The sequence below is a fragment of the Streptomyces sp. NPDC044719 genome (assembly GCF_056433405.1).
Genome location: NZ_JBWKHE010000008.1, coordinates 279,303 through 336,973 on the forward strand (window position 1 = coordinate 279,303; position 57,671 = coordinate 336,973).

Sequence of the window (57,671 nt, forward strand, 5' to 3'; positions counted from 1 at the left end):
CGATCCTGCGGGGCGAGGTCGACGCGGCGTTCCTGTTTCTGCCCGTGCCCGACGGCGTCCAGACCCTGGCACTGGCCGACGGCCCCCGCTGTGTCGCGATGGCCGATGGTCACCCTCTTGCCTCCCGGGACACGCTGACCCTCGCGGACCTCGCGGACCAACCCCGCATCGGCTGGTCGGAGCAGGTCCCGAAGGTGTTCCGGGACTTCTGGTCCGCCGATCCGCGACCGGACGGCACCCCCGTGCGGTTCAGCCCGCACGCCATCGTCGACTACGAGAGCGCCCTGCCGTTGATCGCCATGGGACAGGGCATCCAGCTGCCGCCGGGCACGACCCGCTGGCTCTACCCGCGCCGTGGTGTGTCGTACGTCGACGTCACCGACCTCGAACCCTGGACGGCCGCACTGGGCTGGCTGCCGAGCCGCCGGGACGAGCCGCTCGTCGCGGCCCTGCGGCAGGCGGCCCAGCGTGTTCTGCGCCGGGGCCGGCGGCCACCAGAAGGCCCCTGACCGGCAGTTCGGGTGCGCCAGCCGTTTACAACCGCGTCCCTCGGCGCTAACTTCCGCAGCAAGCGGGGTGGGAGCGCTCCCATACGGTGGACCGGAACCCGCCCTGAAGTCGCCCCCACCCCGCGCATCCCCACACACGCATCCGCAGGCCCGTATCCCAAGGAACGGATGATGCTGTCATGATCCTGACAAAAGAGCCGGGAAGGCTCCCGATGCGCCGATCAACACTCCCCACCCGGGCCAGGTCCCTCTTCCTCGTCCTGCTCTCCCTGCTCGTCACGGTCCCGGCCCTCGGCCTGGTCATGACGTCCGGGGGTGAGGCGGAGGCCCACGGCACGCCCATGAAGCCAGGCAGCCGCACCTTCCTGTGCTGGCAGGACGGTCTGACCGACACCGGCGAGATCAAGCCGGTCAACCCGGCCTGCCGGAATGCCCAGCAGGTCAGCGGCACCACGCCGTTCTACAACTGGTTCTCGGTGCTCCGCTCGGACGGCGCCGGCCGCACCCGGGGCTTCGTGCCGGACGGCGAGCTGTGCAGCGGCGGCAACACCAACTTCACCGGCTTCAACACCCCCAGCAAGGACTGGCCGCTCACCCATCTCACCTCGGGCGCGACGGTCGACTTCTCGTACAACGCCTGGGCGGCGCACCCGGGTTGGTTCTACGTCTACATCACCAAGGACGGCTTCGACCCGGCCAAGACCCTCACCTGGAACGACATGGAGGAACGGCCGTTCCTGAGCGTCGACCACCCGCCGCTGAACGGCTCCCCGGGCACGGTCGAGGCCAACTACTCCTGGACGGGCAAGCTCCCGGCCGACAAGGACGGCCGCCACATCATCTACATGGTCTGGCAGCGCTCCGACAGTCAGGAGACCTTCTACTCCTGCTCCGACGTCGTCTTCGACGGCGGCAACGGCGAGGTGACCGGCATCAAGGAGCCGGGCAACCCGTCCGAGCCGGTGCCCGGCACCTGCACGGCCACCCGCAGGACGACCGGCAGCTGGAACGGCGGCTACCAGTCCGAGGTGACCGTCACCAACACCGGCACCGTCCCGATGCTCGGCTGGATGGTCGACTGGAACCTCCCCGCCGGCCACAAGATCGAGAGCTTGTGGAGCGGCAACGCGACCTACAACGGCCAGTCGGTGATGGTCCACAACGCCGGCTGGAACGGCTCCCTCGCACCAGGCAAGAGCACCACCTTCGGCTACACCGCGACAGCTCCAGGCGGTGACAGTACGACGAGCCTGCCCTGCCGGGTGGGCTGAACCGTCACTCCGGGCGGGCCCGGCGACCGGTGAGCCCCGGCCGCCGGACCCGTTGCCAGGCGACGGCACCCTGCCCCGGTCACGCGTGGTCGGCCGTGGCCAGGACGCGGTGCAGGGCGGCCCGGGCCGGTGGGCCCCACGTGGACTTGCCGCCCGGGCGGCCGTGGTCTCCGGCGTGCCCGATGGCCATGCAGGTGAGGGCGCGCGCGACGGCCCAGCCTCGGGCGCGGCGCCGGGTCGCGGGGTCCGCGGCCGGGCGGTAGAGGTCGTAGAAGCGGTCGGCCGCGCCGTCCGGCAGCAGCGTCCAGGCGGCGGCGAGATCGCAGGCGGGGTCGCCGGCGCAGAGGTCGCCGAAGTCGATCACACCGCAGAAGGTGCCGTCGGCGGTGAGGACGTTGGCCGCGTGCAGGTCGGCGTGGAGCCAGACCGGCGGGCCCGTCCAGTCGGGCGCGGCGAGGGCGTCGTCCAGGATCGCGCGGACCGGCTCCGGGTCCGCGAGGAGGCCCAGCTCCGTGGCCGTTTCGAGGTGACGGGCGAGCCCCTCGGCGTACTCGGACAACGGCCCGCCGCGGCCCCGGCCCACGGGTGCGTCCTCGGGGGCGGGGCGGTGCAGAGCCGTCAGGAAGGCGGCCAGGGCCTCGGCCGATTCCGCGGCGCGGGTGGCGGGGGCGCGGTCGGCCGGGGCGCCCTGCACCCAGGTGGTGACGATCCAGGCGTACGGAAAGCGGTCGCAGGGCTCACCGAGGCGCTGCGGGACCGGAACCTCCAGGGGCAGACGCGGGGCGAGTACGGGGAGCCAGGTGTGCTCCTTGCGCAGTAACACGTCCGCGGAGTTCGTCGCCCAGGGCAGCCGCACGGCCAAGTCGTCACCGAGGCGCCAGAGCTGGTTGTCCCAGCCGCGCGCACCGAGTCGCAGAGGGCGATCGGCCAGGTCGGGGTGCTGGTCGCGCAGCAGTTCCCGAATCAGTGCCGGCGTGATCTCGATCTCGGTGTGGGTCATGCGGGGCAACGGTAGCCGGACGGCGGCACGGAGGGGCGCGAGTGGCCGGAAATCGCGGGGTGCGCCGGCCGACCGGGCCGCCTGCCCCATATGTCGCGGATATCCAGGTGTGCGATTCTGTTGTGTGGGTGCCCTGCCGCTCAGACGCGGCGTGGATCCGCCGTGTCGCCGTCGCCTGAGCTCCGGGGACTCCCACCTGCCGCTGGCTGCGGCATGGACGGGAGGTGGATGCGGACATGCCCCATTACGGCGATGCCCGGGCCGCGGTCCCCGGTCTTCGGGCGCCGGGGAACGGGAGCACCGGTCCGCCTCGTCCCGCGCCGGAGCTCGCCGCGCGGGAACGGGTCCTGGCGTTCGCCGGGGTGGCGCTGGCGGCGGTGTACGTGCGGAGCGAGGACGGTACGGAACTCCGCTCGGTGGAATCGTCCGGCGCCGAGCCGGAGCGGTACGGGTTGCCGGGGCGTGTGCCGGTCCCGGAGGGGGGGTCGTCCAGGCCGGAGCACAGCGGCACGCCACCCGGGCCGCCGGGGCCACCGGGGCCACCAGGGCCGTCGGGGCCACCCGGGCCGGAGCGAAGCAGCACCCCACCCCCGCCGGAATCACGCTCAGCCACCCCGGAACTCCGCATCTCGACCTCGCCCCTGCCCTCGCCCGGAGTCCCGCCCGGGGCCGCGGACGGTGCGGGGGTCATCGCCAGGGCGTTCCGGACCGGGCGGGCCCTGTGGCTCGGGGGTGTGGTGTTCGCCGGTCGGGAGGAAGGCGGGGCCGGCGCCGCGCCGCTCGGGGCGTTGCCGCTGGGGGCCGCGGGTGGATGGCTGGGGTGTCTTGCCGTGGTGGGAGAGGCCGGGGAGGGCTTCGGGGCGGAGCAGCGGGAGTTCCTGGAGCGGTATGCCGAGGCGGTCGCGGGGCGGCTCCGGGGCGAGGCCGACCGGTGCGCCCCCTCGCCCCTGCTGGATTCGGCGCTGCGCGCCATGGGCGTCGGTTCCTTCGCCCTGGCGCCGGGCACCGGCCTGGTCGAGACGGACCAGGCCTTGCTCGAACTCGTCGGCATCCCCGAGAGCGGCTTCGACGGCAAGACCGACACCCTGCTCTCGTGCAGCGTCCCCGAGGACGTCCCCGCCCTGCTGTCGGTGATCGAACCGTCCGCGCAGACCCCCGGCCGCCGGGAACTGGAGTTCCGGATCCGCCGGCCCACCGGTGAACTGTGCTGGCTGCGCCTGAACTGCCGCGTGCGCAAGGGGCTTGACGGCGCTCCGGAGCGAGTGCTCGGCGTGGTGACCGCCGCCCCCGTGCTGCGCCGCAGCGCCAGCGACGTCGCCCGGATCCAGTGGCTGACGGCCGCGCTCGACGACGCCGTGACGGTCCGGGACGTCAGCCGTGTGGTGGTCGCCGCGCTGCGCGAGCCGCTGGACGCCGACCGGGTGGCGCTCGCCGAGCTGCTGGAGGACCGGCTGGCGGTCACCGTGCTCGATCCGCCGAGTGCCGGCGCCTGGCCGGAGCTGTGGCGTGCCGAGTGGCGCTCGGAGTGGCCCGACGCGCCGGTCGCCGCGCTGCCCACGCTCCAGGCGGCGCTGCGGGACGGGCGGATGAGCCTGTGGCCGGCGGGTGCCGTGCTGGAACCCGGTCTCGAGGGGATCGGCCCCGGCGGGCTCGCGGTGCTGCCGCTGCCGGCCAAGAGCAGGGTGACCGGGGTGTGCCTGGTCGGCTGGGACACCCCGCACGAGTTCGCCCCCGAGGAGCGGGCCCTGCTGACGGCGACCGCGGGGCTGGTGGGGCAGGCCCTGAAACGCGCGCACGCCTACGACGCCGAGCAGGAGCTCGCGACGATGCTGCAGCGCAGCCTGTTGCCGCGCCGGCTGCCCCAGCTGCCCGGGGGCACCGCCGTGGCCCGCTATCTGCCCGCCCGGCGCGGGCTCCAGGTGGGCGGCGACTGGTACGACGTGATCGCGCTGTCGGAGGCAAAGGTGGCCCTGGTCATCGGTGATGTGCAGGGGCACAGCGCCGGGGCCGCGACGATCATGGGCCAGATGCGTACGGCGGTCCGGGCCTACGCCGTGGAGGGCCATCCGCCGGACGTGGTCGTCGGACACGCCAACCGGCTGCTCGTCGGCATGGAGACCGATCTGTTCGCCACCTGCTGCTATGTCGAACTGGACATGGAGGAGGGCAACGCGCTGTTCGTGCGGGCCGGGCATCTGTCCCCGCTGGTGCGACTGCCGGCCGGCGGCACCGAGGAGATCGCGGTGGAGGGCGGGCTCCCGCTGGGCGTCCTCGCGGACGCGGAGTTCCCGCTGACGGCACTGGCCCTGGCCCCGGGCTCGGTGCTCGCGCTGGTGACGGACGGCCTGGTCGAGTCGGCCGATCTGCAGGTGGACGAGGGCATGCGGCTCGTGCGTGAGGCACTCGCGGCGGCCGATCCTGCCGACCCGGGACGGATGGCCGACGAACTGCTGGGCGAAGCCGGGCGCCGCGAGGACGACGTGGCGTTGCTGCTGCTGCGCTACGACGGGATGCGGGTCCGGCCGGTGCGGGCGGGCTGGGTGGTGTGGCGGCTGCCGGACGCGGTCATGCACGCCCGCCGGTTCAGCGCGCGCACGCTGCGCTCGTGGGACGTCGTGGCCGAGGCCGACACCGTGCTGCTGGTGGTGTCGGAACTGGTCACCAACGCGCTGGTGCACACGCAGGGCGCGGTCCGGTTGGATCTGACCCTGGCGGCGGACCGGCTGCGGGTGACCGTGAGCGACTCCTCGCCTCGTGCGCCCGCCAAGCCGGTGGTGGTGGACTGGGAGTCGACGGGCGGCCGTGGGCTCTTCCTGGTCGAGGCGATGTCGACGGCCTGGGGTTCGGTGCCGGTCGGCGGCGGCAAGCAGGTGTGGAGCGAGATCGTCGTGTCCCGGCCCGATCCGAAACAGGAACCGGAACCCGAGCAGAGGGCGCAGCCGCCGCAGGTCGAGCCGGAGCGGGTGCCGGAGCCGGGCCGCACCTGGGACCGCGGCTGGGGCCTGGTCCGCGAACGCGGCTGGGGCAGGGGCCGCAACCGCGACCGGAACCGGCCCCGGAACGGAACTTCGGACCCGCCCGCGGGCCGCCGACTCCGCGGCCGGAACAGAGACAGGAACCAGGCCCCCGACCCGCCCCCGGACCGAAGAAACCGCAACACGGACCAGAGCCCGGCCCCAGCCCCGACCCCCGGCCGACGAGACCGTGACCGGCACATGAACCAGAGCCCGGGCCCCGCCCCGGCCCCCGACCGCGAGACCGGCCGGAGCAGCCACAGCGACCAGACCCCCGACCCGCCCCCGAGCCCGAACCCCGACCGACCCCCCGGCCAGGGCCCGACACCGCCCGATGAAGGAGGTCCGCCGTGAGAGGGCGCAGATGGCGTGTGTTCGTCGCCCTGATGGCCGGTGTCCTGGCCACGTCCCTGGCCGGCTGTACCGACAGCGGCGAAGACGGTGACGACGGCCTGACCCTCGGCCTGCTGCTGCCGAGCCGCGCGGTCCCCCGCTGGGAGCAGTCCGACAAGCCCCTGATCGAGAAGCGGGTGAAGGAGCTGTGCCCGGAGTGCTCGGTGGTGTACGCCAACGCCGAGAACGACGCGGCGAGACAGCGGCAGCAGATGGACTCCATGATCACCAGGGGGGTCTCGGCCCTGATCCTGGACGTCGTGGATCCCAAGGCGCTGCGCTCCTCGGTCCGGGCGGCGGACCGCGAGGGCATCCCCGTGGTCGCCTACGACCGGCTCGCCGAGGGCCCGATCTCGGGTTTCGTCAGCTTCAACGGCGGCCAGGTCGGCCGGCTCCAGGGCGAGCACCTGCTGAAGGGCATGGGAGCCAGGGCCGACGGCGGCGGCGTCGTCATGATGAACGGCGATCCCTCCAGCCCCAACGCCGCCTGGTACGAGGGCGGGTCCCGGTCCGTCCTGAAGGGCAAGGTGCGGATCCTCAAGTCGTACAACACCCTGGGGTGGCGCACGGAGAACGCGAACGACCACATGTCCGCCGCGATCAACGGCCTCGGCCCGAACCAGATCGACGGGGTGCTGGCGGCCAACGACTCGATCGCAGCCGGTGTCGTCGCGGCGCTCAAGAGCGCCCGTATCTCGCCGCTGCCCCCGGTCACCGGCCAGGACGCCGATCTCGACGCCGTGCGGCGCATCGTCGAGGGCGAGCAGTACATGACCGTCTACAAGCCCTTCCGGCTGGAGACCGAGGCGGCCGCCGCGATGGCCGTGGCCCTGGCCCGCGGCAATGACCTCGACGCCCTCGTCACGCGGAGCGTGGACAGCCCGACCACGCAGGACATCCCGGCGGTGCTGCTCCGCCCGATCGCCGTGACGGCCGAGACCATCGGGCAGACGCTCGTCCGGGACGGCGTCTACACGATCGACCAGATCTGCACCCCGAAGCTCCGGCCGGCCTGTGACCGGATCGGGCTGACCCGGTGAGGGACGTGATTCCCCGTGGCCCATCCCCCTGTTCTGGCGTTGCGCGGCATCTCCAAGCGGTTCGGCGGCGTGCAGGCGCTCGTCGACGTCGATCTGCAGGTCCGGGCCGGTGAGGTCGTGGCCCTGGCGGGTGACAACGGCGCCGGCAAGTCCACGCTGATCAAGGTGATCTCGGGGGTCAGCCCCGCCGACCGGGGCGTCATCGAGTGGGAGGGGCGGCTCGTGCAGATCAAACGCCCGCACGACGCCCACGCCCTGGGCATCGCGACCGTCTACCAGGACCTCGCCATGTGCGACAACCTGGACGTCGTAGGCAATCTCTTCCTCGGCCGTGAGATCGACCGGGTCGGTGTCCTCGACGAGGTGGAGATGGAACGCCGCTCCCGTGACCTGATGCGCGCCCTGTCGATCCGGATCCCCGATGTGCGGGTGCCGGTCGCGGCACTGTCCGCCGGTCAGCGGCAGGCCGTGGCGATCTCCCGCTCGCTCATGGGAGCGCCCAAGGTCCTGCTGCTCGACGAGCCGACCGCCGCCCTGGGCGTGGAGCAGACCAGCCATCTGCTCGACCTCATCGAGGAGGTGCGCGACCGCGGCATGGCGATCATCCTGATCAGTCACAACATGGGCGACATCAAGGCCGTCGCGGACCGTGTCGCCATCCTGCGGCTGGGCCGCAACAACGGTCTGTTCGACGTGAGCACCGTGACGCAGGAGCAGATCATCTCCTCCGTGACCGGGGCGGCGGACAACGCCGTGGCGCATCGGTCGAAGGGCGACGAAGAGGCGTGGCCGTGAGCCGGGGCGGGCCGCACCGGGACGGCGGGCCGGGCAGCGCCGGACCGGTCGCGCCCGACCGTGGGCCGCGCACCCGGGGCTGGTCCGGAAACCTGCGCGACTACGCCCTGGAGGTGCGTGGCAGTGTGCGGGGCGGTGAGCGCGGGCCGCTGCTGGTCATCGCCGGGCTGATCGTGATCTGGTGCGTCTTCCAGGGTCTTGACGACAAGTTCCTCTCGCCCCGCAATCTGTCCAACCTCGGCGTGGGCATCGTCGGGACCGGTCTGGTCGCCGTCGGGATCGTGTTCGTGCTGCTGATCAGGGAGATCGATCTGTCGGTCGGCTCCGTCAGCGGCCTGGCGGGGGCCTCGTTCGCGGTGCTGAACGTGAACCACGGGATGCCGGAGTGGCTCGCGGTGATCGTGGCGGTGGCGGTGGGCATGGCCGTGGGCGCCTTCCACGGGTTCTTCTTCGCCTCGCTCGGCGTGCCCGCGTTCGTCGTGACGCTGGCGGGCCTGCTGATCTGGAACGGTCTGACGCTCTATCTGCTGGGCGCGAGCGGCACGATCAACATCGACGAGGAGGGTCTGGTCGCCTCCCTGACCAGCCGCCACTTCGAGGACGACGCGGCGGCCTACACGGTCGCGGCGCTCGGCACGGCCGGGTACTTCCTGGCCGCCCGCCGCAAGCGGGCCCGCCATCTGGCCGCCGGGATGCCGCACCGGCCGGCGGGTGACATCTGGCTGCGCACCGCACTGCTCGCGGGGATCGCCTTCGCCGCGGCCTACACCCTCAACCGGTTTCAGGGGCTGCCGCTCGCGCTGCTGATCTTCCTGGTGGTCCTGGTCGTCTCGGACTACGTGCTGCGCCGCACCCGCCACGGGCGGCGGGTGTACGCGCTCGGCGGCGGCGTCGAGGCGGCGCGGCGGGCGGGCATCGGGGTGGAGCGGGTGCGGGTCGCGATGTTCATGGTGTCGGGGACGCTGGCCGCGTTCGGCGGGCTGTTCGTGGCCTCGGAGCTGACCTCGGCGAGCCCCACCACGGCTCGTGCCGCCGGTTCCGGGATGCTGCTGATCAACGCGATCGCGGCGGCCGTCATCGGCGGTACGAGTCTGTTCGGAGGGCGCGGTTCTCCCTGGTCGGTGCTGCTCGGGGTGCTGGTGATCCAGTCGATCGCCTCGGGCATGGGGCTGCTGGGGGTCGAGGACGCCGTGCAGTTCATGATCACTGGTGGGGTGCTGCTGGCCGCCGTGGCGGCCGACGCGCTCTCCAGACGCGGGGAGGCCCGCCGGGGCCGTCCGTAAACCTTCCTTTTTGACCCTGTATGCCTAATAAATGGCAAAGGTGGGTACTAGCCGGTTTGTCATGAAACGCAGCCGCCTCGCGCAGATGGCCGTGGCCGCCATGGCCGCCGCGGGCCTCGTGCTCGCCGGATGCGGTGACACCGACCCGAGCGGCGGCGAGCAGGCCGACCTCAAGGTGCTCGCGATGGACGCGCCCCAGGTGCAGACCCTCAAGAAGCTCACCAAGGAGCACTTCACCGAGGAGACCGGCATCACGGTCGACTACACCCTGCTGCCGGAGAACGAGGCGCGGGAGCGGATGAACCGCGAGTTCGCGACGCAGGCCGGCAACTACGACGTGGCGAGCCTCAGCGCCTACGAGGTGCCGATCTACGCGGACAACGGCTGGCTCGCCCCGCTGGACTCCTATGTGAAGGCGGACGAGGACTTCGACCAGGGCGACGTCTTCCCCAACCTGCTGGAGTCGCTGACCGGGCGGGACGGCAAGGTCTACGCCGAGCCCTTCTACGGCGAGGGCTCCTTCCTGATGTACCGCAAGGACCTGTTCCGCAAGGACGGGCTGACGATGCCGCCGAATCCGACCTGGCAGCAGGTCGCCGACCTCGCCGCCCGGGTCGACGGCACCGACGGCACGAGCGGCATCTGCCTGCGCGGACTGCCCGGCTGGGGTCAGAACCTCGCCCCGATCAACACGGTCGTCAACACCTTCGGCGGCGCCTGGTACGACATGGACTGGAACGCCCGCCTCACCTCACCCGAGTTCAAGAAGGCCGTCGGGTTCTACGTCGACCTGGTCCGCTCCCACGGCCAGCCCGGCGCCGACCGGATGGGCGTGCTGGAGATCCTGGACAGCTTCGTCGAGGGCGAGTGCGCCATGATGTACGACGCCACGTCGCTCGCGTCGTCGATCGAGGCCGACGGCTCCTCGGTCAAGGGCAAGGTGGGCTATGTCCCGGCCCCGCACGACAGGACCGACAAGGCCGGCTGGCTGTGGACCTGGGCGTGGGGCGTCCAGAAGGCCTCCGACGACAAGGACGCCGCCTGGGAGTTCATCTCCTGGGCCGCCTCCAAGGAGTACCAGGAGCAGGTCGGCCAGGAGATGGGCTGGACCTCGGCGCCCGCGGGGAACCGCAAGTCGCTCTACTCCAATCCCGAGTACCAGCAGGCGGCCGGCGCCTGGTACCGGCAGGAGTACACGGCGGCGACGGATTCCGCCGACCCGAAGAGCCCCGGCGTCGGCCCCCGCCCGTACACCGGCATCGGATTCCTGGGCATTCCCGAGTTCGCCGTGCTGGGTACGGCGGTCTCCCAGCAGATCGCCTCGGCCATCGCCGGGCAGCAGTCGGTGGACACGGCTCTGGGCAAGGCGCAGGACCTCGCCCAGGCCGCGGCGGCGAAGTACCGGGGTGAGTGAGCCGGCGGTCAGCGCTGCTCGGAGAGCTCCGGCACCTCGGCCGGCAACGGCGGTTCCCCCTCCCTCTCCGGGGCGGGTGGCAGCTCCACGGTGAACTCGGTGTGCCCCGGCGCGCTGCGCACGGCGGCGCGCCCGCCGTGTGCCAGGGCGATCGCCTCGACGACGGCCAGGCCGAGCCCGGACCCGGCCTCGCCCGGGCCGCGGCGCGAGCGGGAGGCGTCGGCGCGGGTGAAGCGGTCGAAGACCGAGGCGAGGAGGTGCGGCGGGATGCCGGGGCCGTCGTCCCGGACGCGGATGACGCGGCGCTCGGCGGTGGCCTCCACGGCGGCCACGACCGTGGTGCCGGGCGGGGTGTGCGCGCGGGCGTTGGCGAGAAGGTTCGCCACGGCTCTGGCCAGCCCCGTCTCGTCGCCGATGACGAGTGCCGGCGCGTCGAGACGCAGCACCAGTCGCCAGGTGCGGTCCGGGTCCGCCGCCCGTGCCTCCCGGACGGCCTCGGCGACCAGGGCCAGCAGGTCCGCCTCGGCGGACCGCGGGGGTCGGCCCTCGTCGAGCCGGGCCAGCAGCAGGAGGTCCTCGACCAGGCCGGTCATGCGCGCCGAATCGGCGGAGACCCTTCGCCAGGCCAGCATCGGCTCGACCGGTGCGGTGCCGCGGTTCATGAGCTCGGCGTATCCGGCGATCGACGCGAGGGGGGTCCGGAGTTCATGGCCGGCGTCTGCGACGAAGCGGCGCATGCGTTCCTCGCCGTGGCGGCGGGCCGCACGGTCGCTCTCGACCTGGTCGATCATGCGGTTGAGCGCGGCGCCGACCTGCCCCGCCTCGCTGCCGGGGTCGGTGTCGGCCTCGGCCACCCGGGGCAGGCCGGTGAGCCGGTCGTGGCCGAGCGGCGCCCGGGCGAGATCGGCGGCGGTGGCGGCGACCCGGCCGAGGGGGCGCAGCTGACGCCGTACGACCACGGCACAGAGGCAGCCCGCGACGGTGAGTCCGGCCGCTCCGACGACCGCCTCGACCACGACAAGGCGGTTGAGCACGTCCCGTACGTCGTCCATGGGGAGCCCGGCGAGGATCCGGACCCCGCTCGCGTCCAGCCCCGTGACCCGGTAGATGCCGAGGCCGGGGACGGTCCGGGTGTGGGGTGTGCCGTCGGGGGCGATGCCGCGCAGGGCGGCGCGCTGGCCGGCGGTGAGGGTCCGGGGCGTGCCGTCCGGGCCGGTGACCGCCGCGGCGGTGACCGCGCCGTGCGCGTCGACCCGGCCCGCGAGCAGCCCGTTCGGGTGGCCGTTCCCGTCGGGGAACGGCAGGTCCCGGTCGTCGCCCGGCCTGGCCGAGGCCCCGGCCAGGCCGTGCTCGGCGGCGTCCATGACCCGGCCGTCGAGATGGTCCAGCAGCAGGGCCCGCTGGGCGAGGACGGCGGCGAGCGCCATCGCGGCGCAGACGGCGACGAGGGCGGCGCCGATGCGGAGGAGGAGCCGGGTGCGCAGGGATCCGGGGGTGCCAGACATGTACCGATCCTGTCCCGGTCCGCTGGGGGAACCCTGTGTTCAGCCTGAGCACCGGCGATGTCCCCGTACGAACGGCGCGGGCCGCGCCCCCGGTCACCCGGGAACGCGGCCCTCGAACTGCCTCCGACTGCCTTGCCGGCCCGCTTACTTGCGGATCAGGCTGCGCAGCACGTACTGCATGATGCCGCCGTTGCGGTAGTAGTCCGCCTCGCCGGGGGTGTCGATGCGGACGACCGCGTCGAACTCGACGCCGGTGTCGGTGGTGACCTTCACCGTGCGCGGGGTGGTGCCGTTGTTGAGCTCCTCGACACCGGTGAAGGAGAAGGTCTCCTCGCCGGTGAGGCCGAGGGACTGGGCCGAGGCGCCCTCGGGGAACTGGAGCGGCAGGACGCCCATGCCGATGAGGTTCGAGCGGTGGATGCGCTCGTACGACTCGGTGATGACGGCCTTGACGCCGAGGAGCGCGGTGCCCTTGGCGGCCCAGTCGCGGGAGGAACCGGAGCCGTACTCCTTGCCGCCCAGGATGACCAGCGGGATGCCCTGCTCGATGTAGTTGCGCGAGGCGTCGTAGATGAACGACACCGGCGCGTCCGGCTGCGTGAAGTCGCGGGTGTAGCCGCCCTCGGTGCCCGGCGCGAGCTGGTTGCGCAGGCGGATGTTGGCGAACGTACCGCGGATCATGACCTCGTGGTTGCCTCGGCGGGAGCCGTAGGAGTTGAAGTCACGACGCTCCACACCGTGCTCGGTGAGGTACTTGCCGGCCGGGGTGTCGGCCTTGATGGCACCGGCGGGCGAGATGTGGTCCGTGGTCACCGAGTCGCCCAGCTTGGCGAGCACGCGGGCGCCGGTGATGTCGGAGACCGGGGTGGTCTCCATCGTCATGCCCTCGAAGTAAGGGGGCTTGCGGACGTACGTCGACTCGGCGTCCCACTCGAAGGTGTTGCCGGTCGGGATCGGCAGCGCCTGCCACTGGGCGTCGCCCGCGAAGACGTCCGAGTAGGACTTGGAGAACATGTCCTCGCCGATGGCGTTGGCGACGACGTCGTTCACCTCGGCCTCGGAGGGCCAGATGTCCGCGAGGAAGACCGGCTTGCCGTCCTGGTCGGTGCCCAGGGCGTCACGGGTGATGTCGACCTTCATGGAGCCGGCGATCGCGTAGGCCACGACCAGCGGCGGGGACGCCAGGTAGTTCATCTTGACGTCGGGGTTGATACGGCCCTCGAAGTTCCGGTTGCCGGAGAGGACCGAGGTGACGGCGAGGTCGTGGTCGTTGACGGCCTTGGAGACCTCGTCCGGCAGCGGGCCGGAGTTGCCGATGCAGGTGGTGCAGCCGTAGCCGACGAGGTTGAAGCCGACCTTGTCGAGGTACGGGGTCAGGCCCGACTTCTCGAAGTAGTCGGTGACGACCTTGGAGCCCGGGGCGAGCGTGGTCTTGACCCACGGCTTGCGGGTCAGGCCCTTCTCCACGGCCTTCTTCGCGACGAGCGCGGCGGCGACCATGACGTACGGGTTCGAGGTGTTGGTGCAGGAGGTGATGGCCGCGACCGTCACCGCACCGTGGTCGATCTCGTACGAGGTGCCGTCGGGGGCGGTCACGGTGACCGGGTTGGACGGGACGCCGTTCGGGGCGACGGCCGGGGCGTCGGAGGCCGGGAAGGACTCCTTGCCGGACTCGTCCACGGAGTCGACGTAGTTGAGGACGTCCGTCTTGAACTGCTCGGCGGCGTTGGCCAGGACGATACGGTCCTGCGGGCGCTTCGGGCCGGCGATGGACGGGACGACCGTCGACAGGTCGAGCTCGAGCTTCTCGGAGAAGTCGGGCTCGGCGGCCGGGTCGAGCCAGAGGCCCTGCTCCTTGGCGTACGCCTCGACGAGCGCGACCTGCTGCTCGGAGCGGCCGGTCAGGCGCAGGTAGTTCAGGGTCTCGCCGTCGATCGGGAAGATCGCGGCGGTGGAGCCGAACTCGGGCGACATGTTGCCGATGGTGGCGCGGTTGGCGAGCGACGTGGCGGCCACGCCCTCGCCGTAGAACTCGACGAACTTGCCGACGACACCGTGCTTGCGGAGCATCTCGGTGATGGTCAGCACCAGGTCGGTGGCGGTGGTGCCGGGCTTCAGCTCACCGGTCAGCTTGAAGCCGACGACGCGCGGGATGAGCATGGAGACCGGCTGGCCGAGCATGGCGGCCTCGGCCTCGATGCCGCCGACGCCCCAGCCGAGGACGCCCAGGCCGTTGACCATGGTGGTGTGCGAGTCGGTGCCGACGAGGGTGTCGGGGTACGCCTGGCCGTTCCGCACCATCACGGTCCGGGCCAGGTGCTCGATGTTCACCTGGTGGACGATGCCGGTGCCGGGGGGTACGACCTTGAAGTCGTCGAAGGCGGTCTGGCCCCAGCGCAGGAACTGGTAGCGCTCCTTGTTGCGGCCGTACTCCAGCTCGACGTTCTGCTTGAAGGCGTCGTTCGTGCCGAACTTGTCGGCGATGACGGAGTGGTCGATGACCAGCTCGGCCGGGGAGAGCGGGTTGACCTTCGCGGGGTCGCCACCGAGCTCCTTGACGGCCTCACGCATGGTCGCGAGGTCCACGACACAGGGAACGCCCGTGAAGTCCTGCATGATCACGCGGGCCGGCGTGAACTGGATCTCCTGGGAGGGCTGGGCCTGCGAGTCCCAGCCGCCAAGGGCGCGGATGTGGTCGGCGGTGATGTTCGCGCCGTCCTCGGTACGGAGCAGATTCTCCAGCAGGACCTTGAGGCTGTACGGAAGGCGAGCCGAGCCCTCCACCTTGTCCAGCCGGAAGATCTCGTACGACTCGTCGCCCACCTGCAGCGTGCTGCGGGCGTCGAAGCTGTTCGCCGACACGACAGTCTCCTTCATTGATGTGCGCGTACCACCACGATCCTGCCGCCACGACTACTTGGCCGATCCGCTAAGGTAAGGCTAAGTTAGGTAGCCCTTACCACCGGACCGGTGGCGCCGCGCGGCTGCGGTGCACCTCGGCAGATATCTCGATGTCGAGATAACTCTAATACACGAGGGCCGGATGGTCATGCCCCGGCACCCGTCATGCGGTCATGCACACCCCTTCCCGGGGTATCCGAACGAGGTATCCACGCCACGAACGGAAGGGAGACAGGCATGCCGCTCACGTTCCGCAAGAGTTTCCGGATCCTTCCGGGGGTGCGACTGAACATCAACAAGCGCTCCTGGTCCATCACCACCGGCGGCGGAAAGAACGGCCCGCGGTACACCCGCAGCAGCACAGGACGCCGTACGACATCGATGGATCTGCCCGGGCCTTTCGGATGGCGGCGCACCACGAAGGCACGGCGGCACTGACGCCACCAGGCGGGATTGACACCCCGTCACCCGAATGGACCCCCCACTCGGGCACCATCTCATATCTGAGATAACCTCAACCTCATGGCAGACGACTACCTCGTACGTATCGGCAAGCTCATCCGTGACGCCCGGCAGCACCGGGGCTGGACTCAGTCGCAGCTGGCCGAGGCGCTCGGAACCAGCCAGAGCGCCGTCAACCGGATCGAGCGCGGCAACCAGAACATCAGCCTTGAGATGATCGCGCGCATCGGGGAGGCCCTCGACAGCGAGATCGTGTCGCTCGGCTACGCCGGTCCGATGCATCTGCGGGTGGTCGGCGGGCGCCGGCTGTCCGGCGCCATCGACGTGAAGACGAGCAAGAACGCGTGCGTGGCGCTGCTGTGCGCCTCACTGCTCAACCAGGGGCGCACGGTGCTGCGCCGCGTCGCCCGCATCGAGGAGGTCTACCGCCTCCTGGAGGTCCTGGGCTCCATCGGCGTCCGCACCCGGTGGATCAACGACGGCGTCGACCTGGAGATCGTGCCACCGGCCGAGCTGGACCTGGCGGCGATCGACGCGGACGCGGCCCGCCGCACCCGCTCGATCATCATGTTCCTCGGCCCGCTGCTGCACCGCATGGACCACTTCAAGCTGCCGTACGCCGGCGGCTGCGACCTCGGCACGCGCACGGTCGAGCCGCACATGATCGCGCTGCGCCGGTTCGGTCTCGACATCGCCGCGACCGAGGGCCAGTACCACGGCATGGTGGACCGCTCGGTCCGCCCCGACCGTCCGATCGTGCTGACCGAGCGGGGCGACACGGTCACCGAGAACGCGCTGCTCGCCGCCGCCCGGCACGACGGCACCACCGTCATCCGCAACGCCTCGTCCAACTACATGGTCCAGGACCTGTGCTTCTTCCTGGAGGCCCTCGGCGTCAAGGTCGACGGCATCGGCACGACCACGCTCACCGTGCACGGCGTGCCCACCATCGACGTGGACGTGGACTACTCCCCCTCCGAGGACCCGGTCGAGGCGATGAGCCTGGTCGCCGCGGCCGTCGTCACCGAGTCGCAGCTGACGGTGCGCCGGGTGCCGATCGAGTTCCTGGAGATCGAGCTGGCCGTGCTCGAGGAGATGGGCCTCGACCACGACCGCACGCCCGAGTACTTCGCCGACAACGGCCGCACCCGGCTGGTGGACCTCACCGTCCGGCCCTCCAAGCTGGAGGCGCCGATCGACAAGATCCACCCCATGCCGTTCCCCGGCCTGAACATCGACAACGTCCCGTTCTTCGCGGCCATCGCGGCCGTCGCCCAGGGCAAGACCCTCATCCACGACTGGGTCTACGACAACCGCGCGATCTACCTCACCGACCTCAACCGCCTCGGCGGCCGCCTCCAGCTCCTGGACCCCCACCGCGTCCTGGTCGAGGGCCCCACCCGCTGGCGCGCCGCCGAGATGATGTGCCCGCCCGCCCTGCGCCCCGCAGTGGTCGTCCTCCTGGCGATGATGGCGGCCGAGGGCACATCGGTGCTGCGCAACGTGTACGTCATCAACCGGGGTTACGAGGACCTGGCGGAGCGGCTGAACTCGATCGGGGCGCAGATCGAGACGTTCCGGGACATCTGAGACCGCCGGGGCGGTCAGTACAGCTTGTTCACGGCCGTGACGGTGGTCGTCTTGAAGTCGGCCACCTGGGCGTGCTGGAAGTTGCCCATCTGGCCCCACAGGACGACCGTCACGGTCCGGCCGTCGCGGCCGACCGAGAACAGGCCGATGTCGGAGGAGCCCCACGCCGAGGCGGTGTGGAGGCCGTAGACATGGGCGCCCTCCTCGACGTTCAGCCGCCCGTAGGACTTCTGCGTCGCCGTCAGGTCGGGGTCCTGCTCCATCAGCTTCTTCGCGCAGCCGGTGATGTCCTTGCGCAGCAGCGCCGCGAAGTCCTTGGCGCGCTGTTCCGTGCGCTCCACGACCGTGATCTGCTGGGCGTTGGTGTCGAACTCGGTCCCGTAGGAACGGTGGCTCGCGATCGACGGCAGGGCCTCGCCCACGCAGACCGGCAGCGGGTCGGGCTGACCGGCCGTGACGGGTCCGGCGTACCAGGGCGAGGTCGGGTGCGGCGGCAGTTCGGCCGGCTCCAGGAACCGGGGCGTGGCGGAGGCCGGCGCGGTGGCGGCGGAGGCCGGTACGGCCACCGTGGCGACACCGGCCACGGCCGCCAGCGCGGCCACGGTGGTACGGATGCCTCGGGCCCGGATCTGCACGGTCTTCCCCATGTTTCCCCCATGATTTTCTTGGTTGTCTTCTTGTCGAATGCGCGGGCTTCAGCCCTTGCACCCCCTACGACCCGTCACCGCCCACACACGTTGCCCTGCCCGCCCGCTACGGATCCGTCCCGAATGTCACCGGCGCGCTACATACGAGAGGCCTCCGTGATCCCTCTCACTCCCCACCCAGGTCCACCCAGGGTCGGCAGTTATGGTGACCAGGGCGCATCAAGGTGCCCAACACGGACAATGTGGCGGAGGGCGCACGGTGTCGGAGCAGGGGCGACTCGTCGCCGGGCGTTATCGGCTCGCCGAGCGGATCGGCCGGGGCGGCATGGGCACGGTGTGGCTGGCCGACGACGAGGTGCTGGGGCGCCGGGTCGCACTGAAGCGGCTGCACGAGCAGCCGCACCTGTCGGCCGACGAACTCGGCACGCGCGACGAGCGCATGCGCCGTGAGGCGCGCAGCGCCGCGCGTATCGTCCACCCCAACGTGATCGTCGTGCACGACGTCGTGGAGGACGAGGGCAGGCCCTGCGTCGTCATGGAGTACGTCCCCGGCCACACCCTCGCCGACCTCCTCCGGGACGGCCACACCCTCCCGCCCCACGAGGCGGCCCGGATCGGCCTGGCCATGGTGTCCGCCCTGCGAGCCGCGCACGAGGCCGGTATCCTGCACCGCGACGTCAAGCCCGGCAACGTGCTGCTCGGCGCGGGCGACCGGGTCGTGCTCACCGACTTCGGCATCGCCACCACGGCCGGCTCCCCCACCCTGACCAGACCCGGCGAGATGGTCGGCTCCATCGACTACATGGCCCCGGAACGCGTCAGGGGCCTCACCCCCGGCCCGGCCTCGGACCTGTGGGCCCTGGGCGCGACGCTGTACCAGGCGACGGAGGGCCGCACCCCCTTCCGCCGCCCCACGGCCATGGAGACGGCTTACGCCATCGCCACGGACCCCGTGACCCCACCGGCCCAGGCCGGCCCCCTCGGCCCACTCATAGAGTCCCTCCTGGCCAGGGAGCCGGAGGAACGCCCGTCGGCGGAGGAGACAGAACACTCCCTACGGACAGCAGTGGACGCCCTGAAGGGGCGCGGGGAACTGCGCGACCAGCCCCAACGAGCCCGCACCCGCCGTCGTCGCCGCGTCACCACCATCGCTGCCGCACTCACCGCCACCCTCGCCGTGGCCGCCACCCTCTACGCAGCAAACCCACCCCAAGCCGACAAACCACGCAAAACCACAAGCCGACCCACCGCCACACCCAGCCCCGTCCCCCAGGGCTACCACCTCGCCCACGAGAAGAAGCTCGGCGTCTCCTTCCCCATCCCGGACGACTGGACCGCCCGCACCCGCACCGCGGAACAGGTCACCTACGCCGACCCCACCGGCCTCGCCGGCATCACCATCGGCACAGTCGCCCCGGCAGGGCCGAACCCGGCCGGCCACTTCGCCGACATCGAGGCGAACACGAAGCTCAACTACTCCACGTACCGCCGGCTGCGCATGGAGCGGACGACCTTCCGCGAACAGCCGGCCGCGATATGGGAGTTCACCTTCCAGGGCCGGGCCCGCCCGTTCCGGGCCATCGATCTCGGCTACGGCCGTGAGGGCGAACGCGAGTACGACATCTACCTCTCGGCGCCCGAGGCGGACTGGGACACCCATCGCCCCGTCTTCGACCATGTCAGGGACGGCTTCCGGACAAACTGAAGAAGTCCGTGATCCGCTTCACACCGGCGACCGGACAGGACCGGGCCTTTCAGGGCGTAAAGCGACCGAAGAATGGATATGGGCTATACGGCGAAACGCGGGGAGTGTCCGACGTGCCCGGATGCCGGGCGCAGCGGCTTCAGGGGAGGGAGCGCGCATGGACGGACGGCCCTTGTTTCTCGAACCACGGCTGGAACCACGGCTGAGGTCGCTCGTGGCGGCGACCGGGACATTGCACTCGCTCATCGACGCGCTCGGTTCACCGCTGCACGTCGTGGTGCCGGACCAGATCGCCGAGAACCTGGAGCGCTTCCGGTCCGTGTACCGCGCGCACCATCTGGCGGGCCAGGTCTTCTACGCCCACAAGGCCAACCGGTCCAGCGCGCTGCTGCGCCGCCTGGCCGCCACGGACGCGGGCGTGGACGTCGCGTCGCTGGGCGAGTTACAGCACGCGCTCGGTGCCGGTTTCACCGCCGACCGGATCACGGCCACCGGGCCGAAGAACCCCGAGTTCCTGTGGCTCGCGGCCCGGGCGGGGGTCACGGTCAGCGTCGACGGAGCCGGCGAGCTCGACCAGCTCGGCGCACTGGTGCGCAAGCACGCGCTCACGCCGGTGCGGGTCCTGCTGCGGCTTTCGGGGTTCGAGACGCCGGGGGTGAGAGTGCTGAGCCGGCGCAGCCGGTTCGGCACGCCCGTACGGGAGTTGGAGCCGCTGCTGGAGGCGGTCGAGCGGCACGGTGACGCGGTGGAGCTCACGGGCGCGGCCTTCCATCTGGACACCACCAGCGTCGCGGAGAAGGCGACCGCCCTCGAAGGGTGCCTGGCCGCTCTGGAGGCGTGCCGGAGCCGGGGACTCAGGCCTCGGGCCCTGGACGTCGGCGGCGGGTTCGGGGTCGACTACCTCGCCGAGCGGGAGCAGTGGGAGGCGTACACGACCGCCCTCACCTCCGCCGTCCTGGGCCGCCGCCCGCCCCTGACCTGGGGCGGGCACGGCTACGGGCTGCGGAACGAGTCCGGCACCCTGCGCGGCACGCTCGGCCTCTACCCCGCCCACCGGCCGGTCGCCGGCGCGGCCTACCTGGACGAACTGCTGGCTCAGCCCGCCGCCTCCCTGGGCGGCCGTCCGCTGGCCGGGCTGCTGCTGGAGCACCTGTACGACCTGCACACCGAGCCGGGCCGGGCGCTGCTGGACCAGTGCGGGCTGACGCTGGCGAAGGTGCTGGAGGTCCGCGAGCAGGAGGCCGGCGGGGAACTGCTCGTGCGGCTGGCAGCGAAGGCGGACGACATCGCCCTGGAGGACCACGGAGTGCTGATGGACCCGGTCGTCGTCCCCGGAAGGGGGGCGGGGCCGGGCGAGGGGCCCGTCGCCGTGCACCTCTTCGGCAGCCTGTGCCTGGAGACCGACCTGATCACCCGGCGCACGGTGTTCCTGCCCCGCCGTCCGATCCCCGGCGACCTCATGGCGTTCGCCAACACCGCCGGGTACGCCATGGATTTCCACGCCACCCGCGCCCAGCACCAGCCCGCCGCCCGCAAGGTCGCCGCCTGGCAGGACGGCGACGGGTGGCGCTGGTGCCTCGACGACCAGTTCTGGCCGATCACGCCCTCGGGGGGAGCCCAGTGAGGTACGACAGCATCACGGAGGCGATAGGCAACACCCCGCTGGTGCGGCTGGACCCGGCCGTGCACGGACTGCGGAACATCGACCTGTTCGCCAAGCTGGAGATGCTCAACCCCTGGGGGTCGGTCAAGGACCGGGCGGCCTGGAGCATGGCCCGCCCGCTGCTCCCCGAGGCGGTCGAACACGGCAGCCAGGTGGTGGAGTTGTCCAGCGGTAACACGGCGAAGGCGCTTGCGGTCGTCGCGGGCATGCACGGACTGGGCTTCAAGAGCGTCACCAACCGGATGCGGGTACCGGAGATCAAGGACCTTCTGCTGTTGCTCGGCGCGGAGATCGAGGAGCTGCCGGGGCAGAGCGAGTGTCTGGACCCGACCGCGACGGACGATCCGCTGACCCTCTTCCACCGGACGCTGTCCGCCTCCGGCAGCGCCTATCTGCACACCGACCAGTACTTCAACCCACGCAACACCGAGGCCCATCTGACCGGAACCGGCCCGGAGATCGTCAAGGACCTGGACGGCCGGGTGCCGGACTGGTTCGTCGCGTGTGTGGGCACGGCCGGTTCCTCGACCGGCGTGGCCCGCGCGCTGCGGGAGGAGGACCCCTCGGTGCGGGTGGTCGGGCTGGTCGCTGCCAAGTCCGACTTCATCCCCGGCATCCGCACGATCGACGAGGTGCAGGAGGTCGGCCTGTTCGACCCGGAGACCTACGACACGATGGAGTCGGTGACCGCCGACGAGGCCATCGAGGGGATGCTGACCCTGAACCGCCGCTGCGGCATCCTGGGCGGCCCGACCGGAGGGGCCGCCTACTTCGGCGCGGTCCGCCATCTGCGTGCCCTCGACGAGGAGTCGGGCGAGCGCCGGACGGCGGTGTTCATCGTCTGCGACCGGGTCGAGAGCTATCTGAGCTACGTCCGTCAGCGGCGGCCCGACCTGCTGGGCCGGCCGGCCCGGAAGAACTCCCCGGCCGACCTGTCCGAGGCCGAGGTGCGCGGGGCGCCTTCGATCTCCGTGGCCGACGCCCGGCGCTGGATCGAGACCGACCGGCCGCTCGTGGTCGACCTGCGCAGTCCGTTCGCGTACGCGGCGCTGCACATCGACGGGTCGGTGAACATCGTCGACGAGCTGTTCGCCGAACTCCTGCGGGGCGGCCTGCCGTTCAGCCGGAGCCGACCGGTGCTGCTGGCGTGTCCGGTGGGCGAGCAGTCCGCGCGGTACGCGGCGCTGCTGGCCCGGATGGGGCATACCGACGTCCGCAGCCTGACCGGCGGCATCATCGCCTGGCGGGACGCGGGCGCGCCCCTGGTGCGGGACTGACGGCCATGACCGCACCGATCACCCGCGAGGACCTGGGCCAGTGGCAGCAGGCGCTGCGCGCCCAGTTCCCCATCGTCACCGGGCACCCCGAGCTGGCGTACCTGGACAGCGCGGCCACGGCACAGAAGCCGCAGGCCGTCCTGGACGCCGTGCAGACGTACCTCACCACCAGCAACGCCAACTCCGCGCGCGGCACCTACACCTGGGCCAACCGGACCACGGAGCTGGTGGAGCGGACCCGCGAGCGCGTCGCCCGGTTCCTCGTCGACGATCGACCCGAGCGATCAGCCGTCCACTTCACCAGCGGCACGACCGAGGGGCTGCGGACGATCGCCCGCGACTGGCTGCCGGGCTTTCTGCGCGACGGCGACGAGATCGTCGTACCCGACGCCGACCACCAGGCCAACATCGCGCCCTGGCTGGAGGCCCAGCGGCTGCTCGCCCGGGAGGGTGTGCACGTCCGGGTGCTGCCGATGCCGTACCAGAGCGGTTCCGGGGACTACGACCACACGGCGCTGGCCGAACGGGCCGGGCCGCGCACCCGGTTCGTCGCCACGACCCATGTCCACCACGTGTACGGCGGCGACATGAACGTGCACCGGATCCGCGAGGCGGTCGGACCGGACGCCGTCATCTGTCTGGACGCGGCCCAGAGCGTCGGGCATCTTCCGGTGTCCGTGGGTGACTTGGACGTCGACTTCGTGGTCTTCTCCGGTCACAAGGCGCTGGCCCTGCCGGGGTCCGGGGCGGTGTGGGCCCGGCAGGCGCGCGGCCCCGCGTTCACGCCCGGCGGGTGGAGCGGCACTCCGAACACCGTGGGCGTCGCCTCGCTCGAAGCGGCCCTGGACTGGCTGGACTCCGCCGGTGTGGAGCGCATCGAGCGGTGGACCGTCGCCCTCGCGGCCCGGCTCACCGACGGGCTGCGCCGGCTGGACGCCTACGAGATCCTCGGCTGCCCGCTCAGCCTGGCGGCGGACTCGACCGTGCAGCGGCGCCAGAGCATCGTGACCCTGCGGCATCGCGCCATCGACTCGGGCGACCTGGGCTTCATCCTCTTCAGCCACGGATTCATGGTCCGCTCCGACCATCACTGCCAGGGCGACGGGGGTGAGAAGACCGGTTCGGTGCGAGTGAGTCTGCATGTGTACAACACCGTGGAGGAGATCGACCGGCTGCTGACCGTCCTTGCCTCGCTCCCGTGACTCCGCCCGCTGTGCGTAATGAGAACCGTTTCCACCTGTAGGCTCGGGCCGGCAGGAGTCAGGTGCGAGACGGCGAGGTGGCGCGTCCGGATGGGGCTGAGTCTGGCGACGGCGGAGCGGTGGGTGAAGCGCTGGGAGCTCCAGCAGCAGCGGTACGCCGTCGACCGCGAGGAGCGGTTCACGGTGATCGCCGATGTCGTCGAGCACGTCACGGCGGGGCACGGGCACCGGCCCCTCGTCGTCGATCTGGGCTGCGGGCCCGGCTCCCTGGCGGCCCGGCTGGTCCGGCGGCTGCCGGACGCGGAGGTCGTGGCCGTGGACCGGGACCCCGTTCTGCTGGAGCTGGGCCGGACCCACCATCCGGACGCGGCCCGCTATGTCGACGCGGAGATCGGCGCACCCGGCTGGACCGGAGAGCTGGGCCTGGACCGGCCCCTGGACGCGGCCGTCTCCACGACGGCCCTGCACTACCTCGACCGCGACACCCTGCTGCGCGTCTACCGGCAGCTCGCCTCGCTGCTGCGGCCCGGGGGCGTCCTCGTCAACGGCGACCATCTCCCCCAGGACGCCGCCGGCCCGGCCGGGATCGCCGCCCATGTCGGGCGGTGCCGGGCCGACCGGCAGCGGGTGTTCGCCCATGAGGACTGGGGATCCTGGTGGTCCGCCCTCTCCCGCGACCCCGAGCTGACCGACCTCCTCGCGGAGCGCCGCCGCCGCGAGGGGCCCGCCGGCAGCGGCCGCCCGGCGGAGCTGCCCCTGCCCGCCCACCTGAAGCTGTTGCGGCAGGCGGGGTTCGGCACGGCGGGGCCGGTCTGGCAGTACGGCGACAGTTGCGTGGTCGTGGCGATCCGCTAGCCAGGAGCATCACCCCTTCGCACCCCGTCGGGTGGCGGGCGGGAAGGGGCGCCCGGACAATACATGCAGGAATCGCTATATGTTAATGTCGCCATACCGCCCCGCCTCGAACATCACGGGCGGCAGCCAGCGCACGCAAGGAGCCACCCCCATGACCACTGCCGAGCACATCACCCACGACGACCACGCGCACGCCCACGGCGACGACTGCGGGCACGTCGCCTTCGCCCATGGCGACCACACCGACTACGCCCACGACGGCCACATCCACCGGATGCACGAGGGTCACGTCGACGAGTGCGCGAACGGCAGCCACACGGTGCACCAGAACCACGACCACCAGCACGGCGACGACTGCGGCCATCTGGCCGTACGTCACGACGACCACACCGACTACGTGCACGACGGTCACCGTCACGCCGCCCACGAGGGACACTGGGACGACCACTGACGGGACCACCCACGGCGACCGTCCCGCCGAATCGGGAATCGTTGTCATATGCTAATGTATGCATATGACAACGACGCCCTCTCCCCCGACGGACGAGCCGGACCGGATCCTGCAGGCGGCCAGCGAGCTGCTGCGCGCGCTGGCCTCGCCCGTACGGCTGGGCATCGTGCGGGAACTGTCCGCGGGCGGGAAGTACGTCCACGAACTGGTGACCGCCCTGGGGGTCAGCCAGCCCCTGGTGTCCCAGCACTTGAGGGTGCTGCGCACCTCCCGGATCGTCACCGCCCGGCGTCAGGCCCGCGAGACGCGGTACACCCTTGCCGACGACCACGTGGCGCACATCGTGCTGGACGCCATCCGGCACGCCCAGGAGTAGCGCCTCTCAGGACAGGCCGTCCCAGTCGACCGTGCGCTCGCACCAGCGCCCGAGCAGCGTGCGGTCGTGACCGACGGCCAGCAGCGCGGCGCCGGTCGCGGCCCGGTAGTCCTCCACGGCCGCGACCAGGGCGGCGGCGGTGGAGGCGTCGAGCATGGCGGTCATCTCGTCGCACACCAGCAGGCGCGGGCGCAGCACGAGGGCGCGGGCGAGGCAGGCGCGTTGCAGCTGACCGTCGCTGACCTCGTGCGGCCGTCGGGTGAGCAGGTCCGGGGTGAGGCCGACGACGGGGGCCAACTCGGCCACTCGGTCCGGAATTTCCCTGCCGCGGCCGGTGGCGCGCAGGGGTTCGGCGATCAGGTCGGAGAGCGGCAGCCGGGGATCGGCGGAGAGTCTGGCCTGCTGGAAGACGACCCCGAAGGCGGTGCGCAGGGCGCGCGGCGCGCGGTGGCGCCAGTGCCGTACGGGCTCGCCGTCGAGGACGAGGGTTCCGGAGTCGGGCCGGTGCAGCAGGGCCGCGACACGCGCCAGGGTGGACTTGCCGCAGCCGCTCGGGCCGAGCAGGCCGACGGACTCGCCCGGTGCCACGGTCAGGGAGACGTCCCGGACCACCGGCGCGTTCCTGGTGTATCCGGCGGTGATGGAGCGCAGTTCAAGCACGGGCGTCCTCCGGCATGTGCGGGTGGTGGCAGGCGACCGCGCCCGGGGGCGGCGGGGCGGCACAGGTGCCGGTGGCCCGGTCGCAGCGGGCGGCGAAGGCGCAGCCGTCGGGGAGGTCGCCGAGTTCGGGCGGCATTCCGGGGATGGCCGTGAAGGCGCGGTCGGGGAGGGCCTGGAGCAGGCCTCGGCTGTAGGGGTGGCGGGGCCCCGGTGAGCCGAAGAAGTCCGCGGCGGCGGCCAGTTCGACGATCCGGCCCGCGTACATCACGGCGACCCGGTCGGCGACGCGCTCGGCGGCCGCCAGGTCATGGGTGATCATCAGCAGGCCCCGTCCCCGGCCGCCCGCCTCCCCCGGCTCGTCGACGTGCCGCCGCAGTTCGTCGACCGTACGGTCCACCAGGTCGCGGTCGAGCCCGGTGGTCGGTTCGTCGGCGAGCAGCAGGGGCGCGTCGCCGACGAGGGCGAGGGCGGTGGCGGCGCGCTGGGCCAGGCCTCCGGAGAGCTGGTGGGGGTGGCGGTCCAGGTGGTCCGCGGGGAACGCGGCCCGTTCGGCGGCGGCCTCCGCGGCGGCGCGCAGGGCGGCGCGTCCCCGGGTCGCGGTCAACGCGGCGACCGTTTCCTCCAGTTGGGAGCGGACGGTGCGCACGGGGGTGAGGTGGGCGGCCGGGCTCTGCGGTACGAGGCCGATGAGCCGGCCCCGTACGGTGCGGGCGAGGGTCCGCTCGTCGGCCGCGAGCAGGTCCAGGTCGCCGAGGTGAGCCGCTCCGGCGGTCTGCGCGTTGCCGGGGAGCAGACCGAGCAGGGCGGAGGCCAGCACGGACTTGCCGCAGCCGCTCTCCCCGATCAGGGCCAGGCACTCACCGGCCGCCACGTCGAACCGGGCGTCGGTGACGGCGGCGACACGTCGCCCACCGGGCATGAGGAACCGCACGGAGAGGCCACGCACCGACAGCACGGGCTCGTCTCCGGCCGGCCCCGCGGCGACTTCGCCCGGGCCGGTCTCGACTCCGGTGCTCACAGCATCAGCTCCGATCGGTGGCGGGGATGGATTTGCTCCCGCCAGGCTCCGGCGAGGCCGGCGATCGCGAGGGTGGGGACGATGAGGAACAGGCCCGGGAACAGGGTCGGCCACCACTGTCCGGCGAGCAGGGAGCCGCGGGCCGTCTGGATCAGGGTGCCGAGGCTCGCCGTGTGGGTGGGCAGCCCGAGCCCGAGGAAGGACAGCGCCGACTCGTGCCACATGGCGTGCGGCACCATCAGTACTGCGGCCAGGGCGGCTTGGGGAAGGACGGCGGGCAGCAGATGCCGTACCGTCACCCGCCACCGGGACGCCCCGCCGGAGACCGCGGCGTCGACGTACGGCCTGGACCGCAGGGACAGCACCTCGGCGCGGACGATCCGCGCGGTGGACAGCCAGTGGGTGAGCGCGACGGAGACGACCACCGGCCAGACACCGGGGCGGAACATCGCGACGATGAAGATGCCGAGCAGCAGGTGCGGCACGGAGGAGAACGCGTCGACGACCCGCATCAGGGCCCGGTCGGCCCAGCCGCCGAGCGCTCCGGCGGCCGCACCGACGGCCGTGCCGACCACCGTCGCCGTCAGCGCCGCCGCCACTCCGACGAGCAGCGAGACGCGCAGGCCGTAGACGCAGCGCAGCAGCAGGTCGCGGCCGACGTCGTCGGTGCCGAAGGGGTGGGACCAGGACGGCGGCCGGAGCTTGGCGGCCAGGTCGACGGCCTGCTGGTCGAGCTGGACCAGCGGCGGTACGAGCAGCACGGCGAGGACGGTCGCGCCCACCAGGACGGCGGACGTGCGCACGCGCAGCGTGCGGGTGGAGCGGCGTTTGGGGCCGTGCGAGCGCCACTCGGTCTCGGCTGGGGCGCTGGCGGGCGCCGGTGCGTCACATGTCACTGAGCTTCACCCTCGGGTCGAACAGTCCGTAGAGCAGGTCGGCGAGCAGGTTCCCGGCGAGGACGGCGACCGTGGCCAGGGTCGTCAGGGCGGCGAGCAGCGGGAAGTCGACGGCGGTGGCCGCCTCGACGGTGGCGGCGGCGATGCCCGGCCAGCTGAAGACGCTCTCCACCAGCAGGGCTCCGGTGATGAGTTCGGGCACGCGGGAGCCGATCAGGGTGAGCACCGGCAGCACTCCGGAGCGCAGGGCGTGGCCGAGCAGGACGGTGCGTTCGCTCAGGCCGCGTGCGCGGGCGCCGCGTACCGGGTCCTCCGCGAGGGCGTCGCCGACGCCCTGGCGGACGTAGAGCGTGAACCAGGGCAGTTGGGAGACCGCGAGGACACCGGCCGGCAGGACGAGATGGCTCGCGACCTGTCCCGCCGTGATCTGTTCGCTGGCCGTGTCCGTCAGGCCGCCCGCCGGGAGGACGTCCCACTGGAGGGCGAACAGCCAGACGGCGAGCAGGGCGATCCAGAAGACCGGGGCCGCCTCCAGGGTGTAGGCGAGGGAGGTGACGGCCCGGTCGAGGAGCGACCCGGGACGGCGGGCGGCGAGCACGCCGAGGACCGTGCCCACCAGCACGGCGGCGGCGAAGGCGACCGCGCACAGCAGCGAGGACCACACGAGCCGTTCGCCGATCACCTGGGCGACGGGCTGCCGCAGCACGCTGGAGTGGCCGAGGTCGCCGGTGAGCGCGGAGGTCAGCCACTGCCACCAGCGGGCGGCGAAGGGCTGGTCCGCGGCGAGGTTCTCGCGCAGCCGGTCCAGGGTCTGCTGGTCGGCGCCGAGCGCGGCGGTGCCGGCGTACGCCTTGACGGGGTCGAACGGGGAGGCGGCGGCGATCGCGAACACGCCGAAGGTGACGACGAGCAGGACGGGGACGGCGAACAGCGCCCGCCGCCCCGCCAGCCGTGCCATCGCTCCCCAGGGGAGTCGGTTCACTTCTTCGGCTGCCAGTCCTCGACGTTCCACCAGGGGCCGCTGGCGAAGCCGTGCTCGTGCGGTTCGAGCTGGGTGCTCAGGCCTTGCCAGCGGTCGGCCAGGACGTAGAGGTGGTCGATGTGGGTGAGGAAGGTGTAGCCGGGGTCCTGGACCAGGGCGCGCTGGAGCTTGTCGTAGGCGGCCGTGCGCTCCGCCGGGTCCTGGCTGCGGCGGCCGTTGTCGAGGGCGCGGTCCACGGCCGGGTTGTCGTAGCGGGCCATGTTGTTGAAGCCGTCGCCGGCGAGGGAGGAGTGCAGCAGGGTGTACAGGCCGAAGTCGGGGTCTCCGGTGCTGCCGAAGCCCGCGAGGACGGCGGTGTTCTTCATCCGCGGCTCGATGACTTCCCAGGTGGCGCTCTCCGCCTTCACCTCGATGCCGGCCTTCTTGGCGTCGGAGGCGTAGGCGAGGGCGTGGTCCTGGCGGACCTTGTCGCCTGAGGGGTAGAGGAGGGTGAAGGACGCCCGCTGTCCGTCCTTGGTCCGGATGCCGTCCCCGGCGGGCTTCCAGCCGGCCTCGTCCAGGATCTTCCTGGCCTTGCCGAGGTCCTGGGAGCGCTCGACGGCCTTGGTGAAGGCGGGGTCGTCGACGGGCAGCGGCCCGTAGGCCGGGCGGCCGGCGCCGTCGAGGATCTTGCCGACCATGGCCTCGCGGTCCACGGCGGCGTCGAGGGCCTGCCGGATCGCGCGGTCGCCGGTGACCTTGTTCGGGGTGGGGAGGGTGACGGCCCGGAAGTCGTAGGACCTGGCCTGGTAGGTGCGTCTGCCGTCGTCGCTCTTGAACGTGGCGGCGAGGTTGGGCGGGAGGACCGCGCCGTCGAGGTCGCCGGAGCGCAGCCGGGTCGCGCGGACGTTGTCGTCGGCGATGACCGCCATGGTGAAGGCGCGCACCTTGGGCTTGCCGCCCCAGTAGCGGGGGTTGGCCCTGAAGGTGAGCTTCTCGCCCTTGCTCCACTTGGAGAGGACGTAGGGGCCGGTGCCGACCGGCTCGGTGTTGAAGGAGCCAGTGTTGGGGTCCTGCTCGCCGGCGAGGTGCTCGGGGACGATGGGCAGCACGGTGCGGGCGGCGAAGGCGGCGTAGGGGTACTTGAGGGTGAAGACGACCTTGCCGTCGCCGCCGGCCCGGACCTCCTTGACGGCGTCCAGCTCGCTCTTGAAGGTGTTGTTGGTCTTGGCGTCGAGGACGGTGCGGTACGTGTAGACGACGTCGGCGGCCGTCAGCGGCTCGCCGTCGCTGAACTCCACCCCGTCGCGCAGCGTGTAGGTGTACGTGCGGCCGCCGTCGGTGATCTCGGGGAGCGCCGTCGCCAGCGCGGGCTTCAGCTTCAGGTCGGCGTCGCGGGCGAGCAGCCCGTCGAAAATCTTGGAGTTGCCGTCCTTGCCGTAGCCGAGCAGCGGGCTGAGGGTGTCCGGCTCGGAAGCCACCCCGATGACGACGGATCCGGACTTGGCGTCGCCCTGGCCGCCGCTGCTCGGGGCCGAGCAGGCGGTGACCGCCGCGGCCAGCGCCGCCGTGACGGCGGCTCCTCGTATCCGACGGGTCGACATATGACCTCACCCCGTTGTTGCTGTAGTCAAGTTCTTGCACAGATCTCGCAATTAAACAGTCAGGGAGGGCCTCCGCGCACCACCGCGGTGCGGGAGGCCCAGGTCACCGGCTCGTGATCAGCGCCGGGTCAGGGTGATGTCCCGGCCGTGGACCGCGTGGAAGCTGGGCAGCGGCAGGCCGCTGAAGGTGCGCAGTTCCATCAGGGTGGCCTCGACGTGGGCCGCTCCGGGCGCGAGCGCGCCAGGCTTGGGCCGGCCGGTGTTCACCCAGCGGTGCTTCACCCCGTCGCACACGGCCCGGGTGCCGCCGATGCCGTAGCGGGTGGTGGAGACGCCCTGGCTCACGGAGGAGCTGACGAAGACCGGGCCGATGGCGCTCCGGCAGCGGTAGGTGCCGGAGAGGGTGACGGTGCCGTCGGCGGTGATCCGGCCCACCGAGTCGACCGTCACGGCCTCGAACGGGGCCGCGGCGGACGCGGTGGCGGGTGCCGCGCCGGCGCCGGTGAGCAGGAGCAGCGCGGCACCGGCCGTCGCTCCCAACAAGGGACGTACACGCATGGGGGGAACCTCCCGAAAGGAGTGGTTTTTTGTTCCACTCGTACCCGGCGCCCGGGGCGACGCCCGGGCCCCTCACTCCTTCGGTGGCGGCCCCGCGCCGACCGTCGTGGAACGGTCCGGGGAATGTCCGGGGCGTGTCACGCTTCCTGACGAGCCGTTCCGATGAGTTCGAGTCGGGAGCATGGTCTGTACGTAAGAGTCATACGAATCCTCCGGATGGCCCTACCGACGTGGAGGTGCGCCATGTGTGCCCACCAGACCCAGTGCCCCGCGACCGACTCCTCCGCGGCGCATGTCGTCGCCGCCCACCCCGAGCAGGGCTGGAGCCTGCTGTGCGACGGGGCGATCGTCTTCGACGACACCGGCGAGCTGCTGCCCGACGGGCGCGTGGTGGAGCCGCACCGGGCGGCGGCACAGCGGCTGACCGTCGCGGCCTGAGACCTCAGGGCAGCACCGCGAAGCCGTCGAGCTCGACCAGTGCCTCCTCGTCCCACAGCCGGACGACCTCGACGACCGCCATGGCCGGGTAGTCGCGTCCGGCCGCCTCGTGCCACAGCCGGCCCAGTTCGGGGGCGTGGGCGCGGTACGCGGCGACGTCCGTGGCGTAGACGGTGACGCGGGCGAGGTCGGACGGTGCGCCGCCGGCCGCGGTGAGAGCGGCCAGCAGGTTCGCCAGCGCCCTCTCGAACTGCTCCGGCAGGGTCCGCCCGACCACCTTGCCGTCGGCGTCGAGGGCGGTCTGGCCCGCCAGGAACACCACCCTCGACCCGGAGGCCACGACGGCGTGGGAGAAGCCGGTGGGCGGGGACAGGTCGGGCGGGTTGACGCGCTCGGTGGTCACCGGGCCTCCTGGTGGGCGTGCGACTCGGCGTACGACGTGGCGTACAACTCCTTGGCGATGATGCCGCGTTGCACCTCGCTGGCCCCTTCGTAGACGCGTGGGGCGCGCACCTCGCGGTAGAGGTGTTCGAGCAGGTGCCCGCGTTGCAGCGCCCGGGCGCCGTGCAGCTGGACGGCCGTGTCGACGACGTACTGCGCGGTCTCGGTGGCGAGCAGTTTCGCCATGGCGGAACGCTGGGGCACGTCCGGGGCGCCCTCGTCGTAGGCGGTCGCCGCCGCGTAGACCATCAGACGGGCCGCCTCGGTGCGCAGGGCCATCTCGGCGACCTGGTGGGAGACGGCCTGGAGGTCGCTCAGCTTGCCGCCGAAGGCGTCCCGCCCGGCGGTGTGGGCGAGGGTCGCGTCGAGGGCGGCCCGGGCCATGCCGACCGCGAAGGCGCCGACGCTGGGGCGGAACAGATTGAGCGTGCCCATCGCGACCCGGAAGCCGCGGTCCACCTCGCCGAGCACGTCCTCGGCCGTCACCGGTACGGCGTCGAAGTCGAGTGCGCCGATGGGGTGCGGGGAGAGCATGTCGAGGCCGGTGCCGGTCAGGCCCGGGCGGTCGGCGGGCACCAGGAAGGCCGTGACGCCCCGGGCCCCGGCATCGGGGACGGTCCGGGCGAAGACGGTGTAGAAGTCGGCCTCGGGGGCGTTGGAGATCCAGCACTTCTCGCCGGTGAGGCGCCAGCGGGCCGGGCGGTCCCGGTCTGCTCGCAGGGCCAGTGCCGCCGCGTCCGACCCGGCGCCCGGCTCGCTCAGCGCGAACGCCGCGACCGCCGTGCCGTCGGCCACCCGGGGGAGCCAGCGGGCGCGCTGGGGGCCGGTGCCGTGGGCGTGGACGGGGTGGGCGCCGAGGCCCTGGAGGGCGAGGGCCGTCTCGGCCTCCGTGCAGCCGTGGGCCAGGGACTCGCGCATCAGGCACAGATCGAGGGCGCCGGAGGTGAAGAGCCGTTCGAGCAGGCCCAGTCGGCCCAGTTCGGCGACCAGCGCGCGGTTCACATGTCCCGGTTCCCCCTTCTCGGCCAGCGGGCGGAGCCGCTCGGCGGCCAGGGTGCGCAGCTCGGCGCACCAGGCGAGTTGTGCCGGTTCGAGCGAGAATGCGGTCATTGCCGGTCCCTTCTCCGCCACCCTGCTTCCCGGCTGGGCCACTCCGAGGCTATCGCGGACCGTTGACTGTCGTCACCAACACGATACGCTCCAGGGGCGAGCCCACCACGCCAAGGGGGCGAACCGTATGAATCCACGGGACACGGCGCACGTCGACACCTTCGCCCGCGACCATCTGCCACCCCCGGACCACTGGCCCGAGCTCCGTTTCGACCTGCCGGAGCTGCGCTACCCCGAACGGCTCAACTGCGCCGCCGAACTGCTCCACGGCCCTCCCGGCGATCGGCCCGCGTTCCTCACCCCCACCGGTGAGCCCTGGACGTACGGCGAGCTGCGCGCCCGGGTCGACCGCATCGCGCACCTGCTCACCGGCGACCTCGGCGTCGTCCCCGGCAACCGGGTGCTGCTGCGCGGCCCCACCACACCGTGGCTCGCCGCCTGCTGGCTGGCTGTGCTGAAGGCGGGGGCCGTGGCGGTCACGGTGCTCGCCCAGCAGCGCCCGCACGAGCTGAGCACCATGTGCGAGATCGCCCGGGTCCGGCACGCGCTGTGCGACATCCGGGCCGTCGACGACCTCGCCAAGGCCGAGATCCCAAACCTGCGGATCACGACCTACGGCGGTGACGCCCCGGACGACCTGCTCAACCGCCCGGCGCCCGGCACGCCGTACGAGGCCGCCCGGACGGCGGCCGACGACGTGGCGCTGATCGCCTTCACCTCCGGCACCACCGGCCGCCCCAAGGGCTGTATGCACTTCCACCGGGACGTGCTGGCGATCGCCGACACCTTCTCCCGGCACGTCCTGAAGCCCCGCGCCGACGACGTCTTCACCGGCAGCCCGCCCCTGGGCTTCACCTTCGGGCTGGGCGGTCTTGTGGTGTTCCCGCTGCGGGCCGGGGCGAGCGCCCTGCTGCTGGAGCAGGCGGGCCCGAGACAGCTGCTGCCCGCCATCGCCCGGCACCGGGTCTCCGTGCTGTTCACCGCGCCGACGGCGTACCGCGCGATGCTCGACGAGCTCGACGGCCACGACGTCTCGTCCCTGCGCCGCTGCGTCTCCGCCGGCGAGAACCTGCCCGCGGCCACCTGGCGGGCCTGGCACGAGCGCACCGGCGTGCGCGTCATCAACGGCATCGGCGCCACCGAACTGCTGCACATCTTCATCTCGGCGGCCGACGAGCGGATCCGGCCCGGGGCGACGGGCGTTCCCGTACCGGGCTGGCACGCGCGGGTGCAGGACACGGACGGCCGGCCGGTGCCAGACGGGCAGCCGGGACTGCTCGCCGTGCGCGGACCGGTCGGCTGCCGGTATCTGGCCGACCCGCGGCAGCGGGAGTACGTACGCGGCGGCTGGAACATCACCGGCGACACCTACGTCCGCGAGCCCGACGGCTACTTCCGGTACGTCGCCCGCGCCGACGACATGATCATCTCGGCCGGGTACAACATCGCCGGACCCGAGGTCGAGGACGCGCTGCTGCGGCACCCGGACGTGCTGGAGGCGGCGGTCGTGGGACGGCCCGACGAGGCGCGCGGACAGGTCGTGGTGGCCTACGCCGTCCTCAAGGAGGGCGCGGAACGGGACGCCGCGGCGCTGCGCGACTTCGTGAAGAGCGAGCTGGCGCCGTACAAGTGCCCGCGCGAGATCGTCTTCCTTGACGCGCTGCCGCGCACCGCCACCGGCAAGCTCCAGCGATTCCGGCTGCGCACCGCGGGGGTCCCGGACGGCGGCACCGAAGACGACCAGGACTGAGCCGTACGACCTAAGATGATCAACGTGTCCGACCAGCATGCACCACGGTCTCTCATCGTCACGCTCTACGGCGCGTACGGCCGCTTCGTACCCGGCCCCGTGCCGGTAGCCGAACTGATCCGGCTGCTGGCCGCGGTCGGTGTGGACGCCCCGTCCGTACGCTCCTCGGTGTCGCGGCTCAAGAGACGCGGACTGCTCGTGCCCGCCCGCGCCGCGAACGGTGCGGCCGGGTACGAACTGTCACCGGACGCCCGGCAGTTGCTCGACGACGGCGACCGGCGCATCTACGCCACGGCACCGCCCGAGGACGAGGGCTGGGTGCTCGCGGTGTTCTCCGTGCCCGAGTCGGAGCGGCAGAAGCGGCACGTGCTGCGCTCCCGGCTGGCCGGCCTCGGTTTCGGCACGGCCGCTCCGGGCGTGTGGATCGCGCCCGCGCGGCTGTACGAGGAGTCCCGGCACACCCTCCAGCGGCTGCGGCTCGACGCGTACGTCGACTTCTTCCGCGGCGGCCACCTCGGCTTCGCGCCGACCGCCGAGGCCGTCACCCGCTGGTGGGACCTGGCCGCCATCGCCAAGGAGCACGAGGCGTTCCTCGACCGGCACGCGCCCGTGCTGCACGGCTGGGAGAAGCGCGAGGACACCCCGCCCGAGGAGGCCTACCGCGACTATCTGCTCGCCTTGGACTCCTGGCGCCACCTCCCCTACACCGACCCCGGCCTGCCCTCCGCGCTGCTCCCCCGGGACTGGCCCGGGGAGCGCTCGTCGGCGGTGTTCCGGGCGCTGCACGAGCGGCTGCGGGACGCGGGGGCGGAATTCGTGGGGCTGTAGAGCGCGTCGCCTCGTTTGGGCCCACCGGGACGCCGGGTACTCGGCAGCGCGATGACAGCACCGGACGGACGGCGGAGGCGATGGAACGGCGGGCAGGTCCGACGCGGCCGGCTCTGATCGTGGTCGACATGATCAACACGTACGACCACGAGGACGCCGAGCTGCTCGTGCCGTCCGTCGAACGGGTCGTGCCCGTCATCGCCGAGCTGATCGGCCGGGCCCGCGAGGCGGACGTGCCGGTGATCTACGCGAACGACAACTTCGGGCTGTGGCGCTCGCACCACGGAGAGCTCGTGGAGTCGGCGCTGGCCCGGCCGCACGCCGACCTGATCGAGCCGATACGACCGGACGACGAGTCGCTGTTCGTGGTGAAGGCCCGCCATTCGGTCTTCTTCGAGACTCCGCTGTCCTACCTCCTGTGGAGCCTGGACGTCGGACACGTCGTTCTGACCGGCCAGGTCACCGAGCAGTGCGTCCTCTACTCGGCCCTCGACGCGCACATCCGCCATCTGGAGGTCACGGTGCCCAGGGACGCCGTCGCGTCCATCCACCCCCATCTGGCGTCGGCCGCGCTCGAGATGATGGAGCGCAACATGGGCGCCCGGATCACCGCGGCGAAGGAGACGGACTTCGCGCCCGACGCGAGCTAGAGGGTCAGCCGCGGCTTCGGTGCGTCCGTGCGGCCCGTCTGGGGCCTGCGGCTGCCCGCGCGGTACGGGGTCGGCCAGGCGACGCCCGGGCCCGTGTAGCCCTGTTCGGCCGCCGCGTGCAGGGTCCAGTGCGGGTCGTAGAGGTGCGGCCGGGCCAGGGCGCACAGATCCGTGCGGCCGGCCAGGATCAGGGAGTTGACGTCGTCCCAGGAGGAGATCGCGCCGACCGCGATCACCGGGACGCCGGTGGCGCGCCGGATACGGTCCGCGAAGGGCGTCTGGTACGACCGCCCGAACTCCGGCCGCTCGTCCGCCACGACCTGCCCCGTCGACACGTCGATCGCGTCGGCGCCGTGCGCGGCGAAGGCCCGGGCGATCTCGACGGCGTCCTCGGCCGTCGTCCCGCCCTCGGCCCAGTCGGTGGCGGAGATCCGCACGGTCAGGGGCCGCTCCCCCGGCCATACGTTCCGTACGGCGTCGAACACCTCCAGCGGGAAACGGAGCCGCTTCTCCGGCGAGCCGCCGTAGGCGTCGGTACGCCGGTTGGTCAGCGGGGAGAGGAAACCGGAGAGCAGATAGCCGTGGGCGCAGTGCAGTTCGAGCAGATCGAAGCCGGCCCGGGCGGCACGGCAGGCGGCTGCCGTGAACTGCTCACGGATGTCGGTGAGCTGGGCGCGGGACAGCGCGCGCGGGGTCTGGCTGTACGGCTTGTACGGCAGCGCGGATGCGGCCACGAGCGGCCAGTTGCCCTCCTCCAGGGGCTCGTCCATGCCCTCCCACATCAGCTTCGTGGAGCCCTTGCGGCCGCTGTGGCCGAGCTGCACGCCGATCGCGGTACCCGGGGCCTGGGTGTGCACGAAGTCGGTGACACGCCGCCACGCCTCGGCCTGCCGGCCGGTGTAGAGGCCGGCGCAGCCGGGCGTGATCCTGCCCTCCTCGCTGACGCACACCATCTCGGTCATCACCAGCCCGGCCCCGCCCAGCGCCCGCGCGCCCAGATGGACCAGGTGGAAGTCCCCGGGGACGCCGTCGACCGCCGAGTACATGTCCATGGGCGAGACGACGACCCGGTTGCGCAGGGTCAGACCGCGCAGCCGGAACGGCGTGAACATCGGGGGCGTGCCGGGCGGGCAGCCGAACTCGCGCTCCACCGCCTCCGTGAAGTCCGGGTCGCGCAGCCGGAGGTTGTCGTGGGTGACGCGGCGGCTGCGGGTGAGCAGGTTGAAGGCGAACTGGCGGGGCGGCTGGTCCAGGTACAGGCCGAGGTTCTCGAACCACTCCAGACTGGCGCGGGCCGCGCGCTGCGTGGAGGCGACGACGGGCCGCCGCTCCGCCTCGTAGGCGGCCAGGGCCTCCTCAAGCGAGTCCCACTCCTCCAGGCAGGCGGCCAGCGCCAGGGCGTCCTCGACGGCGAGCTTGGTGCCGGAGCCGATGGAGAAGTGGGCGGTGTGGGCGGCGTCGCCGAGCAGGACGAGGTTGCCGTGCGACCAGCGGTCGTTGACGACCGTGCGGAAGGTCGTCCACGCCGAGTTGTTGGACCGCAGGGGGCGGCCGCGGAGCGCTTCCGCGAAGATCTTGCCGCAGCGTTCGATCGACTCGGTCTCGTCGAGCTCGTCGAACCCGGCCGCGTGCCAGACCTCCTCGCGCATCTCGATGATCACGGTGGAGGCGTCGGGGGCGTAGGGGTAGCCGTGCAGCTGCATCACGCCGTGTTCGGTCTCGGCGATGTCGAAGCGGAAGGAGTCGAAGGGGAAGTCGGCGGCGAGCCAGATGTAGCGGCAGTGGTGGGTGGTGACCCGGGGGTGGAAGACGTCCGCGTACGTCTCGCGTGTGGTGCTGTGGATGCCGTCCGCGGCGATGACCAGGTCGTGGGTCCCCGGGAGGTCTTTCGGGGCCTCGGTGTGGAAGCGGAGGGCCACGCCGAGTTCGCGGCAGCGGGTGTGGAGGATTTCCAGGAGCCGCTTGCGGCCGAGGGCGGCGAAGCCGTGGCCTCCGGAGGTGTGGCGGGTGTTGCGGTGGGTGATGTCGATGTCGTCCCAGCGGATGAAGTCTTTCTGGAGGGCCTCGTAGACCTGGGGGTCCGCGTGTTCTATGCCGCCGAGGGTTTCGTCGGAGAGGACCACTCCGAAGCCGAAGGTGTCGTCGGGGGCGTTGCGTTCCCAGACGGTGACTTCTCGGGTGGGGTCCAGGCGCTTGAGCAGGGCTGCGGCGTACAGGCCGCCGGGGCCGCCGCCGATGATTGCCACGCGTAGGGGGTGGCCGTTGTCGTGGTGCGGCTGCGGGTCCGTTGGGGCTGGTCGCGCAGTTCCCCGCGCCCCTGAAGGGGTTGCCGTCACCGTCCGCTCCATTTGGGAGGGCGCTTCTCCGTGAAAGCCGCGTGGAATTCCGCGTAGTCCGCGCTGTTCATCAGCAGTGCCTGGGTGGAGGCATCCAGTTCCACTGATGCTGCGAGAGGCATGTCCAGTTCGGCCGTGAGGAGGGCCTTGGTCTGGGCGAAGGCCAGGGCGGGGCCTTCTGCCAGGCGACGGGCCAGTCGCTGGGCCGCCTCGTCGGCGGCGCCCTCCTCAGTCAGTTCGCTGATCAGGCCGATGCGCTCGGCCTCGGGGGCCCGGACCGGGTCGCCCAGCATCAGGAGGCGGGTCGCGTGGCCCAGGCCCACGACCCTGGGCAGAAGGTACGCCGCGCCCATGTCGCCGCCGGAGAGGCCGACCCGGGTGAAGAGGAACGCGAAACGGGTCGTGGGGTCGGCGACGCGGAAGTCCGCTGCCAGGGCGAGCACCGCTCCGGCGCCCGCCGCCACGCCCTGCACCGCCGCGATCACCGGGAAGGGGCACTCCCGGATGGCGCGCACCACCTGGCCGGTCATGCGGTTGAAGTCCAGGAGCCGGGCGGTGTCCATACCGAGGGTGGCGCCGATGATCTCGTCGACGTCGCCGCCGGAACAGAAGCCGCGTCCCTCGCCGGCCAGCACCAGGGCCCGTACGGACCGCTCCCGGGACAGCTCGGCGAGCAGGTCGCGCAGGTCGGCGTAGGCGCCGAAGGTGAGCGCGTTGAGCTTCTCGGGGCGGGCCAGGGTGACGGTGGCGACGCCGTCGGTGAGATCGACGCGCAGGTGCTCCCAGCGGGGGGTGCGGGCGGCGGAGCCGGTGAAGGGACTCATGACGTGCGGCCTCCTCGGGCGGGCACTGTCTCACTGAGCTCTACCCCACGAAGCTATCACTCATCCGTGACTGTCGTCATGAGTGCGCGATAGGCCGTCCGGGTAGGACTCCTGTGTGGATCCGGGGTGACCCGGCCCGGTCACATCCGTCACAGATCATCCACACCGGCGTAACGGCGGGAGCAGCGGCGCGCGGCACCGCGTTCACCTGGGTAAGCCGTCCGGCAAGGGGGCGAAGGCGCCCCCCGACGGTGGCCCCTCGGACGCCTCTGAAGAGCGGCGCCGTACCATTCATCAGGTTGAAAGCAGGATGTCCTGCTCCATGAACGGACCCGCCTTGTACGAACTCCCCTCAGCCCCCGCCTCCTGGCGCATCGCGCTGCCGCACACCGTCGCGGCGGTGCCCGTGGCCCGTGCCCTGGTCCGTACGGCGCTGGCCGAGCTGGAGTACGGGGCCGACTGCGACACGGCGGAGCTGCTCACGGCGGAGCTGGTGGCCAACGCGGTGGAGCACACCACCGGCGAGGCACCGATAGAGCTGGTGGTGGAGCTGATGCCGTCGGGATGTCAGGTCGAGGTGCACGACACCGACCCGGCCCCGCCCGGCGACCTCACCCGCCCGGCCGGCGGACCGCCCGACCCCTGGCAGGAGCACGGGCGCGGACTGCTGCTGATCCGCACCCTGAGCTCGTCGTGCGGGCACCGGCCGACCGAGTCCGGCAAGGCGGTGTGGTTCAGGCTGCCCGCGGTGCCGGCCCAGCGGCGCCCGTCGGCATAAGACCTGCTCAGGCCAGGGTCGCCACCAGGACCGCCTTGATGGTGTGCATCCGGTTCTCCGCCTCGTCGAAGACCACCGAGTGGGCCGACTCGAAGACCTCGTCGGATACCTCGAGGTACGCCAGTCCGTGCGACGCGTGGATCTCGCGCCCGACCTTGGTGCCCAGGTCGTGGAATGCGGGCAGGCAGTGCAGGAACTTCACGTCCGGGTTGCCGGTGGCGCGCAGGACGTCCATGGTCACGGCGTACGGGCCGAGGGCGGTGATGCGCTCGTCCCAGACCTCCTTCGGCTCGCCCATGGAGACCCAGACGTCCGTGGCGACGAAGTCGGCGCCACGGACACCGTCGTCCAGGGTCTCGGTGAGCGTGATGCGGGCACCGCTGCTCTCGGCGAGCGCGCGGGCCCGGTCGACGACCTCCTCGGCCGGCCAGTAGGCCTTCGGCGCCACCAGACGCACGTCCATGCCGAGCAGGGCACCCGTGACCAGGTAGGAGTTGCCCATGTTGAAGCGGGCGTCGCCCAGGTAGGCGAAGGAGATCTCGGTCAGCGGCTTGGCGCAGTGCTCGGTCATGGTCAGCACGTCGGCCAGCATCTGGGTGGGGTGCCAGTCGTCGGTGAGCCCGTTGAAGACCGGCACACCGGCGTGCGCCGCCAGCTCCTCGACCTTCTGCTGGCTGTCGCCCCGGTACTCGATCCCGTCGTACATCCGGCCCAGCACCCGCGCGGTGTCCCTGACCGACTCCTTGTGACCGATCTGCGAGCCGGACGGGTCGAGGTACGTGGTCGAGGCGCCCTGGTCGGCGGCCGCGACCTCGAACGCGCAGCGGGTGCGGGTGGAGGTCTTCTCGAAGATCAGCGCGATGTTCCGGCCCCGCAGGTACTGGGTCTCGGTCCCGGCCTTCTTGGCGGCCTTCAGCTCTGCGGCCAGCTCGACCAGACCGCGGAACTCCTCCTCGGTGAAATCCAGCTCCTTGAGGAAGTGGCGGCCGGCGAGGGCGCTCGGGGCTGTCGCCATGGGGGCGCTCCAGGGATACGGGGACACAGACTCCTGGAATACTATACGAAGCTCAGCATGTCTATACAGACTGCATGCTTACACGGGCTCCCGTTCGACCGGGCAGCTCATACAGCGCGGCCCGCCTCTCCCCCGCCCCAGCTCGCTGCCCGGGATCTCTATCACCTCGATGCCCTGTTTGCGCAGGTGGGTGTTGGTGGTGGCGTTCCGTTCGTAGGCGACCACGACGCCCGGTTCGACGGCCAGGACGTTGCAGCCGTCGTCCCACTGCTCGCGCTCGGCGGCGTGCACGTCCTGGGTGGCGGTCAGCACCCGGATCTCGTTCAGCCCGAGCGCGGCGGCGATCGCGCGGTGCATGTGCTCCGCCGGATGGTCGGTGACCTTCAGCTCCTTCTCGCCGACGCCCGGCTCGATGGTGTACGAGCGGAGCATGCCGAGGCCCGCGTACTGGGTGAAGGTGTCGCCGTCGACCATCGTCATCACGGTGTCGAGGTGCATGAAGGCACGCCGCTTGGGCATGTCGAGCGCCACGATCGTCTCCGCGGAACCGGCGGCGAACAGCTTGTGCGCGAGCATCTCGACGGCCTGCGGTGTGGTGCGCTCGCTCATACCGATGAGAACGGCCCCGTTGCCGATGACCAGCACGTCCCCGCCCTCGATGGTCGACGGGTAGTCGGCCTGTCCCTCGGACCACACCTGGAAGGTCTCGTCCCGGAACAGCGGGTGATGCCGGTAGATCGCCTCGAAGTGCACGGTCTCGCGCTGCCGGGCGGGCCACCGCATGGCGTTGATGGAGACGCCGTCGTAGATCCAGGCGGAGGTGTCGCGGGTGAAGAGGTGGTTGGGCAGGGGGTCCAGCAGGAAGTCGTCCAGGTCCATGACGTGGAAGCGCACGGAGGTCGGCTCCGGGTGGGCGTCCAGGAACTCGCGTTTCGTCATGCCGCCGACCAGGAGCTCGGCCAGTTCCCGCGCGGGCAGGTTCTCGAAGGCGGCTCTGAGGTGGTCGGTGGCGAGAGGGCCGTACTCCTTCTCGTCGAAGACCCGGTCCAGGACGAGGGTTCTGGCCGCCGGGACCTGAAGCGTCTCGGCCAGGAGGTCACCGAAGAGGTGGACGGCGACGCCCCGGTCGCGCAGCACGTCGGCGAATCCGTCGTGCTCGGCGCGGGCCCTGCGCACCCACAGCACATCGTCGAAGAGCAGCGAGGTCTTGTTGCTCGGGGTGAGCCTTTTGAGCTCGAGATCGGGCCGGTGCAGGATGACGCGGCGCAGCCGCCCGGCCTCGGAGTGGACGTGGTATGCCATGCCTCCATCCTGACCATCGGGGCGCCCGTTGACGCGCTGCTCGCGCGTTTCCGCGAACTCTTGTTTGCGTCGGCGTGACGACAACCGGGGCGGTCATCCGCTGGGCAGCGGCTGCAGCAGTTCCGGCCGGGCCAGCATCCGCCTGGTCGTCCGCCCCGGGTCGAGCACGGCACGGGCGACGATCCAGCCGGCCAGGGCGTGCGGTTCGGCGGGGTCGGTGGCCAGCTGGCCGGCGTACCGGGCGAGCGCGGCGGCGGCGTCCCCGGCGGCCAGCTGCTCGTCGGCGGTGTGCGGAGCGGCGGGGCGGGCGGCGAAGGCGTGGGTGCGGACGTCGGGCCAGGAGGTGCGGTCGGTGCGGAAGCGCGGGTTTCCGTCTCCGGAGGAGGGCGGGGCGACGTTGCGCAGGCGCCACTCGGTGCGGTGCAGTGCGGCGGCGGTCCGGGCACGGGTCAGCGCGGCGTACGGGACCGGCTCGCGCAGCCACCCGTCGAGCGTACGGGCGAGGCCCGACACGAGGGCCCGGCCCTGCGGGGTGAGACGCCCCTCCACGAGCAGGGTGCGCACGACGAGCCGGCTCTGCAGGCGCCGCAGCGCGAAGTGGTACCCGGCCGTGTCGGCCGCCCCGTCGTCCCGCGCCACGGCCAGGCGGTCCCGCCAGAAGCCCGCGACACCCGTGAAGGCGTACGCCCCGTGCAGCAGCCCGGTGAGATGCCGCGGGTCGGGCCGCCAGGGTGCGTAGTAGCGCTCCTCCCGGTCGTCGTCGAGCAGTGGGAACAGGTGCAGGAGGGCGGCCAGTTTGCTGTGCTGGAACTCGTGGACGAGGGTCTCGGCGAGCGCCACGGCGGACGACGGACGGGCGATCACCATGGCCCCGAACGAGTCCCCGCTGGAGGCGGACACCAGGACGGTGGGCGGCGCGGGCGGCAGTGTGCCGGTACGTCCCCAGGGCACCACGGCCCGTATCGCGCCGGGGTCGAACCGGCCCGGCCCTTCGCCGCCCGGCGTGGCGAGCAGCGCGACGGCCGCCTCGAACAGCCGCTGCCAGGCCTCGGCTTCGTCGGCGTCGAGCCGCGCGGGCGGGAGGGGGTCGTCCAGGTCTCGGTAGGGGTCGAGGTCTTCGAGGGGGATGGAGACGGTCCGGTGGGTGAGGGTGCGCAGGGGGAGCCAGGTGGGGGTGGGGCTCTCCTGTGCCGGCAGGGGTTGCGTCGCCGGGCTGATCGTCACGGCGACGGTGCCGCCGTCGCGGCCCGGTCCGGACAGCGTCAGCTCGCCCCCGCTCGTACGGGCTCGGGCGACCGTCGATCCCTCTGCCGCTCCGGTGAGCCGGGCCAGTCCCAGCCCCGGCAACGGCAGTCCGCCGTCGGTGAGGGGCACCCTGAGGTCCGCCCGCGTACCGGCGTGCAGCGACGCGGCGACGGCCAGGGCGCACAGATGCCCGGCCTCCGCCCACAGCGGCGGGCCCGACGCGGTGCCGTGCAGCCGGCGCAGCACATGGGCTATCCAGCCGCCGGTCGCCGGGGCGACCAGCAGCCGGTCGACCGGCTCGGGTGCCGCGGCGGCGGCCTCCTTGAGGACGTCCCAGGCCTCGGCGGCCGGGCTCAGCGGCGTCCGCAGCGTGCCGAGCCGGTCCAGCAGGGTCCGCAGAAGCAGCAGCCGCCGCGCCCGTTCCGCCCGTTCGAGGAAGGCGACGGCCTCGGCGGAGCCCCCTCCCGCGGCCAGTTCCGCGAAGAGCCGTTCGGGCATGCGGAACGGGGCGTGGCGCGGCTCGCTGGGCATGCGGAACCTCCGGTCGGGGGTACGGGCGTACAGACCCCGACGGGCACACGGCATGCCCGGCCGGGGTCTGCCGTGCGGCAGGGTGCGGCTATTCGGCCCTGGCACCCCCCGGACCGTCGTTCCCGCCTCTGATACTGCCGCGGGCGCGCAGTACCTCCCCGAGCAGCCGGGCGGAGGGGCGCAGCGGGGCGACACCGTCCAGGGCGGTCAGGGGCAGCCCCGTCAGGTCGGCAAGATCCGACTCCCAGACGTCGGTACCCGCAGCGGTGGCATGCTCACGGACGGCGGCTCCGGCGTGGCACAGAGCGGGCGGCTGGTCCAAGGTGCTCCCCCTTCTCGCACGGTGGCACGCGATGCCCCGTGCCCGTCTCCTTTTCCATCATGGCCATTCCTGCCCGGGTCGAAAACCGTACGATCACGCCACTCGATCATTTCCGATCACGCGAGCGCATCGTCGAGGCCTCGAACTCCCTTAACGCAGCGTCGAGTTCGCCCCTGAGGTCCGGATCGTCATCGAGGGAGACCACGGCCTCGAACAGCTCCCACAGCATCTCCGGCCGGCCCCGGGCCAGCCTGTTGAGGATGCCGACGACATCGGTGCGGGCCGTGCTGTGACGGGGCAGCGTGGCAGTGACACGCGGGTCCAACGAGGCGACCACCGTCTGCCGTTCGGCGGGGTCCCTCATCAGCGGATAGGCGATGAGTGCGTCCACGGCCCGCCGCAGAGGTGAAGCCGGACGCTTCCCGGGCGACGGCACGGCCGGTGCCACGATCTCGGTCCGCTCGGGGCTCTGCAGCCGAATCTCCGGATACTGCAGAGTACGTCCCGCTTCCCTGAGGGCCGCGATACGTGTTCGTACGGCCGGAAACAGTCCCTCCGGATCGGGCAACGCGGGCAGAACGGCGGTTCGGTCGGCCAGCAGCCCGAGCAGGATCTCCGAGAACAGCCCCGTAGCGCGCTCCGGGTCGTTGGCGGCGACCCGCCCGCGCCCGGCCGCCCGCAGCAGCGTCTGCCGATGAGCGAGGTTGCGCCGCCCCACCGGCAGGGCGTCCGGTGGCAGTTGCTCGCGGAAGGCCAGGTCCTCCTCGAAGGTCTCGCAGGCGTCCACGATCCACAGCTGCTCGCCGAAGGCCGGTACGGCGTCCCCGGCGTACCGGTCGAGGGCGGAGTCCAGGTCGATGCCCAGCTTGTCGGCGGTACTGGCGTCCGAGCAGAACAACCGCAGGTGCCCGGCCCGGTCCAGGACGCCGTGCCCGCCCCACCACACCCAGAGGACATCGCCCTGGGCCAGGGGCAGTTCGCGGACGAGGACGCGGCGCAGGGTGGCGTGGTCGGCGGGCTGGTACGGAACGCCGGGCGTGTACGGCGGCAACGGGGCGAGGTGCAGCCGGAGCTGGTCGTCAGGCACCCCGGCCGCACGCAGCAGCCGGTGAAAGGCGACGGCGTCCCGCGCCGGCCCGGGCAGATCCCAGCCGGACCCGGCGATGTACCGCTCGACACCGACGATCAGCGCGTGCACCCGGGCGGGGTTCACGGCAGCCGGTCCACGATGTGCCGGTAGACCTCGGGATTCGTCCAGTAGGCGCTGTGCGAGGCCGGGAAGGGCTGACGGCTGTCGACCGCCACATCCGTGACACGTCCGGGGAACAGGCCCGCGCCGAGATAGGAGAGCAGGTCGCGGGGGTCGTACAGGTTCAGCCAGTCCGGTACGTGCGACGGCAGGCATGCGGGGTGTTCGAGTGAGGGCAGGGATCCTGACTCGTAGAGGAACGGCCCCTGGGATCCCGCCGTCACCAGGAGCCGGACCTGCGGCAGCGGGGCGGAGATCAGGGTGTCCAGGGCGATGATGCCGCCCAGACTGTGGCCGACGAGGGTGACGGGCGGTTCGAGGCCCGTGACCAGGTGACGCAGCTCGGCTCGGACCGCCTCGCCGCGGCTGAGGTAGCGCAGGATGTCACCGGCGGCGGGGTGGGCGGCGTCGGTGAGGGCGCGGCGGCGGCGCACGACAGCACGGGATGCCGCCGAACCCGCGACCCGCAGCACCAGGGAGCGCACCCCGCGTTCCGTGCCCCGGGGTTGTGCACCGAGTGCCACGGCGAGCGTGTCGGCGACGGCGTCGCGGCTGTCGCCGACCGGTACCAACGGGGCGTCGGAGTCCAAGGCGTCGGCGATCACCCGGGCGGTCAGGCTGCGGGCGGCCAGGGTCGCGAGGTCGTCGGGGGCGAGGGCGTCGGCGGCCGGGGCGAGCAGCGGATGGGCGGCCAGGTCGGTCGCGGCCCGGGCCAGACCCGGCCCCAGCTCGGCGGCGGGAGCGTCACCTCCCGCCGCGAGGGAGGCCAGCCGCGCCCGTATCGCCTGGTCGGGGGGCTGGGAGCCGGGCGGACGCTCGATGACCTGCGGCGCACCGGCCGCGGCGAGCACGAGTTCGGCGTACGGGTCGGCGTAGAGGGTGGCCCACGCGGCGGCCGACGCGTCGTCGGGGTCGTCCTCGGCCAGGCCCCGGGACGTGCCGCCCGGCTCGGCGGGAAGGCTGGCCCCGCCCGCCGCGAGCGTGGCGCCGTGCGTGCCGCCCCAGTAGTACGGCACGATGCGTAGTCCGTCGCGCAGGGTGGTCAGTCCGGCCGCCACGCGCCCCGCAAGCTTCGAGAAGCCTGGTTCGCGCACCCCTGTTCCATGGATGAAGACGACCGTCGCCATGTGCCCCCCGTGACACCGGTACAGAGTTGTGTACGACTGCCGATACACCGTCAAGTTACCAGTATCATAAGGAGGTTGGGGGTCGAGCAAACGTGCGAGGACCCGCCCGCGGCCGAACCACCGGCCATGACAACTGGACACAGGGGGACGCATGAGCGCTGACGCGGTGGTCACGCATTTCCTGTTCGCCTCGGCCCTGATCCTGGCGGTCGGCCATGGCGCCGGCTGGGTGGCCCAGCGGCTGAAGCAGCCGTACATCGTGGGGCAGCTGACAGCGGGCATCGCCCTGGGTCCTTCGTTGCTCGGCAGTACGGCGCCGGATGCCTACCGGGTGCTGTTCCCCCAGGAGATCGGCACCGCGCTGACCGGGCTCGCGCAGTTCGCCCTGGTGGTCTTCCTGTTCGCGGTGGGGTACGAGCTGGATCTGAAGATCCTGGGCGACCGGGCGCGCACGGTCGTGACGGTGGCGCTCGCGGCGTTCGTGGTCCCGATGGTCGTGGGCAGCGGCTGCGCGCTGCTGTTCCGGGAGCAGCTGAGGGCCCTGGACATGCCTCCCCTCACCACCGGCATGGTGCTGTTCGCCGGTGTCGCCCTGTCGATAACGGCCGTACCGGTCCTGACGGCCATCGTGCGGGAGAACAACCTGGCCGACACGGTGCCGGGCGTCCTCGCGGTGTCCGCGGCCGGGCTGCTCGACGTGATCGGGTGGACGGTGCTGGCCGGGACGATGCTGGACAGCGACAGCGGTGAGCAAGCGCTGGGCTGGCAGTGGCGGGCGCTCATCGCGGCCGGATTCGCCGTGCTGATGCTGGTGGCGGCCCGGCCCGTGCTGCGCAGGCTGCTGTGGCGGACCCGCATGGAGCCGGCCCTGCGGCTGGCGCTGCTCATCGGCTTCGCCTGCGCGTCGGCGTCCGTGACGCAGTTCCTCGGGCTGCACGCCATCTGCGGTGCGCTGCTCGCGGGGATCGTCTGCCCGCGTGAGGAGGGCGGCACCCTCGACCCTGATCTGCTGCGGCCACTGCATGTCGTCAGCTCGCTGCTGGTGCCCTACTTCTTCGTCTTCTCCGGGCAGTCGGTCACCCTCAACAGCATGAATGCCACCGGATGGATCACGCTGCTGGTGGTGACGGTGCTGGCCGTCGGCTCGAAGGTCGGCAGCGGCGTGGTGGCGGCCCGGATGGGCGGACTGGACCGCGACGACGCACGGACCGTCGGTGTGCTGCTGAGCGCCCGTGGCCTCACGGAGCTGATCGCCCTCAACGCCGGTCTGCAGGCGGGTCTGGTGAGCAAGCCCCTCTACACGGTGCTGGTCTTCATGGCCCTGGCCACGACGCTGCTCACTCAGCCGCTCCTGAGCCTGGTCCGCCGCCTGTCGGACCATGAGCCGACACGCGCCCCGGGCCGTGCCGCGGTCGTGCCCGTGCATCTGACTCTCCCGGACCACGCCGGCGATGCCCCGGTGCCTCATCACCCCTCGGACGGCGCGCCCACCACGCCGGTGGCGGACGCGGGCTGACGGGTCCGGGGTGGCACCCCGGTGCCACCCCGGCCGAACCGGCCGCTACATCGGCATCGGCGCCATGTCGCACTCGATGCGGCGACGCTGGCGGGCCGCGGCGAGCCAGGGGTGATCGGCGCGGACCACCCGCCCGAAGCCCTCCACGGCCTTGCGCTGGAGTTCGTCCGCCTCGGCCCCCCGGCCCAGGCCCCGCAAGTCGAGGGCGAGGTTCGCCATCACGGACAGCGTCAGGGGGTGCGCCTCCCCCGCGACTTCGGCGAGCACCGGCAGATTGGCCTCGTCGATCTCGCACGCCCGGTCGAAGTCGAGACGGGCGTACGCCGTGTTGGCCTGGCCGATGGCCACGGTCAGGGTGGTGACATGGCGGGATCCCAACGAGTCGGCCAGTCTGCGGGCCGCGTCGTCCTCCTGCTCCTGCGCGGCGTCGATGGCCCCGAGCGCCCGCAGCGTGGCGGCCAGATTGGCCCGGGCCAGCAGGGTGTACGCGTGGTCCTCGCCGAGGCGCTGCTCGAACCGCCGTACGGTCACCTCCGCGAGCTGGCGGGAACCGTCGAAGTCCCCGGCCAGGCGCATGTCGACGAACACGTTGGTCGCGGTCGACATCGAGTCGAAGTGGTCGGGCCCGTAGCGGGCTACGAAGCGCCGCAGCGTCTCCTCGGACAGCTTGGTCGCCTCGGCGAGCGCCCCGTCGCGGCGCCGGCACACGGCGAGGTTGCGGGCGATGCGCAGGGTGAGGGGGTGCTCGTCGCCGAGGGCGCTGCGGGCCCGGCGGTAGGCGTCCTCCTGGAAGTCGCGGCCGCCCGGGTAGTCGCCGCTCTCGCGCATGTCGATGGAGAGGGCGTTGAGGGTGTTGAGGGCGAAGAAGCTGGCCGGGCCGAACAGCAGCTCGCGCTGCCGGGCGTTCTCCTGGTCCATCGGCAGCGCCTCGCGGAATCTGCCGCACAGCCGCAGGGCGACGCCGTAGGTGTGGGTGGCGCGCAGTGTGGCCGGGTCGTCGGCGCCGAACAGGGACCGGGCCAGCTCGGTGGCCTCCTCGGTCAGCTGCCGTGCCTCCTCGAACCGGCCCTGGTAGTTGTGGGCGTCGGCCATTTCGCACAGGGAGTCGATCAGGTCCTCGGGGTAGCCCTCGAGGCGGCGGGAGACCTCCAGCGCCTTCTCGGTGAGCGGGATGGACTCGGGTACCTGGCCGATCTGGCGCAGCAGGAACGCGAACGTCTTCGTCATGCGCAGGACGTGCACGTCCTCCTCGCCTGAGGCGGCGAGCCAGGCGCTCCAGGCCTGCCGGGCGAAGTCCGCGGCCCCTTCGTGGTCACCCCAGAAGTACAGGAACCACACCGTGTCGTACACGAGATCGCGTACATAGGTGTCGCTGCTGGTCACCGCCTGGGACGTGAGAATGTGCGGGAGCAGCGCCTGGTAGGCGCGCCATTCCAGGGACGAGCCGTAGGGGCCGGGCTTGGCGGCCGAGAGGAGCTGGTGGGCGGCGTCCCGCATCCCCTCGCGCTGCTGGCGGCTGAGCTTGGCCAGGAGCACGGTCTGCAGGAGACGGTGCATCTGGAGGGTGTCGGACCGTGGGTCCACCTTGACCAGGGAGAACTGGCTGAGGTCGCGGACGGCGCGGTTCAGTTTGATCGACTCGCGCAGCAGGGGGTCGATCTCCGGGGTGATGCTGACGCCCCGGCTGCCCCGCAGCATGGACCGCGGGATGGGCTCGGGGGCCATGCTGGCGCAGATGTCCAGCAGCTGCCGGGCGCCAGGGTTGTTCTCCTTGATGCGCTCCAGCGAGATGTCCCAGGCGGCCGCGACCGAGACCGGGTAGTCGGGGTTCGGGTCGAGTTCGAGGATCTCCGGGCTGCGCTGGGCGAGCAGGTCGAGATACTCGTCGACCTGCATGCCCGTGACGGCACGCCAGGAGCCCGCCTGCTCCACCGCGAGCGGCAGGTCGCCCAGGGCCTCGGCGAGCCGGTCGGCGTCCTCCGCGGTCAGGTCGGGCGAACGCTTCTGGAGCAGCTCAACCGACTCCTGCCGCTCGAAGACGTTCACCGGCAGCGGGGTGGCGACCCTCTCCCAGGCCCGGTTCCGGGAGGTGACGATGACCTTTCCGGGGCCGTTGGTCGGGAAGTACTGGCGCACGGCCTCGACGTCCTCGGCGTTGTCGAAGACGAGCAGCCAGTTGTCGTAGGGCGCTCCGCTGCGCAGTGCTTCGAGCACGGCGGGCACGGCGGTGTTGGCGGCCGGGGCGCCCAGGCTGTCCTGGCCGGTCGGGGCGACGCCCAGCTGGGCCGCGAGCTGGGCCAGCGCTGCCAGGATGAGGCTCTCCCGCTCGGCCGGGATCCAGCAGATCACCTTGTAATCGTGCTGGTGGGTGTAGATGTACTCGAGCGCCAGCTGGGATTTTCCGACGCCGCCGAGGCCGTGCAGCGCGTGCGGCAGCACCGCCGCCGTGTCCTGAGCCCCCAGCTGCTCCTCCACGGCACTCAGCAGCGCCTGCCGGCCGACGAACGACGTGTTGCGCAGAGGTACGTTCACCAGGAGGGCGGCGGGCGTTCCGGTCGTGGTGCTCGGCATGGGGGGCTCAGCCTCCGAGGGTTCTTGTGGGACGGCGTCGGATACCAGGGGTGGCACGGGTGGTTCTCCAGCTTCTTGGGGGGCGTTCGACGGTGGCAGACTTCCCGTTCCGTCGGACAATCCCCCAGGAGCCGCGCGGTTCACCTCAGAAGATGCAGCTCCGGACATTCCCGGACTCACTCGTTCGGCGTCACCGGGCCCGCGGGCCCTGGTCAGACCGGGCTCGATACGGCGGGCCCGCTCGGAGTACGGACCCGAGAGCGCGCGCATCACGGCCAGCTCACTGCGCGCCCAGCCCCGCTCGGACGGGTCGGGCAGCGTGGCGCCCATCGGGTCGCGCAGGGCGGCACGCAGCGCCAGCCCCCGGGCGCCCGCGGCGGGCAGCTCGCCCACCACGCTGACGGTGTGGGCGAGTTGGCTGCGGGTGGTGGTGGCGAGCAGTTCCTCGCGGACTCCGTCGGCGAACTCGGGGCGCCCCTCGCCGCCGCTGTCCCAGTCGATCAGCCCGCCCATCAGGATCTCGGCGAGGTGGTCCGGGCCGGTCTCCGGCATGGTGCGCCGCCGCAGCTGTTCGATCAGGTCGAACTCGAAGGGAACTGCCGCCAGTTGGCTTGCGAGCCGGCGTGCCGCGGGGGTGGCCAGCGTGAAGAACCGGCGTACGGCGGCTTTGGCGGCGCGCGGGAAACGGGGGGCGCGCAGGCCGGGCGCGGGCGAACCCTTGGTGAGGGTGCCGGCCAGGACGACGGGCAGGGCGCGGCGCACTCCGCGCTCCCCGGTGACGAGATCGGCCCAGGCCGTGAGGGAGCCGGGCTTCAGGGAGAGCACGGGGACGGGCACGGAGCCGTCGCCCGCGTCGGGCAGCGGTCGCAGGGGGTCGGGGCCGCCGGGCGGCGCCCAGTGTTCGAGTCCGTCGTTGGCGGCGCCGAAGCCGCCGGCCTCCAGAACGGCCGGATACGGGTAGAGGGAGGCGCGGTGGCGCAGATGCGGCGGGAGCAGATGCACCAGGGCCGTGGGGCCGGCGTGGGCGAGCCGGGCGAGCAGGTCGTCGGCGGCGGGAGAGGCCCAGCCGTGGGCGAGCCCGTCGGTGACCACGAGGAAGACGCGGTCGCCGCGTCCGTCGAGGAGTTCGGCGGGGTCGGCGGCGGCCCGGCCGGCGCTCCAGCGCAGGGTGGCGGTCCCGGTGCGCGGCACGTTCACCCGGACGGTCCGCACGGCCCGGAAGGCGCCGCTGTGCTCGGCGGCCTGGGCGAGACGGCGGGTGGACTCCTCCCAGATGCGCAGGGTGGGCGCGTCGTCGACCAGCAGGACCAGGTCGAACGCGGCCGTCCGGGCGGGACGCAGGAACGGCATCCACATGCCGTCGATGATCCCCTGCTCGGCCGTGGTCTCCTCGTCGAGCTCGAGCGTGTCGCGCGACGGCACCCGGCGGGCCAGCTGGTGCAGGGCGCGGGCGAACCGGGCGGTGGTGCGCCCCGGGGCCTGCTGCGGACGGTCGTCGGCGGGCAGCAGCGGCTGCCCGAGACGCAGGGTGAAACGGCCATCGGCGTCGGGTAACAGGCGGGCCGGGGCGCCCGGTTCGCCGGGCAGGGCGGCGCCGGTCCCCGGCCGGTCGCCGAGGCCCTCGGGAGCGGCCGGCACACCGGCGGTGGCGGGCGGGTGTGGGGTGCGTACGGCGTCAGGAGTGCGGTCAGGGAGGGCGCCGGAGGATCGGGGCCGGTCGGCCGGTGGGGTGTCCGGCCGGTCCGCGTCGTCCCTCTCTCGCGGGCGTACGGGAGGCGGGGCCGGGAGTGCTGTCGTCCGGCCCAGGGGCGAGTCCGGGCCGGAGGCGGCCGGGCCGCCGTGGCGGTTCCAGTGCGCGGCGAGCCAGACCGCGTCGGCGATGTCCTGCCAGCGCGGGACGGACTGTTCCAGGGCGACCGGGACCGTCGCTCCGTGCTCAGCCGCCTGGTCGGCGGACTCGGGCAACGCCGAAGGAGGCGACGACCCCGAAACGGGAAATCCGTCGCCGAGCCCGGATGCGTGCTCCCTGGGATAGCCCTTCAATTCAGCGGCCCTTCGCGAGGTCGCGCAGGAGCATTTCCACGAGCTTACGCCCGTCACCATCCGCCTGGAAACCACCCGCCGTCGTCATCTGGACAGCGTTGAGCAACTGGTCCAGGGAGTGGGTTCCGCCGGCCTGGACCCGCTGAACGAACAGGTCGACGAGGTCTTCGGTGCCCTGCGGGCGGGTTCCGAGGTGCCCTTCGACCATGGCCAGGAGTTGCTCCCGGGTGGGCGTGCGCATCTCCAGCGGCAAGCAGCGCCGGCGGAAGGCCGCGGGGAATTCGCGTTCTCCGTTGCTGGTGATCACCACGACCGGGAACTCCCGGCACTCGACCCGCCCGTCGCGCACCTCGGCGCGGCCCCCGGGGTCGCTGGTGTGGACACGCGCGCTGTCCGCGGCGTCGCGTACCAGCTCGGGGACGTCATAGCTTCCGTTCTCCAGGACGTGCAACAGGTCGTTCGGCAGGTCGATGTCGCTCTTGTCGAGCTCGTCGACGAGAAGCACACGGGGACGATCGTAGGGCAGCAGCGCGGTCCCCAGGGGGCCCAGAGTGATGAAGTCGCCCAGAACCGGGGGAAGTTGACGAGGTTTTTGAGGAAGCGCGGTGTTGACGTCCGTCACCGGGTCGGCGTCGTCCGGTTCCAGGGACGCGGCGTGCCGCAGGCCGGCCCGCCAGGCGGCGATGGCCTGGGCACGGCCCATGGCGTCGTGGGCGTAGAGGCCCTCGCGCAGGGTGGTGCGGCTGACGATGTTCCACTCGAGGACCCGGCCGAGGCCGAGTTCGCGGGAGACGAGGTAGGCGAGGGTGGACTTGCCGACGCCGGGCGGGCCGGTGATCAGCAGGGGCCGGCGCAGCAGCAGCGCGGCGTTGACGACGTCGATCTCTTCCTCGCCCAGTTGCGGGGTGACGTCGCCGGGGCCCAGGCGGCGCAGCGCGGCCTGCGGGTCGGCCGCCGGCACGGGCCGGGGCGGGTCGCCCCGGAAGCGGCGCCAGGGCGGCGGCGCGGGCAGTTCTGGTGGGACGGCGGGGGCACTGCCCGTGCCGTGGAAGATCCGCCAGCCGTTCGGGACCGTCTGCTCCTGCCCGCTCATGCGGATGCCTCCTCGCTGGCGAGATCGCCTGGGTCGGTGGGCTGGAAGTCAACGGGACGTGTCGGATCGTCCCAGAAAAAGCCGATGTGTCGGCCGAGCAGCTCGCCGGGGCCCCGGCCCTCGCTCTCGGCGTTCCTGCGCAGGAGGTGCACGGCCACCGGGATCCTCTCCGGGGTGGGCGCCGCGGCGAACAGGGCGGTCACCACTTCCCGGCGCTCCTCGCGGAAGACGCCTCTGCGGTCCCAGATCGCGAGCCCCACCCCCTCCGCTATGGCGGCCTTGAGGGCCTCCAGTGCCAGGACGTCGGCGGGGGCGTCGAGCACCACCGCCGTATGTCTTGGTTCCCCGGCGAGCCCGGCCTGCCACGCGCCGAGCCGGCCGCCGTCCGGTTCGCGCCAGCCGTGCACCAGGACGCCGTGCTCGCGCAGGGTTCGCCAACGCTCCCGCCACTGGTCCCGGACCAGGGCGTCGTCCGTGCGCATCCGCTCCAGGCTGCGCAGGTGCACCCCGTACTTCAGGCTGAGCGGCAGCGGCTGCCCGTCACCGATCCGGAAGGTCAGACCGGCCACATCGTGGTTGAGGAGGTCGTACGGAAGGACGAACTCGATGTACGGCGGTGGCTGCCGGCGTCCGCCCGGGTCGGGTTCGCGGGGCGCCGACCAGAGGCGGGCGCCCTGCCGTAACGCGCGCTGGACGGCCGTGCCGAGCTCGTCGAGGGTGGTCGTGGCGGGTTCGCCGGGCTGCGGGTCCCAGCGGCCGGGGACGGTGTTGAGCCAGGGGCGGACGACGACCTCGCCGGAGCCGTCCCGTGCCGGTTCGACGGCGACGACCAGGCAGCGCGGGATGTCCGGATCGGTCTCCGTCGTGCCGCGGGCCTTACGCCGTTCCTCCACCGGTCCGGTCAGGCCCGCGCGCCGGGCCCAATCGTCGGCCCAGCCGGTCAGGGCGGTGCGGTGCCCGGGGGTGGCGGCGAGCCGGGCGGCGTGGTCGATCAGCAGGACGGCGGGGGGCAGTCCGTCCGGCTGCACGTTCCAGTCCAGGACGTGCGCGAGGAGCTGTTCCGGGGCGAGTCCGGTGGGCAGGTCGAGGCCGTTGAGTTCCTCGACCAGGGCGTCGCGCAGCCGGGCGGCGGGGAGTTCGCCCTGGGCGAGGACGGCGCGGGCGCCGGCCTCGTCGTCGCGGGTGAGGGGCCCCTGGAGGGCGGGGGGCGGGGCGGGCGCGAGCCACTGGTCGAGCAGCTGGTCGAGTTCGTCGCCCGCCAGGTCTCCTTCGAGGATCCGCACCACCTCGACCAGTACGCGTTCGCCGCCGGGCATGTTCAGCGCGGCGCGCGTCAGCAGCACCACGTCCTCGCGCAACTTGACGCCGCGCAGGTCGATCCGGCGCCCCAGCAGGTCTCCCAGGACGACACCGAAGTGCAGCCGCCCCTGCGCGTCCTCCATGCAGCCCAGGCCGCACAGGGCATTGGTCAGCCCCAGCAGCAGCCGTAAGCCGTCCGCACGCCCGGACCCGCCCTCGGGTTCGCCGAACCCCGCGTGTGTCTCCACCGACTTTCCCCCTGAGCCGGTATACCTGCCTGATCGACCAGCGAAGTTAGCACGGCAACCAGCGGTTAACCAGGGACGAATGGGACCGGAAGGACGACGTCCGGCCAGGATCACCCCAGAGGGGACAAGCCTGGCCGGATTCGATCGGGCCGGCCGTCGCGGCCGGCCGGCCTTCCGGCTCACAGCCTCGGGTCCACCGGCTCCGATTCCAGGGCCAGCACGCCGAAGACCGCCTCGTGCACCCGCCACAGCGGCTCGCCCTCGGCCAGCCGGTCCAGGGCCTCGAGGCCCAGGGCGTACTCGCGGATCGCCAGGGACCGCTTGTGGTTGAGGAACCGCGAGCGCAGGCGGGCCAGGTTCTCCGGGCGGGTGTACTCGGGGCCGTAGATGATCCGCAGGTACTCGCGGCCGCGGCACTTGATGCCGGGCTGGACGAGGCGGCCCTGGGGGTCGCGGACCACGGCGCCGATCGGCTTGACGACCATGCCCTCGCCGCCGCGGCCGGTCATCTCCAGCCACCAGTCGACTCCGGCCCGGACGGATTCCGGGTCGGCGGTGTCGACGTACAGCCGCCGGGTGGTCCGGAGCAGGCCGCTGCCGTCGTGCTCGACGAGCCGGTCGAGCAGGGCGAGCTGCTCGTCGTGGGGCAGGGCGGCGAGGCTGCGGCCCTGGACGGCGAGGACCTGGAACGGCGCCAGGCGGACGCCGTCCAGGCCGTCCGTGGTCCAGCAGTAGCGTCGGTAGGCCTCGGTGAACGCGGCGGCGTCGGCGGACCGTTCGCGGGTGCGGGCCAGCAGGCCGGTCACGTCCACGCCCCGCGCGGCGGCGCCTTCCAGCGCGGCCCGCGCCTCCGGGAGCACCGCGCCTGACGCGGCCCCCACGGCGGCGTACTGCGACCGCAGCAGCCCGGACGCCTTCAGCGACCAGGGCATCAGCTCGGCGTCCAGCAGCAGCCAGTCGGTGGCCAGTTCGTCCCAGAGGCCGGCCTCGCCGATCGCCGTGCGCAGCCGGTCGAGGATCTCCGTGGTGAGAGTGTCATCGTCGAGGAACGGGCGGCCGGTGCGGGTGTAGAGGGACCCGGTGGGACCCTCCACCCCGAAGCGCTTGCGGGCCGTCTCCGCGTCCCGGCACACCAGGGCCACCGCCCGCGAACCCATGTGCTTCTCCTCGCACACGACCCGCTCGACACCGTCCGCCGCGTACTGCGCGAAGGCCTCCGCCGGGTGCTCGAGGTAGCCGTCGACCTTGCTGGTCGCCGTGGGTGCCATGGTCGGCGGGAGGTACGGCAGCAGCCGCGGGTCCACCGCGAAGCGGCTCATGACCTCGAGGGCCGCCGCCGCGTTCTCCTCACGGATCGAGATCCGGCCCTGGTGCCGGGTCTCCACGACCCGGCGGCCGTGCACGTCCGCCAGGTCCAGCGGACGGCCGTCGTGTCCGCCGGGGGCCTCGGTGCGCAGCGGCTTCACCGGCTCGTACCAGACGCGCTCCGCCGGTACGTCGACCAGCTCGCGCTCCGGCCAGCGCAGCGCGGTGAGCTTGCCGCCGAAGACGGCGCCGGTGTCCAGGCAGATGGTGTTGTTGAGCCAGGTGGCCTCCGGGACGGGGGTGTGGCCGTAGACGACGGCGGCCCGGCCCCGGTAGTCCTCCGCCCACGGGTAGCGCACCGGCAGCCCGAACTCGTCGGTCTCCCCGGTGGTGTCGCCGTACAGGGCGTGGCTGCGGACCCGGCCGGAGGTGCGGCCGTGGTACTTCTCGGGCAGCCCGGCGTGGCAGACGACCAGCCGGCCGCCGTCGAGGACGTAGTGGCTGACGAGACCGTCGAGGAACTCCCGTACCTCGGCGACGAACTCCTCGCTCTCGCCCGCCATCTGCTCGACGGTCTCGGCGAGGCCGTGGGTGTGCTGG

Annotated in this window: 45 protein-coding genes and 1 pseudogene (2 of these 46 cut by a window edge); 22 read left to right on the forward strand and 24 right to left on the reverse strand. The window is 72.2% G+C overall.

Translation table 11 applies throughout. The features are described 5' to 3' along the window. Nucleotides 1–509 carry the 3' portion of a LysR family transcriptional regulator gene (locus tag AC07DF_RS30730; RefSeq protein WP_478978588.1) on the forward strand. It extends 412 nt beyond the left edge of the window, so only the last 509 of its 921 coding nucleotides appear in the window; its start codon lies off the left edge, out of view; its stop codon occupies nt 507–509. Between the two features lie 212 nt (nt 510–721). Further along, entirely contained in the window at nt 722–1,780 is a 1,059-nt protein-coding gene (locus AC07DF_RS30735) for a lytic polysaccharide monooxygenase auxiliary activity family 9 protein (protein ID WP_478978591.1), read from the forward strand. A 79-nt stretch (nt 1,781–1,859) separates the two neighbouring features. Here the strand turns inward: AC07DF_RS30735 and AC07DF_RS30740 are convergent, their stop codons facing one another. Then, a complete protein-coding gene (locus tag AC07DF_RS30740) occupies nt 1,860–2,780 on the reverse strand; it encodes an aminoglycoside phosphotransferase family protein (protein ID WP_478978594.1) in 921 nt (306 codons plus the stop codon). A 641-nt stretch (nt 2,781–3,421) separates the two neighbouring features. Between AC07DF_RS30740 and AC07DF_RS30745 the strand changes: the two are divergent. The 5 genes and pseudogenes from AC07DF_RS30745 to AC07DF_RS30765 all read left to right on the forward strand — a co-directional run. Continuing rightward, a pseudogene (locus tag AC07DF_RS30745) lies at nt 3,422–5,704 on the forward strand (SpoIIE family protein phosphatase); the annotation flags it as partial. 440 nt (nt 5,705–6,144) lie between these two features. Continuing rightward, nucleotides 6,145–7,227, forward strand: a complete 1,083-nt coding sequence (locus tag AC07DF_RS30750) for a substrate-binding domain-containing protein (protein ID WP_478978597.1) — start codon at nt 6,145–6,147, stop codon at nt 7,225–7,227. Nucleotides 7,228–7,242: 15 nt separating this feature from the next. Then, nucleotides 7,243–8,022: an ATP-binding cassette domain-containing protein gene (locus AC07DF_RS30755; RefSeq protein WP_478978600.1), complete on the forward strand. Its 780-nt coding sequence runs from the start codon at nt 7,243–7,245 to the stop codon at nt 8,020–8,022. Further along, entirely contained in the window at nt 8,013–9,305 is a 1,293-nt protein-coding gene (locus AC07DF_RS30760; protein WP_478978603.1) for a sugar ABC transporter permease, read from the forward strand. Before AC07DF_RS30755 ends, AC07DF_RS30760 begins: the two co-directional genes overlap by 10 nt. A 61-nt stretch (nt 9,306–9,366) precedes the next feature. After that, nucleotides 9,367–10,719 (forward strand): ABC transporter substrate-binding protein, encoded by a 1,353-nt coding sequence (locus AC07DF_RS30765; protein ID WP_478978606.1) that lies wholly within the window; start codon nt 9,367–9,369, stop codon nt 10,717–10,719. A gap of 8 nt (nt 10,720–10,727) precedes the next feature. Here AC07DF_RS30765 and AC07DF_RS30770 read toward each other — a convergent pair whose 3' ends face one another. Together AC07DF_RS30770 and acnA are read right to left on the reverse strand one after the other, a co-directional pair. Then, the gene (locus AC07DF_RS30770; RefSeq protein WP_478978609.1) at nt 10,728–12,224 is read right to left on the reverse strand and encodes a sensor histidine kinase; all 1,497 of its coding nucleotides are present in this window, start codon (nt 12,222–12,224) and stop codon (nt 10,728–10,730) included. Between the two features lie 144 nt (nt 12,225–12,368). Beyond that, nucleotides 12,369–15,086 (reverse strand): aconitate hydratase AcnA, encoded by a 2,718-nt coding sequence (gene acnA, locus AC07DF_RS30775; RefSeq protein ID WP_478978612.1) that lies wholly within the window; start codon nt 15,084–15,086, stop codon nt 12,369–12,371. 276 nt (nt 15,087–15,362) lie between these two features. Here acnA and AC07DF_RS30780 point away from each other — a divergent pair, with 276 nt between their 5' ends. Both AC07DF_RS30780 and AC07DF_RS30785 read left to right on the forward strand, forming a co-directional pair. Then, a complete protein-coding gene (locus tag AC07DF_RS30780) occupies nt 15,363–15,563 on the forward strand; it encodes a DUF4236 domain-containing protein (RefSeq protein ID WP_033308449.1) in 201 nt (66 codons plus the stop codon). 84 nt (nt 15,564–15,647) lie between these two features. Continuing rightward, complete coding sequence (locus AC07DF_RS30785) at nt 15,648–17,177, forward strand: helix-turn-helix domain-containing protein (RefSeq protein ID WP_478978616.1); 1,530 nt, start codon at nt 15,648–15,650, stop codon at nt 17,175–17,177. Between the two features lie 14 nt (nt 17,178–17,191). On the opposite strand, the gene AC07DF_RS30790 is transcribed toward AC07DF_RS30785, so the two are convergent. Beyond that, a complete protein-coding gene (locus tag AC07DF_RS30790; RefSeq protein ID WP_478978619.1) occupies nt 17,192–17,824 on the reverse strand; it encodes a hypothetical protein in 633 nt (210 codons plus the stop codon). A gap of 259 nt (nt 17,825–18,083) precedes the next feature. Here AC07DF_RS30790 and AC07DF_RS30795 point away from each other — a divergent pair, with 259 nt between their 5' ends. The 7 genes from AC07DF_RS30795 (at nt 18,084) to AC07DF_RS30825 (ending at nt 25,353) form a co-directional block, all read left to right on the forward strand. Continuing rightward, entirely contained in the window at nt 18,084–19,529 is a 1,446-nt protein-coding gene (locus tag AC07DF_RS30795; protein WP_478978622.1) for a serine/threonine-protein kinase, read from the forward strand. Between the two features lie 157 nt (nt 19,530–19,686). Beyond that, entirely contained in the window at nt 19,687–21,153 is a 1,467-nt protein-coding gene (locus tag AC07DF_RS30800; RefSeq protein WP_478978625.1) for a Y4yA family PLP-dependent enzyme, read from the forward strand. Continuing rightward, nucleotides 21,150–22,469, forward strand: coding sequence for a pyridoxal-phosphate dependent enzyme (locus AC07DF_RS30805; RefSeq protein ID WP_478978628.1), 1,320 nt, complete (start codon nt 21,150–21,152; stop codon nt 22,467–22,469). The genes AC07DF_RS30800 and AC07DF_RS30805 overlap by 4 nt, the downstream gene beginning before the upstream one ends. 5 nt (nt 22,470–22,474) lie before the next feature. After that, on the forward strand, nt 22,475–23,671 hold the full coding sequence (locus AC07DF_RS30810; RefSeq protein WP_478978631.1) for an aminotransferase class V-fold PLP-dependent enzyme: 1,197 nt from the start codon (nt 22,475–22,477) through the stop codon (nt 23,669–23,671). Between the two features lie 90 nt (nt 23,672–23,761). Beyond that, on the forward strand, nt 23,762–24,526 hold the full coding sequence (locus tag AC07DF_RS30815; RefSeq protein WP_478978633.1) for a class I SAM-dependent methyltransferase: 765 nt from the start codon (nt 23,762–23,764) through the stop codon (nt 24,524–24,526). A gap of 151 nt (nt 24,527–24,677) precedes the next feature. Then, on the forward strand, nt 24,678–24,977 hold the full coding sequence (locus tag AC07DF_RS30820; protein WP_478978636.1) for a hypothetical protein: 300 nt from the start codon (nt 24,678–24,680) through the stop codon (nt 24,975–24,977). 64 nt (nt 24,978–25,041) lie between these two features. Further along, nucleotides 25,042–25,353 carry an ArsR/SmtB family transcription factor gene (locus AC07DF_RS30825; RefSeq protein WP_478978639.1) on the forward strand — a complete coding sequence of 104 codons (312 nt, stop codon included), beginning with the start codon at nt 25,042–25,044 and terminating at the stop codon, nt 25,351–25,353. Between the two features lie 6 nt (nt 25,354–25,359). Here the strand turns inward: AC07DF_RS30825 and AC07DF_RS30830 are convergent, their stop codons facing one another. The 6 genes from AC07DF_RS30830 to AC07DF_RS30855 all read right to left on the reverse strand — a co-directional run bounded on the left by AC07DF_RS30830 (nt 25,360) and on the right by AC07DF_RS30855 (nt 31,050). After that, the gene (locus AC07DF_RS30830) at nt 25,360–26,013 is read right to left on the reverse strand and encodes an ABC transporter ATP-binding protein (RefSeq protein WP_478978642.1); all 654 of its coding nucleotides are present in this window, start codon (nt 26,011–26,013) and stop codon (nt 25,360–25,362) included. Continuing rightward, nucleotides 26,006–26,932, reverse strand: coding sequence for an ABC transporter ATP-binding protein (locus tag AC07DF_RS30835; protein ID WP_478979274.1), 927 nt, complete (start codon nt 26,930–26,932; stop codon nt 26,006–26,008). Before AC07DF_RS30835 ends, AC07DF_RS30830 begins: the two co-directional genes overlap by 8 nt. 95 nt (nt 26,933–27,027) lie before the next feature. Beyond that, nucleotides 27,028–27,927 (reverse strand): ABC transporter permease, encoded by a 900-nt coding sequence (locus AC07DF_RS30840; protein ID WP_478978645.1) that lies wholly within the window; start codon nt 27,925–27,927, stop codon nt 27,028–27,030. After that, nucleotides 27,917–28,885 carry an ABC transporter permease gene (locus tag AC07DF_RS30845; RefSeq protein ID WP_478978648.1) on the reverse strand — a complete coding sequence of 323 codons (969 nt, stop codon included), beginning with the start codon at nt 28,883–28,885 and terminating at the stop codon, nt 27,917–27,919. Before AC07DF_RS30845 ends, AC07DF_RS30840 begins: the two co-directional genes overlap by 11 nt. Before the next feature lie 20 nt (nt 28,886–28,905). Further along, nucleotides 28,906–30,492: an ABC transporter substrate-binding protein gene (locus AC07DF_RS30850; RefSeq protein ID WP_478978651.1), complete on the reverse strand. Its 1,587-nt coding sequence runs from the start codon at nt 30,490–30,492 to the stop codon at nt 28,906–28,908. 117 nt (nt 30,493–30,609) lie between these two features. Then, nucleotides 30,610–31,050, reverse strand: a complete 441-nt coding sequence (locus AC07DF_RS30855; protein ID WP_478978654.1) for a DUF6299 family protein — start codon at nt 31,048–31,050, stop codon at nt 30,610–30,612. A gap of 243 nt (nt 31,051–31,293) precedes the next feature. Between AC07DF_RS30855 and AC07DF_RS30860 the strand changes: the two genes are divergently transcribed. Beyond that, nucleotides 31,294–31,488 (forward strand): DUF5999 family protein, encoded by a 195-nt coding sequence (locus tag AC07DF_RS30860; RefSeq protein WP_478978657.1) that lies wholly within the window; start codon nt 31,294–31,296, stop codon nt 31,486–31,488. A gap of 4 nt (nt 31,489–31,492) precedes the next feature. Here AC07DF_RS30860 and AC07DF_RS30865 read toward each other — a convergent pair whose 3' ends face one another. Together AC07DF_RS30865 and AC07DF_RS30870 are read right to left on the reverse strand one after the other, a co-directional pair. Beyond that, nucleotides 31,493–31,891, reverse strand: a complete 399-nt coding sequence (locus tag AC07DF_RS30865; RefSeq protein ID WP_478978660.1) for a RidA family protein — start codon at nt 31,889–31,891, stop codon at nt 31,493–31,495. Then, a complete protein-coding gene (locus AC07DF_RS30870; protein WP_478978663.1) occupies nt 31,888–33,039 on the reverse strand; it encodes an acyl-CoA dehydrogenase family protein in 1,152 nt (383 codons plus the stop codon). The genes AC07DF_RS30865 and AC07DF_RS30870 overlap by 4 nt, the downstream gene beginning before the upstream one ends. 127 nt (nt 33,040–33,166) lie before the next feature. Between AC07DF_RS30870 and AC07DF_RS30875 the strand changes: the two genes are divergently transcribed. The 3 genes from AC07DF_RS30875 (at nt 33,167) to AC07DF_RS30885 (ending at nt 36,267) form a co-directional block, all read left to right on the forward strand. Next, complete coding sequence (locus AC07DF_RS30875; protein WP_478978666.1) at nt 33,167–34,789, forward strand: AMP-binding protein; 1,623 nt, start codon at nt 33,167–33,169, stop codon at nt 34,787–34,789. A 15-nt stretch (nt 34,790–34,804) separates the two neighbouring features. Beyond that, nucleotides 34,805–35,617 carry a PaaX family transcriptional regulator gene (locus AC07DF_RS30880; RefSeq protein WP_478978669.1) on the forward strand — a complete coding sequence of 271 codons (813 nt, stop codon included), beginning with the start codon at nt 34,805–34,807 and terminating at the stop codon, nt 35,615–35,617. 80 nt (nt 35,618–35,697) lie between these two features. Further along, nucleotides 35,698–36,267, forward strand: a complete 570-nt coding sequence (locus AC07DF_RS30885; RefSeq protein ID WP_478978672.1) for a cysteine hydrolase family protein — start codon at nt 35,698–35,700, stop codon at nt 36,265–36,267. On the opposite strand, the gene AC07DF_RS30890 is transcribed toward AC07DF_RS30885, so the two are convergent. After that, nucleotides 36,264–38,615, reverse strand: coding sequence for a bifunctional salicylyl-CoA 5-hydroxylase/oxidoreductase (locus AC07DF_RS30890; protein ID WP_478978675.1), 2,352 nt, complete (start codon nt 38,613–38,615; stop codon nt 36,264–36,266). The two genes, AC07DF_RS30885 and AC07DF_RS30890, sit on opposite strands and share 4 nt — an antisense overlap. Beyond that, nucleotides 38,600–39,427, reverse strand: coding sequence for an enoyl-CoA hydratase family protein (locus AC07DF_RS30895; protein ID WP_478978678.1), 828 nt, complete (start codon nt 39,425–39,427; stop codon nt 38,600–38,602). Before AC07DF_RS30895 ends, AC07DF_RS30890 begins: the two co-directional genes overlap by 16 nt. Nucleotides 39,428–39,737: 310 nt before the next feature. Between AC07DF_RS30895 and AC07DF_RS30900 the strand changes: the two genes are divergently transcribed. Continuing rightward, nucleotides 39,738–40,205 (forward strand): ATP-binding protein, encoded by a 468-nt coding sequence (locus tag AC07DF_RS30900; protein WP_478978681.1) that lies wholly within the window; start codon nt 39,738–39,740, stop codon nt 40,203–40,205. A 7-nt stretch (nt 40,206–40,212) separates the two neighbouring features. Here AC07DF_RS30900 and argF read toward each other — a convergent pair whose 3' ends face one another. The 6 genes from argF to AC07DF_RS30930 form a co-directional block, all read right to left on the reverse strand. After that, entirely contained in the window at nt 40,213–41,220 is a 1,008-nt protein-coding gene (gene argF / locus AC07DF_RS30905; protein ID WP_478978684.1) for an ornithine carbamoyltransferase, read from the reverse strand. Between the two features lie 78 nt (nt 41,221–41,298). After that, the gene (arcA, locus tag AC07DF_RS30910) at nt 41,299–42,522 is read right to left on the reverse strand and encodes an arginine deiminase (protein ID WP_478978687.1); all 1,224 of its coding nucleotides are present in this window, start codon (nt 42,520–42,522) and stop codon (nt 41,299–41,301) included. 93 nt (nt 42,523–42,615) lie between these two features. Further along, nucleotides 42,616–44,298, reverse strand: coding sequence for an HEXXH motif domain-containing protein (locus AC07DF_RS30915; RefSeq protein ID WP_478978690.1), 1,683 nt, complete (start codon nt 44,296–44,298; stop codon nt 42,616–42,618). An 88-nt stretch (nt 44,299–44,386) separates the two neighbouring features. Beyond that, nucleotides 44,387–44,620 carry a hypothetical protein gene (locus AC07DF_RS30920; protein ID WP_454358088.1) on the reverse strand — a complete coding sequence of 78 codons (234 nt, stop codon included), beginning with the start codon at nt 44,618–44,620 and terminating at the stop codon, nt 44,387–44,389. Between the two features lie 106 nt (nt 44,621–44,726). Beyond that, a complete protein-coding gene (locus tag AC07DF_RS30925) occupies nt 44,727–45,833 on the reverse strand; it encodes an effector-associated domain 2-containing protein (protein WP_478978693.1) in 1,107 nt (368 codons plus the stop codon). After that, complete coding sequence (locus tag AC07DF_RS30930; RefSeq protein WP_478978696.1) at nt 45,830–46,963, reverse strand: hypothetical protein; 1,134 nt, start codon at nt 46,961–46,963, stop codon at nt 45,830–45,832. Before AC07DF_RS30930 ends, AC07DF_RS30925 begins: the two co-directional genes overlap by 4 nt. Nucleotides 46,964–47,147: 184 nt before the next feature. On the opposite strand from AC07DF_RS30930, the gene AC07DF_RS30935 reads away from it, so the two are divergent. After that, entirely contained in the window at nt 47,148–48,512 is a 1,365-nt protein-coding gene (locus AC07DF_RS30935; RefSeq protein ID WP_478978699.1) for a cation:proton antiporter, read from the forward strand. 45 nt (nt 48,513–48,557) lie between these two features. On the opposite strand, the gene fxsT is transcribed toward AC07DF_RS30935, so the two are convergent. The 4 genes from fxsT to AC07DF_RS30955 all read right to left on the reverse strand — a co-directional run. Further along, nucleotides 48,558–53,048, reverse strand: a complete 4,491-nt coding sequence (gene fxsT / locus AC07DF_RS30940) for an FxSxx-COOH system tetratricopeptide repeat protein (protein WP_478978702.1) — start codon at nt 53,046–53,048, stop codon at nt 48,558–48,560. A gap of 79 nt (nt 53,049–53,127) precedes the next feature. Further along, the gene (locus AC07DF_RS30945) at nt 53,128–54,219 is read right to left on the reverse strand and encodes an AAA family ATPase (RefSeq protein WP_478978705.1); all 1,092 of its coding nucleotides are present in this window, start codon (nt 54,217–54,219) and stop codon (nt 53,128–53,130) included. Continuing rightward, the gene (locus tag AC07DF_RS30950) at nt 54,216–55,766 is read right to left on the reverse strand and encodes a VMAP-C domain-containing protein (RefSeq protein ID WP_478978708.1); all 1,551 of its coding nucleotides are present in this window, start codon (nt 55,764–55,766) and stop codon (nt 54,216–54,218) included. Before AC07DF_RS30950 ends, AC07DF_RS30945 begins: the two co-directional genes overlap by 4 nt. Before the next feature lie 179 nt (nt 55,767–55,945). Continuing rightward, nucleotides 55,946–57,671: the 3' portion of a polynucleotide kinase-phosphatase gene (locus AC07DF_RS30955; protein ID WP_478978711.1), read on the reverse strand. Its footprint extends 815 nt past the window's final position; the window shows 1,726 of its 2,541 coding nt (coding positions 816–2,541); its start codon lies beyond the right edge, outside the window; its stop codon occupies nt 55,946–55,948.

Bases quoted from the DNA above. Each gene is read 5' to 3' on its own strand.
- AC07DF_RS30860 (WP_478978657.1), top strand. From the start codon at position 31,294: ATGTGTGCCCACCAGACCCAGTGCCCCGCGACCGACTCCTCCGCGGCG.
- AC07DF_RS30870 (WP_478978663.1), bottom strand. From the start codon at position 33,039: ATGACCGCATTCTCGCTCGAACCGGCACAACTCGCCTGGTGCGCCGAG.
- arcA (WP_478978687.1), bottom strand. From the start codon at position 42,522: ATGGCATACCACGTCCACTCCGAGGCCGGGCGGCTGCGCCGCGTCATC.
- AC07DF_RS30815 (WP_478978633.1), top strand. From the start codon at position 23,762: ATGGGGCTGAGTCTGGCGACGGCGGAGCGGTGGGTGAAGCGCTGGGAG.
- AC07DF_RS30855 (WP_478978654.1), bottom strand. From the start codon at position 31,050: ATGCGTGTACGTCCCTTGTTGGGAGCGACGGCCGGTGCCGCGCTGCTC.
- AC07DF_RS30765 (WP_478978606.1), top strand. From the start codon at position 9,367: ATGAAACGCAGCCGCCTCGCGCAGATGGCCGTGGCCGCCATGGCCGCC.
- AC07DF_RS30890 (WP_478978675.1), bottom strand. From the start codon at position 38,615: ATGGAGCGGACGGTGACGGCAACCCCTTCAGGGGCGCGGGGAACTGCG.
- AC07DF_RS30850 (WP_478978651.1), bottom strand. From the start codon at position 30,492: ATGTCGACCCGTCGGATACGAGGAGCCGCCGTCACGGCGGCGCTGGCC.
- AC07DF_RS30935 (WP_478978699.1), top strand. From the start codon at position 47,148: ATGAGCGCTGACGCGGTGGTCACGCATTTCCTGTTCGCCTCGGCCCTG.
- AC07DF_RS30885 (WP_478978672.1), top strand. From the start codon at position 35,698: ATGGAACGGCGGGCAGGTCCGACGCGGCCGGCTCTGATCGTGGTCGAC.
- AC07DF_RS30820 (WP_478978636.1), top strand. From the start codon at position 24,678: ATGACCACTGCCGAGCACATCACCCACGACGACCACGCGCACGCCCAC.
- AC07DF_RS30780 (WP_033308449.1), top strand. From the start codon at position 15,363: ATGCCGCTCACGTTCCGCAAGAGTTTCCGGATCCTTCCGGGGGTGCGA.
- AC07DF_RS30915 (WP_478978690.1), bottom strand. From the start codon at position 44,298: ATGCCCAGCGAGCCGCGCCACGCCCCGTTCCGCATGCCCGAACGGCTC.
- argF (WP_478978684.1), bottom strand. From the start codon at position 41,220: ATGGCGACAGCCCCGAGCGCCCTCGCCGGCCGCCACTTCCTCAAGGAG.
- AC07DF_RS30785 (WP_478978616.1), top strand. From the start codon at position 15,648: ATGGCAGACGACTACCTCGTACGTATCGGCAAGCTCATCCGTGACGCC.
- AC07DF_RS30835 (WP_478979274.1), bottom strand. From the start codon at position 26,932: ATGCCCGGTGGGCGACGTGTCGCCGCCGTCACCGACGCCCGGTTCGAC.
- AC07DF_RS30845 (WP_478978648.1), bottom strand. From the start codon at position 28,885: ATGGCACGGCTGGCGGGGCGGCGGGCGCTGTTCGCCGTCCCCGTCCTG.
- AC07DF_RS30945 (WP_478978705.1), bottom strand. From the start codon at position 54,219: ATGAGCGGGCAGGAGCAGACGGTCCCGAACGGCTGGCGGATCTTCCAC.
- AC07DF_RS30800 (WP_478978625.1), top strand. From the start codon at position 19,687: ATGGACGGACGGCCCTTGTTTCTCGAACCACGGCTGGAACCACGGCTG.
- AC07DF_RS30740 (WP_478978594.1), bottom strand. From the start codon at position 2,780: ATGACCCACACCGAGATCGAGATCACGCCGGCACTGATTCGGGAACTG.
- AC07DF_RS30735 (WP_478978591.1), top strand. From the start codon at position 722: ATGCGCCGATCAACACTCCCCACCCGGGCCAGGTCCCTCTTCCTCGTC.
- AC07DF_RS30825 (WP_478978639.1), top strand. From the start codon at position 25,042: ATGACAACGACGCCCTCTCCCCCGACGGACGAGCCGGACCGGATCCTG.
- AC07DF_RS30790 (WP_478978619.1), bottom strand. From the start codon at position 17,824: ATGGGGAAGACCGTGCAGATCCGGGCCCGAGGCATCCGTACCACCGTG.
- AC07DF_RS30810 (WP_478978631.1), top strand. From the start codon at position 22,475: ATGACCGCACCGATCACCCGCGAGGACCTGGGCCAGTGGCAGCAGGCG.
- AC07DF_RS30895 (WP_478978678.1), bottom strand. From the start codon at position 39,427: ATGAGTCCCTTCACCGGCTCCGCCGCCCGCACCCCCCGCTGGGAGCAC.
- AC07DF_RS30880 (WP_478978669.1), top strand. From the start codon at position 34,805: ATGATCAACGTGTCCGACCAGCATGCACCACGGTCTCTCATCGTCACG.
- AC07DF_RS30875 (WP_478978666.1), top strand. From the start codon at position 33,167: ATGAATCCACGGGACACGGCGCACGTCGACACCTTCGCCCGCGACCAT.
- AC07DF_RS30900 (WP_478978681.1), top strand. From the start codon at position 39,738: ATGTCCTGCTCCATGAACGGACCCGCCTTGTACGAACTCCCCTCAGCC.
- AC07DF_RS30770 (WP_478978609.1), bottom strand. From the start codon at position 12,224: ATGTCTGGCACCCCCGGATCCCTGCGCACCCGGCTCCTCCTCCGCATC.